This is a genomic window from Actinomadura sp. NPDC048394 (genome assembly GCF_040651755.1).
GTDB lineage: Bacteria > Actinomycetota > Actinomycetes > Streptosporangiales > Streptosporangiaceae > Spirillospora > Spirillospora montaniterrae.
Genome location: NZ_JBEZJL010000022.1, coordinates 1 through 55323 on the forward strand (window position 1 = coordinate 1; position 55323 = coordinate 55323).

59 protein-coding genes (1 of these 59 only partly in view) are annotated in these 55323 nt (G+C 73.7%); 29 read left to right on the forward strand and 30 right to left on the reverse strand.

Translation table 11 applies throughout. The features are described from left to right. Positions 1-90: 90 nt before the first annotated feature. Complete coding sequence (gene fbaA / locus AB0C78_RS17540; RefSeq protein ID WP_360748550.1) at positions 91-1110, reverse strand: class II fructose-bisphosphate aldolase; 1020 nt, start codon at positions 1108-1110, stop codon at positions 91-93. Positions 1111-1299: 189 nt separating this feature from the next. Between fbaA and AB0C78_RS17545 the strand changes: the two genes are divergently transcribed. Both AB0C78_RS17545 and AB0C78_RS17550 read left to right on the forward strand, forming a co-directional pair. Continuing rightward, positions 1300-2025, forward strand: a complete 726-nt coding sequence (locus AB0C78_RS17545) for a DedA family protein (RefSeq protein WP_360748553.1) — start codon at positions 1300-1302, stop codon at positions 2023-2025. Positions 2026-2076: 51 nt separating this feature from the next. Further along, positions 2077-2499: a hypothetical protein gene (locus AB0C78_RS17550; RefSeq protein WP_225991986.1), complete on the forward strand. Its 423-nt coding sequence runs from the start codon at positions 2077-2079 to the stop codon at positions 2497-2499. Here the strand turns inward: AB0C78_RS17550 and pyrE are convergent. Further along, positions 2496-3038 (reverse strand): orotate phosphoribosyltransferase, encoded by a 543-nt coding sequence (gene pyrE / locus AB0C78_RS17555; RefSeq protein WP_360748556.1) that lies wholly within the window; start codon positions 3036-3038, stop codon positions 2496-2498. The genes AB0C78_RS17550 and pyrE overlap by 4 nt on opposite strands. 71 nt (positions 3039-3109) lie before the next feature. On the opposite strand from pyrE, the gene AB0C78_RS17560 reads away from it, so the two are divergent. Then, a complete protein-coding gene (locus AB0C78_RS17560) occupies positions 3110-3628 on the forward strand; it encodes a hypothetical protein (protein WP_360748559.1) in 519 nt (172 codons plus the stop codon). A 16-nt stretch (positions 3629-3644) separates the two neighbouring features. Here AB0C78_RS17560 and AB0C78_RS17565 read toward each other — a convergent pair whose 3' ends face one another. From AB0C78_RS17565 to AB0C78_RS17605, 9 genes are all read right to left on the reverse strand, one after another. Further along, positions 3645-5222 (reverse strand): MFS transporter, encoded by a 1578-nt coding sequence (locus AB0C78_RS17565; RefSeq protein ID WP_360748562.1) that lies wholly within the window; start codon positions 5220-5222, stop codon positions 3645-3647. A gap of 59 nt (positions 5223-5281) precedes the next feature. Then, positions 5282-6646 (reverse strand): hypothetical protein, encoded by a 1365-nt coding sequence (locus tag AB0C78_RS17570; RefSeq protein ID WP_360748565.1) that lies wholly within the window; start codon positions 6644-6646, stop codon positions 5282-5284. Positions 6647-6769: 123 nt separating this feature from the next. Then, entirely contained in the window at positions 6770-7642 is an 873-nt protein-coding gene (locus AB0C78_RS17575; RefSeq protein WP_360748568.1) for a PaaX family transcriptional regulator C-terminal domain-containing protein, read from the reverse strand. Between the two features lie 41 nt (positions 7643-7683). After that, complete coding sequence (locus tag AB0C78_RS17580) at positions 7684-8325, reverse strand: tetratricopeptide repeat protein (protein ID WP_225991983.1); 642 nt, start codon at positions 8323-8325, stop codon at positions 7684-7686. 92 nt (positions 8326-8417) lie between these two features. After that, entirely contained in the window at positions 8418-9821 is a 1404-nt protein-coding gene (locus AB0C78_RS17585) for an NYN domain-containing protein (protein ID WP_360748572.1), read from the reverse strand. Between the two features lie 242 nt (positions 9822-10063). Further along, positions 10064-11536 (reverse strand): sigma-70 family RNA polymerase sigma factor, encoded by a 1473-nt coding sequence (locus AB0C78_RS17590; RefSeq protein ID WP_360748575.1) that lies wholly within the window; start codon positions 11534-11536, stop codon positions 10064-10066. Between the two features lie 302 nt (positions 11537-11838). Then, positions 11839-13464: an alkaline phosphatase D family protein gene (locus AB0C78_RS17595; RefSeq protein ID WP_360748578.1), complete on the reverse strand. Its 1626-nt coding sequence runs from the start codon at positions 13462-13464 to the stop codon at positions 11839-11841. Between the two features lie 49 nt (positions 13465-13513). Further along, complete coding sequence (locus AB0C78_RS17600; RefSeq protein ID WP_360748581.1) at positions 13514-14506, reverse strand: SDR family oxidoreductase; 993 nt, start codon at positions 14504-14506, stop codon at positions 13514-13516. A 98-nt stretch (positions 14507-14604) separates the two neighbouring features. Beyond that, positions 14605-15180: a helix-turn-helix domain-containing protein gene (locus AB0C78_RS17605; protein WP_360748584.1), complete on the reverse strand. Its 576-nt coding sequence runs from the start codon at positions 15178-15180 to the stop codon at positions 14605-14607. A gap of 102 nt (positions 15181-15282) precedes the next feature. Here AB0C78_RS17605 and AB0C78_RS17610 point away from each other — a divergent pair, with 102 nt between their 5' ends. Together AB0C78_RS17610 and AB0C78_RS17615 are read left to right on the forward strand one after the other, a co-directional pair. Further along, positions 15283-16068 carry an SDR family oxidoreductase gene (locus AB0C78_RS17610; protein WP_360748587.1) on the forward strand — a complete coding sequence of 262 codons (786 nt, stop codon included), beginning with the start codon at positions 15283-15285 and terminating at the stop codon, positions 16066-16068. 19 nt (positions 16069-16087) lie between these two features. Continuing rightward, complete coding sequence (locus tag AB0C78_RS17615; protein WP_360748590.1) at positions 16088-16780, forward strand: hypothetical protein; 693 nt, start codon at positions 16088-16090, stop codon at positions 16778-16780. A gap of 7 nt (positions 16781-16787) precedes the next feature. Here AB0C78_RS17615 and AB0C78_RS17620 read toward each other — a convergent pair whose 3' ends face one another. Beyond that, positions 16788-16979 (reverse strand): hypothetical protein, encoded by a 192-nt coding sequence (locus AB0C78_RS17620; protein WP_360748593.1) that lies wholly within the window; start codon positions 16977-16979, stop codon positions 16788-16790. On the opposite strand from AB0C78_RS17620, the gene AB0C78_RS17625 reads away from it, so the two are divergent. From AB0C78_RS17625 to AB0C78_RS17640, 4 genes are all read left to right on the forward strand, one after another. After that, on the forward strand, positions 16954-17454 hold the full coding sequence (locus tag AB0C78_RS17625) for an SDR family oxidoreductase (RefSeq protein ID WP_360748596.1): 501 nt from the start codon (positions 16954-16956) through the stop codon (positions 17452-17454). The genes AB0C78_RS17620 and AB0C78_RS17625 overlap by 26 nt on opposite strands. Before the next feature lie 206 nt (positions 17455-17660). Beyond that, positions 17661-18323 carry a DUF4097 family beta strand repeat-containing protein gene (locus tag AB0C78_RS17630; protein ID WP_360748599.1) on the forward strand — a complete coding sequence of 221 codons (663 nt, stop codon included), beginning with the start codon at positions 17661-17663 and terminating at the stop codon, positions 18321-18323. Positions 18324-18376: 53 nt separating this feature from the next. Then, on the forward strand, positions 18377-19363 hold the full coding sequence (locus tag AB0C78_RS17635; protein ID WP_360748602.1) for an ATP-binding cassette domain-containing protein: 987 nt from the start codon (positions 18377-18379) through the stop codon (positions 19361-19363). Continuing rightward, the gene (locus tag AB0C78_RS17640; protein ID WP_360748605.1) at positions 19360-20139 is read left to right on the forward strand and encodes an ABC transporter permease; all 780 of its coding nucleotides are present in this window, start codon (positions 19360-19362) and stop codon (positions 20137-20139) included. Before AB0C78_RS17635 ends, AB0C78_RS17640 begins: the two co-directional genes overlap by 4 nt. Before the next feature lie 66 nt (positions 20140-20205). Here AB0C78_RS17640 and AB0C78_RS17645 read toward each other — a convergent pair whose 3' ends face one another. Both AB0C78_RS17645 and AB0C78_RS17650 read right to left on the reverse strand, forming a co-directional pair. Then, entirely contained in the window at positions 20206-20442 is a 237-nt protein-coding gene (locus AB0C78_RS17645; protein WP_360748608.1) for a hypothetical protein, read from the reverse strand. Next, on the reverse strand, positions 20439-20882 hold the full coding sequence (locus AB0C78_RS17650; protein WP_360748611.1) for an ATP-binding protein: 444 nt from the start codon (positions 20880-20882) through the stop codon (positions 20439-20441). The genes AB0C78_RS17645 and AB0C78_RS17650 overlap by 4 nt, the downstream gene beginning before the upstream one ends. A 78-nt stretch (positions 20883-20960) precedes the next feature. Here AB0C78_RS17650 and AB0C78_RS17655 point away from each other — a divergent pair, with 78 nt between their 5' ends. The 5 genes from AB0C78_RS17655 (at position 20961) to AB0C78_RS17675 (ending at position 23992) form a co-directional block, all read left to right on the forward strand. Further along, a complete protein-coding gene (locus tag AB0C78_RS17655; protein ID WP_360748614.1) occupies positions 20961-21773 on the forward strand; it encodes a helix-turn-helix transcriptional regulator in 813 nt (270 codons plus the stop codon). Continuing rightward, positions 21770-21967, forward strand: coding sequence for a DUF397 domain-containing protein (locus AB0C78_RS17660; RefSeq protein WP_360748617.1), 198 nt, complete (start codon positions 21770-21772; stop codon positions 21965-21967). Before AB0C78_RS17655 ends, AB0C78_RS17660 begins: the two co-directional genes overlap by 4 nt. Positions 21968-22041: 74 nt before the next feature. Continuing rightward, entirely contained in the window at positions 22042-22482 is a 441-nt protein-coding gene (locus AB0C78_RS17665) for a VOC family protein (RefSeq protein ID WP_360748620.1), read from the forward strand. Between the two features lie 65 nt (positions 22483-22547). After that, on the forward strand, positions 22548-23090 hold the full coding sequence (locus AB0C78_RS17670; protein ID WP_360748623.1) for a nuclear transport factor 2 family protein: 543 nt from the start codon (positions 22548-22550) through the stop codon (positions 23088-23090). 80 nt (positions 23091-23170) lie between these two features. Next, positions 23171-23992 carry a hypothetical protein gene (locus tag AB0C78_RS17675; protein WP_360748626.1) on the forward strand — a complete coding sequence of 274 codons (822 nt, stop codon included), beginning with the start codon at positions 23171-23173 and terminating at the stop codon, positions 23990-23992. A gap of 10 nt (positions 23993-24002) precedes the next feature. On the opposite strand, the gene AB0C78_RS17680 is transcribed toward AB0C78_RS17675, so the two are convergent. After that, the gene (locus AB0C78_RS17680; protein WP_360748629.1) at positions 24003-24941 is read right to left on the reverse strand and encodes a helix-turn-helix domain-containing protein; all 939 of its coding nucleotides are present in this window, start codon (positions 24939-24941) and stop codon (positions 24003-24005) included. Positions 24942-25181: 240 nt separating this feature from the next. On the opposite strand from AB0C78_RS17680, the gene AB0C78_RS17685 reads away from it, so the two are divergent. Then, a complete protein-coding gene (locus tag AB0C78_RS17685; RefSeq protein WP_360748632.1) occupies positions 25182-25643 on the forward strand; it encodes a hypothetical protein in 462 nt (153 codons plus the stop codon). A gap of 90 nt (positions 25644-25733) precedes the next feature. Then, complete coding sequence (locus AB0C78_RS17690) at positions 25734-26096, forward strand: DoxX family protein (protein WP_360748635.1); 363 nt, start codon at positions 25734-25736, stop codon at positions 26094-26096. Between the two features lie 2 nt (positions 26097-26098). Here the strand turns inward: AB0C78_RS17690 and AB0C78_RS17695 are convergent, their stop codons facing one another. The 8 genes from AB0C78_RS17695 to AB0C78_RS17730 all read right to left on the reverse strand — a co-directional run bounded on the left by AB0C78_RS17695 (position 26099) and on the right by AB0C78_RS17730 (position 35052). Continuing rightward, entirely contained in the window at positions 26099-27157 is a 1059-nt protein-coding gene (locus AB0C78_RS17695; RefSeq protein ID WP_360748638.1) for a serine/threonine-protein kinase, read from the reverse strand. A gap of 91 nt (positions 27158-27248) precedes the next feature. Further along, on the reverse strand, positions 27249-27968 hold the full coding sequence (locus AB0C78_RS17700; RefSeq protein WP_360748641.1) for an anti-sigma factor: 720 nt from the start codon (positions 27966-27968) through the stop codon (positions 27249-27251). Further along, on the reverse strand, positions 27965-28591 hold the full coding sequence (sigK, locus tag AB0C78_RS17705) for an ECF RNA polymerase sigma factor SigK (protein ID WP_360748644.1): 627 nt from the start codon (positions 28589-28591) through the stop codon (positions 27965-27967). Before sigK ends, AB0C78_RS17700 begins: the two co-directional genes overlap by 4 nt. 32 nt (positions 28592-28623) lie before the next feature. Continuing rightward, complete coding sequence (locus AB0C78_RS17710; RefSeq protein ID WP_360748647.1) at positions 28624-30045, reverse strand: sulfite exporter TauE/SafE family protein; 1422 nt, start codon at positions 30043-30045, stop codon at positions 28624-28626. Continuing rightward, complete coding sequence (locus tag AB0C78_RS17715) at positions 30042-31412, reverse strand: hypothetical protein (protein ID WP_360748650.1); 1371 nt, start codon at positions 31410-31412, stop codon at positions 30042-30044. The genes AB0C78_RS17710 and AB0C78_RS17715 overlap by 4 nt, the downstream gene beginning before the upstream one ends. Positions 31413-31458: 46 nt before the next feature. Then, a complete protein-coding gene (locus AB0C78_RS17720; protein ID WP_360748653.1) occupies positions 31459-32994 on the reverse strand; it encodes a DUF4331 domain-containing protein in 1536 nt (511 codons plus the stop codon). 234 nt (positions 32995-33228) lie between these two features. Continuing rightward, positions 33229-34074 carry an amidohydrolase family protein gene (locus AB0C78_RS17725; protein WP_360748656.1) on the reverse strand — a complete coding sequence of 282 codons (846 nt, stop codon included), beginning with the start codon at positions 34072-34074 and terminating at the stop codon, positions 33229-33231. Between the two features lie 81 nt (positions 34075-34155). Then, a complete protein-coding gene (locus tag AB0C78_RS17730) occupies positions 34156-35052 on the reverse strand; it encodes a metal-dependent hydrolase (RefSeq protein WP_360748660.1) in 897 nt (298 codons plus the stop codon). A 420-nt stretch (positions 35053-35472) separates the two neighbouring features. Here AB0C78_RS17730 and AB0C78_RS17735 point away from each other — a divergent pair, with 420 nt between their 5' ends. From AB0C78_RS17735 to AB0C78_RS17750, 4 genes are all read left to right on the forward strand, one after another. After that, complete coding sequence (locus tag AB0C78_RS17735; RefSeq protein ID WP_360748663.1) at positions 35473-35853, forward strand: hypothetical protein; 381 nt, start codon at positions 35473-35475, stop codon at positions 35851-35853. 1 nt (position 35854) lies between these two features. Beyond that, a complete protein-coding gene (locus AB0C78_RS17740; protein WP_360748666.1) occupies positions 35855-36619 on the forward strand; it encodes a hypothetical protein in 765 nt (254 codons plus the stop codon). A 43-nt stretch (positions 36620-36662) separates the two neighbouring features. Beyond that, positions 36663-37067, forward strand: a complete 405-nt coding sequence (locus AB0C78_RS17745) for a roadblock/LC7 domain-containing protein (RefSeq protein ID WP_151545229.1) — start codon at positions 36663-36665, stop codon at positions 37065-37067. Positions 37068-37159: 92 nt separating this feature from the next. Then, the gene (locus AB0C78_RS17750; protein ID WP_360748671.1) at positions 37160-37531 is read left to right on the forward strand and encodes a hypothetical protein; all 372 of its coding nucleotides are present in this window, start codon (positions 37160-37162) and stop codon (positions 37529-37531) included. A 49-nt stretch (positions 37532-37580) separates the two neighbouring features. On the opposite strand, the gene clpB is transcribed toward AB0C78_RS17750, so the two are convergent. From clpB to dnaK, 5 genes are all read right to left on the reverse strand, one after another. Next, positions 37581-40178 (reverse strand): ATP-dependent chaperone ClpB, encoded by a 2598-nt coding sequence (gene clpB / locus AB0C78_RS17755; protein WP_151546115.1) that lies wholly within the window; start codon positions 40176-40178, stop codon positions 37581-37583. Between the two features lie 21 nt (positions 40179-40199). After that, positions 40200-40646: a helix-turn-helix transcriptional regulator gene (locus tag AB0C78_RS17760; RefSeq protein WP_151546116.1), complete on the reverse strand. Its 447-nt coding sequence runs from the start codon at positions 40644-40646 to the stop codon at positions 40200-40202. A gap of 4 nt (positions 40647-40650) precedes the next feature. Further along, complete coding sequence (dnaJ, locus tag AB0C78_RS17765) at positions 40651-41820, reverse strand: molecular chaperone DnaJ (RefSeq protein ID WP_360748675.1); 1170 nt, start codon at positions 41818-41820, stop codon at positions 40651-40653. Between the two features lie 96 nt (positions 41821-41916). Beyond that, entirely contained in the window at positions 41917-42540 is a 624-nt protein-coding gene (grpE, locus tag AB0C78_RS17770; protein ID WP_360748678.1) for a nucleotide exchange factor GrpE, read from the reverse strand. Beyond that, the gene (gene dnaK / locus AB0C78_RS17775) at positions 42537-44396 is read right to left on the reverse strand and encodes a molecular chaperone DnaK (protein WP_151546119.1); all 1860 of its coding nucleotides are present in this window, start codon (positions 44394-44396) and stop codon (positions 42537-42539) included. Before dnaK ends, grpE begins: the two co-directional genes overlap by 4 nt. 283 nt (positions 44397-44679) lie before the next feature. On the opposite strand from dnaK, the gene AB0C78_RS17780 reads away from it, so the two are divergent. The 6 genes from AB0C78_RS17780 to AB0C78_RS17805 all read left to right on the forward strand — a co-directional run bounded on the left by AB0C78_RS17780 (position 44680) and on the right by AB0C78_RS17805 (position 50514). Continuing rightward, the gene (locus tag AB0C78_RS17780; protein WP_360748681.1) at positions 44680-45294 is read left to right on the forward strand and encodes an RNA polymerase sigma factor; all 615 of its coding nucleotides are present in this window, start codon (positions 44680-44682) and stop codon (positions 45292-45294) included. Further along, positions 45287-46480: a hypothetical protein gene (locus AB0C78_RS17785; protein ID WP_360748684.1), complete on the forward strand. Its 1194-nt coding sequence runs from the start codon at positions 45287-45289 to the stop codon at positions 46478-46480. Before AB0C78_RS17780 ends, AB0C78_RS17785 begins: the two co-directional genes overlap by 8 nt. Positions 46481-46560: 80 nt before the next feature. Further along, entirely contained in the window at positions 46561-47130 is a 570-nt protein-coding gene (locus AB0C78_RS17790; protein ID WP_360748687.1) for a sigma-70 family RNA polymerase sigma factor, read from the forward strand. Further along, positions 47127-48380 (forward strand): CU044_5270 family protein, encoded by a 1254-nt coding sequence (locus AB0C78_RS17795; protein ID WP_360748690.1) that lies wholly within the window; start codon positions 47127-47129, stop codon positions 48378-48380. The genes AB0C78_RS17790 and AB0C78_RS17795 overlap by 4 nt, the downstream gene beginning before the upstream one ends. A gap of 152 nt (positions 48381-48532) precedes the next feature. Further along, on the forward strand, positions 48533-49147 hold the full coding sequence (locus tag AB0C78_RS17800; protein WP_360748693.1) for an RNA polymerase sigma factor: 615 nt from the start codon (positions 48533-48535) through the stop codon (positions 49145-49147). Further along, complete coding sequence (locus tag AB0C78_RS17805; RefSeq protein WP_360748696.1) at positions 49144-50514, forward strand: hypothetical protein; 1371 nt, start codon at positions 49144-49146, stop codon at positions 50512-50514. Before AB0C78_RS17800 ends, AB0C78_RS17805 begins: the two co-directional genes overlap by 4 nt. Before the next feature lie 55 nt (positions 50515-50569). Here AB0C78_RS17805 and AB0C78_RS17810 read toward each other — a convergent pair whose 3' ends face one another. After that, positions 50570-51337 (reverse strand): TetR/AcrR family transcriptional regulator, encoded by a 768-nt coding sequence (locus AB0C78_RS17810; protein WP_360748699.1) that lies wholly within the window; start codon positions 51335-51337, stop codon positions 50570-50572. 109 nt (positions 51338-51446) lie between these two features. Here AB0C78_RS17810 and AB0C78_RS17815 point away from each other — a divergent pair, with 109 nt between their 5' ends. The 3 genes from AB0C78_RS17815 to AB0C78_RS17825 all read left to right on the forward strand — a co-directional run bounded on the left by AB0C78_RS17815 (position 51447) and on the right by AB0C78_RS17825 (position 54632). Further along, a complete protein-coding gene (locus tag AB0C78_RS17815) occupies positions 51447-52955 on the forward strand; it encodes an MFS transporter (protein WP_360748702.1) in 1509 nt (502 codons plus the stop codon). An 85-nt stretch (positions 52956-53040) separates the two neighbouring features. Further along, entirely contained in the window at positions 53041-53613 is a 573-nt protein-coding gene (locus AB0C78_RS17820; protein ID WP_360748705.1) for an RNA polymerase sigma factor, read from the forward strand. Positions 53614-53615: 2 nt separating this feature from the next. Continuing rightward, the gene (locus AB0C78_RS17825; protein WP_360748975.1) at positions 53616-54632 is read left to right on the forward strand and encodes a CU044_5270 family protein; all 1017 of its coding nucleotides are present in this window, start codon (positions 53616-53618) and stop codon (positions 54630-54632) included. A 78-nt stretch (positions 54633-54710) separates the two neighbouring features. Here the strand turns inward: AB0C78_RS17825 and AB0C78_RS17830 are convergent, their stop codons facing one another. Then, on the reverse strand, positions 54711-55323 hold the 3' end of the coding sequence (locus AB0C78_RS17830) for a 3-hydroxyacyl-CoA dehydrogenase (protein WP_360748708.1). Its footprint extends 923 nt past the window's final position; 613 of the gene's 1536 nt are visible here — the last part of the coding sequence; its start codon lies off the right edge, out of view — the gene reads right to left on this strand; it ends in the stop codon at positions 54711-54713.

Consider the following 55323-nt stretch of genomic DNA (forward strand, 5'->3'; position numbering starts at 1 on the left):
CGACAGGCCGTTTCGCCGCGGAGCGCTGGCGGAGCGGGGAAACGGCCTGTCGGTCGCAACGGGGGTTCCAGGGGGTCGCCCCCTGGGAGATCAGAGCTTCTTGCCGGCGGACTGGAGGTTCTCGGCGGCCTCGACGATGCGGGCGGCCATCGCGGCCTCGGCCGCCTTGCCCCACGAGCGCGGGTCGTACTGCTTCTTGTTGCCGACCTCGCCGTCCACCTTCAGGACGCCGTCGTAGTTGCGGAACATGTGGTCGGCCACCGGGCGGGTGAACGCGTACTGGGTGTCGGTGTCGATGTTCATCTTCACCACGCCGTACGACACCGCCTCGCGGATCTCCTCGAGGCTGGAGCCGGAGCCGCCGTGGAACACCAGGTCGAACGGCTTGTCCTTGCCGTACTTGGCGCCGACCGCGTCCTGGATCTCCTTGAGCACCTCGGGGCGCAGCTTCACCGAGCCCGGCTTGTACACGCCGTGCACGTTGCCGAACGTCGCGGCGAGGATGTAGCGGCCCTTCTCGCCGACGCCGACGGCCTCGGCGGTCGCGATCGCGTCGCCGGGGGTGGTGTACAGCTTCTCGTTGATCTCGTTGGCGACGCCGTCCTCCTCGCCGCCGACGACGCCGATCTCCATCTCCATGATGATGCGCGCCTTCGCGCACTCCTCGAGGAGCCCGGCGGCGATGTCGAGGTTCTCGTGCAGCTCGACGGCGGAGCCGTCCCACATGTGCGACTGGAACAGCGGCTCCTCGCCGCGCGCGACCCGCTCCTGCGAGATCTTGATCAGCGGCCGCATGAAGCCGTCCAGCTTGTCCTTCGGGCAGTGGTCGGTGTGCAGCGCGATGTTCACCGGGTACTTGGCGGCGACGACGCGCGCGTACTCGGCGAGGGCGCTGGCGCCGACGACCATGTCCTTGACGGTGGACCCGGACAGGTACTCGGCGCCCCCGGTGGAGACCTGCACGATGCCGTCGCTCTCCGCCTCGGCGAAGCCGCGCAGCGCCGCGTTCAGCGTCTGGCTCGACGTCACGTTGATGGCGGGGAAGGCGAAGCCGTCGCGCTTGGCCTTGTCGAGCATCTCCGCGTAGACCTCGGGCGTTGCGATGGGCATTGTCAGCGTCCTTTCATACGCAGGGTGCCGCCGGGCATCCGGCCGGGCGGTAGCACCACGAACTACCGTCTACCCAGGTGAGCGGCCCGGGTCACACGGTCTCCGGTCTGGCATGCCGTCCGCTGCTCAGTATCCCGTCGGGGCGCGCGTTCCGCCTAATCGCGACGTGCGGAAAGGTACGCTCGCGGTGTGGATCTCACGACGATTCCCCTCGACATCACCGAGTGGCTGCACCCGACCGCGTGGCTGCAGCTGTTCGGGACGTTCGCGACGATCGGCGTGCTCGCCATCATCTTCGCGGAGACCGGACTGCTGATCGGCTGCATCCTGCCGGGCGACTCGCTGCTGTTCACGGCGGGGATCCTCACGGCGGTCTCGACCGTCAACGGCCAGGAGTTCCAGTCGCTGTCGCTGCCGTGGCTGCTGGTGGGCGGCCCGGTCGCGGCGATCGCGGGCGCCCAGCTCGGGCACTTCCTCGGCGCCCGCTACGGCCGCCGCCTGTTCGACCGCCCCGACTCCAAGCTGTTCCGGCGGGAGTGGGTGGACAAGGCGGAGTACTACTTCAACCGGTTCGGCCCGGCGCGCGCCGTGCTGCTGGCCCGGTTCATCCCGATCGTCCGGACGTTCCTGAACCCGCTCGCCGGGATGCTGGGCATGGACGCCCGCAAGTTCTTCGTCTGGAACGTCATCGGCGGCGTGGTCTGGACGGACGCGCTGTTCCTGCTCGGCCACTTCCTCGGTTCCGAGGTCCCGGACATCGAGAAGTACATCCTGCCGGGGGTCGCGGTGATCCTCGTCCTGTCGGTGATCCCGATCGTCCGGGAGATCATGAAGGGGCGCGGCGGTGGCAACGGTCCGAATAAGAATGACCGTGAAGAGTCACGTCCGTCGCTCAGGAGTGACAGTTATCGCTAACCTCCCCATGTGGGACGTCATCGGTCGGACCCTATAGGTCTCGCACGCATCGTGATCGCGGCCATCGCCGTGGTCTTCGCCTTAGCGCTTCTCGTGGTGGGCGGCATCGCACTGGTGAACGCGGTGTCCGGCTCGCCGGACAAGCAGAGCCCGTCCGCGGCCCCCGCCTCCCCGAGCGGCCAGAGCACGTCCTCCCCCGATGCGTCCCCCACCGCGCAGGCCCCCTCGGCGAACGTCCCCCTGCTGATCCGCGTCACCGGCCAGCCGACCACGGTGATCGTCCGCGTCCCCGACACCGGGCGGGTGCTGACCCAGGGCGTCCACGACACCGGGGAGGTCCTCCAGTTCAAGGAGGACACCCTGGACGTCGTCGCGGCGAACGGCGGATCGCTCCAGGTCAGCATCTACGGCAAGCTGCAGGCGGCGAAGCCGCAGGGGCAGCGCGCCACCTGGTACGTGCGCCCGAAGGCCTAGGCCTGGGAAAGGCCGAGGTCGTCGACGGCGTAGGGGTGCCGGTAGGTGAGGCCCTCCGCGGCGATGCGGGCGGCGGCGCCGCGCTCCAGGATCGTCGCGACGGCGACGACCTCGGCGCCGGCCTCGCGGAGCGCCTCGACGGCGGTGAGGACGGAGCCGCCGGTGGTGGAGGTGTCCTCGACGGCGAGGACGCGGCGCCCGGCGACGTCGGGGCCCTCGATCCGGCGCTGCAGGCCGTGCGCCTTGCCGGCCTTGCGAACGACGAACGCGTCGAGGCGGCGGCCGCGCGCGGCGGCGGCGTGCAGCATGGCGGTGGCGACCGGGTCGGCGCCGAGGGTGAGGCCGCCGACGGCGTCGTAGTCCAGGTCGGCGGTCGCGTCGAGCATCACCCGCCCGACGAGGGGCGCGACGGCGCCGTCCAGGGTGACCCGGCGCAGGTCGACGTACCAGGACGCCTTCTTGCCGGAGGACAGGGTGAAGTCCCCGTGCACGACGGCCTTGTCCTTGATCTCTCGCAGCAGCTCATCACGATCGCTCACACCACGAACCCTATTCATCCGCCGCCGGGCCGCCGCAGCCGCACTGTACGGTTGCGGCGGGAAGGGGGATCATGACGCCGGGTTCCGTGGTGCTGCTGCACGCGCCGGGCGCCGCCGCGGCGTCCTGGGGCGACATGCCGGAGATGCTGCGCTCGTACGGGATGGACGTGATCGCGCCGGACGTGCCGGACGGCGCGGGGGCCCGGTACGTCGCCCGCGTCTCGCTGATCATCTCGGCGGCGGGGCCGTCGGTGCCGCTGGTGCTGGCGGCGCACGGCGCGGCGGGGCCGCTGCTGCCGGCGATCGCGCTGGCGCAGCGCGCGGCGCACCGTCCGGTGGGCGGGTACGTGTTCGTGGACGCCGAGCTGCCGCGCCCGCCGGGCGCCGCGCACGACCACGACGCGCTGCCGGGGCCGCCGGACTGGCCGGAGGCGCCGTGCGGCTACCTGCGCACCCACGCCGACCAGGCGGCGTTCCCCGATCGGGACGGGACGGTCCGGGAGGCCCGGCTGCGCGGCTGGGCCGTCGTCCAGCACGAGCCTCCCGCCGCCGCGGCCCAGGCGTTCAGCGAGCTGATCTCGACGCTCTAGGCCGCGGCGGGCGCCGTCAGGACGCGTCCGCCTCGCCGGGCGCGGGGCGGTTCGAGCCGCGCAGGGTGAGCAGGGTGAGCAGCGCGGACGCGAGGGCGGCGGCCCCGCAGACGACGAAGCCGATCGAGTAGCCGTGGCCGACCGCGTCCAGGGCCATGGAGTGGACGGGCTTGAGCGGCGGCGCGGCGGCGGACGCGCCGTTGATGCCGAGCGGGCCGCCTTCGTGCAGCACCTCCATCGCGGCGTGCTTCAGGCCGGCGGGCAGCGGCGAGGCGTCGAGCTTGTCGGTGAATCCGGCGCCGGCGCGGCTGAGGGCGACCGCGCCGATGACGGCGGGGCCGAGGGTGAAGCCGAAGTCGCGCAGCAGGTTGGTGGTCGCGCTGGCCATGCCCTCCAGGTGGTGGGGGACGGTGTTGACGGCGGTCGCGGTGATCGAGGAGACGGTGACGGCGAAGCCGATGCCGACCAGGCCGAGCGGCAGGATCAGCGAGGTCATGGCGCGGTCGCCGATCGGGAGGGTCGCGGTCCAGAAGTCGCCGGCGGCGATGAGGATCAGCCCGCCGCCGGTGAGCAGGCCGGGCGCGACGCGGTGCAGGAGCCGTTCGGTGACCGGCAGCAGCACGAGCGCGAGGCCGTTGAGCAGCAGGAACGCCATGGCGGTGTGCATGGGCGGCTGGTCCTGGGCGGGGCCGAGCCGGATGCTGACCGAGTAGGCGGTGCCGAGGAAGCTGAACATGCCGACGACGGCGACGATGGACGCGACGGCGAAGGACCGGTTGGCGAACAGGTCGAGGCGCAGCAGCGGGGAGCGGACGCGCAGCTCGGCGACCACGAACGCGGCGAGGAACGCGGCGGCCAGCACGAACCCGGTGACGACGGGGGTGGAGCCCCAGCCGTCGTCGGGGCCCTGGATGATGGCGAAGAGCAGCGCGAACAGGCCGAGGCCGATGGTGATCTGCCCGGCCGGGTCGAGGGAGCGGCCTTCGGGGGCGCGGGAGTCGCGGGCCAGCAGGGTGCTGGCGGCCGCGCTGATCACCGCGACGACGGTGACGACGATGAACGACCAGCGCCACGACCCGTAGGTGGCGGTGATGCCGCCGAGCAGCGGCGCGAGGAACCCGCCGGTGGACAGGCACGCGGCCCACAGGGCGATGACACGCGCGCGCTGCGTGCCGCTGGATCCGGCGGCGAGCATGGCGAGCGAGGTCGGGAACAGCGCGGCGGCGCCGAGGCCGGCGAGCGCCTGCCCGGCCCACAGCTGGTGGACGCCGGAGCTGGTGGTGCTGACGGTCTCGCCGATCGCCATCAGGACGGCGCCGCCGATGAGCAGCCGCTTGCGGCCGAACAGGTCGCCGAGCACGCCGAACGTGAGTTCCAGGACGGCGACGGGCAGCAGGAACGCGTCGGAGATCCAGGTGAGCTGGGAGCCGACGGGGTGCAGGTCCTTCTGGAACAGGCCGTTGAGGGTGGCCGGGATCGCGATGCCGATCTGCGCGAGGCAGACCGCGACGCAGCAGGCGATCAGCGTGCCGCGCGCGAGGGTCGCGCCGGACGCCGGGGTGGAGCGGGACGGGGTCTCCGCGGTGGTGGACACGTGGACTCCTGACGGGACGGGGTGGGCGGTCAGCGGCCCTGGGACGGGGGTTCGGCGGGTCAGCGGCGCGCGCCGACGAGGACGCCGGGCCGGTAGGGGACGAAGGCGGCGCCGTCGAGGCCGAGGGCGAGGGCGCTGCGCTGCAGTTGCGCGGCGCCGGTGCCGCTCCAGCGCCCGGTGGTGACCCGCTGCTGGACGGCGTGGACGGCGGCGACGGTCTCGGCGGTGGTGAAGTTGCAGTGGCTCTGCCGGGCGACGTACGCCTGGCGCAGCAGGGCGGAGCGTCCGGCGGCGCGGACGCGTCCGGCGAACGCGTTCTCCTGTTCGACGGGGACGAGCTGGTCGGACGTGGTGTGGACGTCGAGGAGGGGGACGGCGAGGCCCTGGCCGGCGGTGGAGGTGCGGCGCAGGGACCGGACGGCGGCGGGGTCGGCGGTGACGTCCGCGCCCTTGGTGAGGCGGGTGAGGTCGGCGTCGAGGTTCAGCCCGGCCGTCCGGTACAGGGCGCGGACCTGCGCGGCGTGCGAGGACCGCCGCAGCAGCGCGGCGTAGTCGACGCCCTTGTTCCACGAGGTGTTGCCGCCGGCGGACAGTTCGACCTGGTAGCGGGCGGTGGTCAGGAAGGGCAGCAGGCCCTGCGCGAACCAGGCGTACTGCTGCTTTTCCTGGCCGGCGTAGTCGTTCCGGGCGGGCGGTTGCTGGTTCGGGGCCCAGTCGGCGAGGTTGAGGTAGGCGGAGGCGAGGGCGATCCGGGCGCGTCCCTGCGGGGTGGACTGCGCCTTGGTGACGGCGTCGGTGAGCGTCGCGCCGAGCGCCGCGGACTCGCCGGCGTCGGAGAAGCCGACGAGCCGGGTGCCGCTTCCCGGGCCGAGGAGCGCGGCGATCGCGTACTCGGCGTCGAGCTGGTAGTTGTCCAGGTCGACGCCGCCCGCGACGAGCCCGCAGAGGCCGAGCGCGCCGTCGACGCGTCCGGCGCCGTCGCGGGCGATCTGCGCGTTGATCAGGCCGCCCATCGACTGGCCGACGGAGATGACGTGCCGGGGCCGCCCGGCGGCGCCGCGGAACGCGTCGATCGTGGCGAACTGGTCGCGTTCGGCGGACTTCAGCGCCCACATCGAGCCGTTCGGGTCGTAGGACGAGCCGGCGAGCGCGTAGCCCTCGGCGAGCAGGGCGGTCCGGGCGCCGGGGCTCGGTGCGTCCTGCGCGACGAGGGGGCCGAAGCCGTGGCTGAACAGCAGCAGCGTGCCGTTCCAGCGGGCGGGCACTTCGGCGGTCCAGGCGGCGCCGTCGGCGAGCTTCCCGGAGTAGGCGGCCGTGGCGGTGGACGGGGTGGACGCGGCGGACGGGAGGGCCGGGGCGAGGGCGAGGGCGGTGCAGGCGGCGGCGAGGCCGCCGAGGCGGCGGGTGCGGCGGGGGAGGGACATGAGGGGCTCCTGATCGGGGAGCGTGCCGGAAGGTCGCCGCGAATGTACGGCTGTTTCTTGACCGCTGTCAATAATGTGACGAATATCGGACCATGCGCCGCCGCACGCCGATGATCAGCGGTTTCAGCCGAGCGGGAGGGTGTCCAGGATCCGGGCCGCCTCCGCCGCGGCCGGGCGCTCCCACCGTCCCGCGAGGTCGCGGAAGACCGCCTCCGCGCGCATCGCGGGCCAGCCCTCCGGCAGGTGCTCCGCCGGCAGGTGCGGGTCGCGGCGCACCAGCTCCAGCCAGTCGCTGTGCAGGACGAGCTGCCGCGCGAGGTCGTCGGGCAGCCCCGCCGCGGCCTCCGGGCGGTCAGCCCCGCCCGCGCCGCCCGCACTCGTGCGGTCGGCGCCGTCCGTGGTGTCCCAGCGGTCGAGGAACGCCTGGTAGCGGGCGGCCATCGCGGGCACGTCGAACGCCTGCTCCAGCACGTCCCGCACCTCCGTCGGCGGCAGCACGCTCCCGCCGAAGACCCGGATGTGGGCCTCCAGCCCGAGCCCGGCGACCGCCGCCGCGACGTCGACCATGCCGGGCGCCACCCACAGCCCGTTCTGCAGCGGCCCGAACCCCGCCCAGATCAGCCGGGACCGCAGGTCGTGCCGCTCGCGCCGCCAGTCCTCCGGCAGCGAGAACCCGACGAGCGTCCACCGGCCGTCCCAGTTCCGGTTCACCACGCCCGCGCGCCAGATCCGCTCGCGGCCGTCCTCCAGCACCTCGACGGCGTGCGCGGACAGCCCGAAGTACATCTTGCGGCCCTGCCGGTGGCGCTCCAGCAGCCCGCGCTTGACCATCCGGTTCAGCGACGTCCGGACCGCGTGCTCGCCGAGCCCCACCCGGCCGAGCACCTCGATGACGCTGCCCGACGACACCGCGACGGGGCGCCCGAGCACGTGCGCCCCGAAGAACGTGAGCATCAGCGGGCGCGTGCGCGCCTCGGCGCCGGCGGAGTTGGGCATCCCCACAGCGTAAGGGGATCCGCCCGCCGCGCCCTCCCGGCTCAGTTCTTGAGGAGGTCGTCCAGGAGCGCGTCGTAGTCGTCCTCGCTGCGGCCGAGGTCGATGCGGGCGCGGTAGCGCAGCCGCAGCAGCGCCTCGAGGCTGTCCTCGGCGAGGGCGACGTCGTCGGGGCCCGGGGTGAGCGACTCGTCGTCGGGGACGGGCGGCTCGTCGGGGTCGCCGATGCCGGTGCCGACGGCGCGGTCGCGCAGGGCGAGCACCACGTCGGCGCCGCTGGTGGCCCAGTCGTGTGCGCCGGACGCGTCGCCCTGGGCGTACAGCACCTCGGCGACCGTGCGGTACACCTCGGGGTCGCGCGGCTTGTCGGCGCGGATCTGGTCGACGAGCGTGCGCGCCTCGTCGGCCTTCCCCAGCTCGAACAGCGCGTCGGCCAGGTAGGCGCGCGGGTCGCCGTACACCTCGCCGCCGTCCTCCATGGCCCTGCGGTACAGCTCGGCGGCCTTGCCGTGGTCGCCCGCGTGCTGCCACTGCTCCCCGGCGCGCAGCAGGACGTTGGCGCGCGACACCCCGCCCGTCACCGACTCGGCCAGCGCGGACAGCCGCTCGGCCGCCGAGATGTGATCGCCGGTGCGCAGGGTGTCGAACTCCAGGTCGTCGAGATCGTCTTCCGTCACATGCGTCACGGTTCAACGCTACCCGCCGGCGGCCGGCCGAAGCGGGCGAATCACTGATGATCGTGCATTACCCGCCCGTATGTGTCCGGGGCGTACCGCCGTCACCTGCGGGAACGTTCGAGGGCGTCCCAGAATCCGCGGCGCAGCGCGTGCCGCACCTCGTCGTGGAGCAGGAAGTCGATGGGCAGCGAGGAGCCCTGCAGCAGGCGCGCCTCCAGGTCGGAGGGCATGCGCGGCTTGCGGGCGAGGACGGCCTCCAGCCACAGCGCGGGCGCGTCCCGCGCGACGGACTCGCCGAAGTCCTGGCCCTCCTGGTGCGCGGCCTTCACGGCGTCCGACAGGGTCGGGGTGCTCTGCTGCGCGGGGACGGGCGCGATCTGCTGCGGCCCGGTGTAGGGGCCGTGCGGCTGGCTCGTGGGCAGCGGCGACGGACCGGACGTCTGGGACGGCAGCGTCTGCGGCGGGGGCGGCGGCGACGGGGACGGCACCGGCGACGAGGTGTACTGCGGGCCGAGCGGCGGCTGGCTGGACGCCGGCGCGGGGGCCGGGGCGGGCGGCGCGGACGAGGGCGGGGCCTGCAGCGGCGAGGACGGCAGCGGCAGCCCGCCGGAGCCGAGCGACGACGACGAGCCCAGCGAGGACGACGACCCGAGGCCGCCGCTTCCCGGCAGGGGCAGCGGGCCGGTGGGGACGCCGGTGCCGCCGCTCCCGCCGCCGTAGCCGCCGGACGACCCGGACGATCCCGACGGCCCCGCCGAGCCGAGCCCGGCGGTGGCGGGGCTGAGCGGCGGCTGCCCGCCGAGCGGCGACGACGGCGGCGGGCCGTTGTGCGCGGTGGTCTGCAGCGGGCCGAGCGGGGCGCCGGCGCCGCCGGGGCCGTGGCCGTTGGAGCCGTGCCCGTTGGACAGCGGGCCCGCGCCGAGCGCGGGGGCGCCCGACCCGGCCGAGGAGCCGGACCCGGTGTCGATGCCGGTGAGCAGGTTGACGTAGGGGCGCAGGTGCCCGGCGCCGATCTCGATGAGGTCGTCGCACTCCTGGCGCAGCACGCGGGAGATCGTCCAGTTGCCGTCGACGGCGACGTGCACGACGGTGACGCGCAGGCCGAGGTCCTGGGCGTCGGAGACGACCTGGGCGAGGTCCTCGTCGCCGCTGACGACGACGGCGTCGGCGAGGGCGCCGTTGCGGGCGAGGGTCATCAGGTCGCGGTGGATCTCGGTGTCGACGCCCTCGCGGCGGCCGGGGCGGATGCGGCCGAGGCGGAGCTTGAGGCCGGGCAGGTCGGCGAGCGCGTCGTGCTCGGGGGCGCGACGGCCCTCGACGGTGGCCTCGTACCAGTAGCAGCGCAGCAGCGGCATGCCGGTGCGCTCGCGCGCGAGGTTGCTCAGCAGCTGCAGCAGCCCGCTGAAGTCCCACGAGACGGTCTCGCGATGGCGGGTGCCGTGCACCGCCATGGCGCCGTCGGCCAGCAGGTAGCCGGCGTCTACGAACAGCGCGCAGCGATCCATGCGACACCGCCCTTCCTCTACACGGGAGCTCACAGGCCGGCGTAGTGACCTCGGGCGCCTATAGCGTAGTGAAGCCCGTCAGCCCCGTAGGCCAATACGGCGATTCGCACTCTTTCATGGCATACCGCCGGTTCGCGACTCCCCAGTAACAACAAACTGGGAACCGCGGCGGACGCTACCAGCCGTTGCCGTCCCGCCCCGCCCTTCCCCATGATCTTTACGGGAAGAGCAGGTGACGGGGTTCAGCCGTAGGGTCCCCGCGACCGTGTCTTCAACCGCCCATGGAACCGGCCGTCGGCGAGGACGGGCGCCATCACCCGGCGCGGGACGCCCAGGGGAGCGCCCGCGCCTGCCTCGACGCGCACGCCGCCGCCCACCTTCACGTGCACGCCGCCGCCTGCCCTGACCCGCACCCCGCCCGCTCTGACGTGCACGCCGCCCGCCCCGATGTGCGCCCCGCCCGCGTGGACGTGGACGCCGCCGCCGACCGTGACGTCGACCAGCCCGCCGGGCCCGCCCGCCGCGACGCTGACGCGGACGAACAGGCCGTGCGGATGCCGGTGCACCGGCGGCGGCGTGTGCGGGTGCGGACGCTTCTTCGGCGGCCTGCTCACCGGCGGCGCCGGGACCTGCGGCTTCGGGGCCGGCCGGTGCGCGGCGGGCACGACCAGGGGCGGCGCGGGACGCGGCGGCGCCGAACGGGGCGCGGCCGGGTGCGGCGCGGCCGGTTCCGGGGCCGGGGCCGGCGGGCGCGGCACGGCCTGCGCGGCGGCCGGCGGGTCGTGCGCGGGCCGGATCGGCTGCCTGTCGGACACGAGCATCATCGCGGCGGCCACCGCGGCCGCCACCGCCACCGCGCCGCCGCCCGCGAGCGCCTGCTGCTGCCGTTTCGGCAGGTGCCGCAGCCAGGTGAACAGGCCGCCCTTGGACGCCAGCGCAACGCCGGACGCGGTGCCGAGCACCAGCGGGCCGAGTCCCTCGCGCAGCGCCGTGTTGAGGTCGGCGAGCTCGGCGTGCAGCGCCTTGCAGCCGGCGCAGCCGTCGAGGTGCCGCTGGATCCGGCGGCTCTCGCGCGCGGCGAGCGCGCCGCGCACGAACGGGCCGAGCCGCTCCAGCGTCGGCCGGCACTCGCGGCGCGTGTCGCCGAGGCCCGCGACGTGCATCTGGAGGTAGGCCTGCCGGAGCCCCTCGCGGGCCCGGTAGGCGAGGGCCGCCGCGCCGTTGGCGGTGAGGCCGAGCAGCGGCGCGACGTCGGCCGGCTTGGCGCCCTCGACCTCGGTGTGCCAGAGCACCTCCTGCCAGCGGTCGGGCAGCGACCGGTACGCCTGGACGATCATCGAGCGCTCCAGCTCGGCGAGGGCCGGGTCCTCGAAGGGGACGCCCTCGTCGAACTCCTCGATCCGGTCGGTGCGGTGGACGCGGCGGTCGGCGCGCCGCCGGTCGTACACCGCGCGGCGCACGGCGGTGAGCAGGTAGGGGCGGAACCCGGTGTCGGGCCCGGCGCCGCGCCGCAGCACGCCGAGGACCTTGGCGAACGCGTCCTGCACGGCGTCCTCGGCGGCGGCCGCGTCGGACCCGCCGGTCAGGTGCCGGGCGAGGCCGCGGGCCGCGGCGACGTGCCGCTCGTACAGCGTCGCGTACGCCGAGACGTCGCCGTCGCGGACCCGCGAGATGAGCGCCGCGTCCCCGGTCCCGGTCGTGGCGGGCTCCTCCACGTGGCCTCCTCACGGACGCGCTGTCCTTGGCGGGCTCTTCGCCACCCCGATGCTAGCTCGTTGTGACGCCTTGACCACACATTGTCGCCCACGCGGGCACTCGGCATGTTCGATTTCGCGGATCCGCGTCATGGCGGGGGCGGTCGCGCGTTGGAGGGGCGTGGGCGGTTCCCCAGTCCGTCCACCCGGGGTGCGCCCGTTCCGGCGAGGGGGCTGAACGGGCGCGCCCCGCTCCGTTCGTCGCCGCAGGCCGGAGCGGGGCCGGAGCCCTGCCGGGGCTCGGCCGGGGTACGGCCCGGGGGTCAGCGGGTGATGGCGGCGCGGCCCAGTTCGGTGAGGGCGGTCTCGGTGCGGGGCGTCTCCCACTGGACGGTGCACCGCCTGCCCGCCAGTTCGACCGTGGCGATGGCGTTGTCGAACCAGGGCCCGTCGGTCATCCGCCACCGCAGCGGCGGCGCGGGCACCTTCGCCAGCTTGGCGAGCGCCCGGAACGCCCCGCTCACGCCGCGCATGGACGCGATGCGGTTGGCGCGGCGGATGGTGCCGTTCAGCGGGTTGCGCAGCGGCGAGCAGATGATCTGCGTGATGGCCGACGCCGTGTCCGGGGCGGTCACCCGGGACAGGCACGAGTAGTGGATGTCACCGGAGAGAAAGGAGATGCTGGCCGGGGCGGGACCCCGCTCCCCCTTGCCGACCGCGATCACGTCCTCGGCCACCTCGCGGAAGGAGCGCTCGAACGCCGCCCAGTGCTCCAGGTCGGCGGCCTGCCGGACCTTCTCGCCGGCGGCGGCGGCCCGCTTCCCCCACGCGCCGCCCGCGACGGCCTCGTTCCACGACTCGGCGTGGTGGATGGTGCGGGGCAGCAGGTAGGGCAGCGAGCTGGCGATGAGCAGGTGGTCCATGCCGCCCTGGCACTGCCCGTCGAGCCAGCGGAACTCGTCGTCGTCGAGCATCCCGCGGCGGTCGGCGGTCAGCAGCCGGGAGCAGCGGCTGTCGACGACGACGAGCCGGGTGCCGCCCCAGTCGTGCGCGTAGCTCCACCGCATGGTGTCGGGCTGCTTGTCGGCGCGCTCGGCGAACTCGTCGAGGATCTTGCCCGCGTCGCCGCCGTTCTCGGACGCGGCGCGCACCGCGGCGAGCAGCGGGTCGGACGCCCGGTCCTGCGGCGACATGTTCCCGAGGTGCTGGTAGACCCAGTAGGAGCCGATCCCGCCGGTGATCCGGGCCCGCCACCACGGCTGCGCCCACATCTCCGTCCGCCACGCGTACGAGGTGTTCCAGTCGTCGCGGATGTCGTGGTCGTCGAAAATGGTGAAGGTCGGGACGGTCGACAGCAGCCACCGGACGGCCGGGTCGTCGCGCCAGGCCAGCTTGTACAGGTGGGTGTAGTCCTCGAAGTCGGCGGCCTCGTCGACGGGCGGCTCGTCCGCAGCGCGCCGGCCGCGGATGAACTCCTTCATCTCGTCGCTCAGCTCGTCGGCGTAGACCTGGTCGCCGACCATCAGCAGGACGTCGGGCCAGGCGGCGTCGTCGCCGGCCATGAGGCGGTGCGCGAACGCGGCGAGCGCGTCGTGCCCGAACCGCTCGGGGGTGCCGGGGGAGCGGCGGCACGACCCGAACGAGATGCGCAGCGTCCCGTCCGGGTCGAGGGTCCGGATCATGCTGGGCGGCCGGCCGGAGCCGGGTTCCGGCCAGACCGTCTCGCCGTCGACGGCCACCTCGTAGGGGACGCGGGCGCCGGGTTCGAGGCCGTCGACCTCCACGACCGCGTAGTGGTGGCCGTGCGCGGTGAACGTGCGGGCGCCCGCGTCCACCCCGTGCTCGCGGGCGACCACGCGGACCTCGCAGGGGCGGTCGGTCTCCACCCAGATCGTCGCGGTGCGGGCGCTCACGTGGCGGAGGTGGGGGCCGAGTGCCAAAGCGGTCATAGAAGGTCTCTCTAGCGGAACCCGGCGCTTCGCGTCCACCCCGTCGCGGTCAGTGCCCGCTGTCGTCGAGGAACGCGGCTTCGGTCTCGGGGGCGAGCCCTACGGTGGGACGGTCCGGACGTTGCGGTGCCTGCCCGCCTATGGATCGCAGCCAGTTCCAGGTGTCTTCCACCGTCTCCTCTATGGGACGGCATCGCAGACCGGTAGCGAGCGCTTTGGTGACGTTGCCCTGGTGCATGCTGTCGTGATCCTCGCCGGGCGGCAGCCAGATGGGGAGCTGCGTCCACGGTTCGATACCGGCCTTGAGGATCTCCTCTGGGGACGCCCATACGAACTCGGCGTCGGACCCGGTCGTGGAGGCGCATGCGGCCAGGAGCCCGCCCATCGTGGTGTGGCCTGGCGGGCTCACCAGGTTGTACGGGCCGCCTAGCCGCTGCTCGATGGCGTCGAGGGTCCAGGCGGCCAGGTCGCGGACGTCGATGTACTGGAGCGGCAGGTCGCGCGGGCCCGGCGCCAGGACCCGTCCCGCGCGCGCGACGCGGGTGAGCCACCAGGGCAGGCGTCCGATGTTCTCGTAGGGGCCGAGTATCAGGCCCGCGCGTACGAGCAGAGCGCTGTCGCCGAACGCGTCGATCGCCGCCAGTTCACCGCCGCGCTTGGACTCCGCATAGGGGACCTGACCGTCGTCCTTGGAGCCCTCTACGACGGCGGCGGTCTCGTCCAGTCCGGCACCCGTCGGGTAGGCGTAGACGGACCGGCTGGAGATGTAGACGTACCGCCCGACCCGTCCCTTCAGGAACCGGGCCGCGTCGCGGACGACCGTCGGCTCGGCTGACCAGGTGTCGACGACCGCGTCCCACTCCCCGGTGGCGAGCGGTGCGAGGCCGTCTTCCGCAGTCCGGTCGCCGTGCAGGGCCGTCACGCCTTCCGGCGGTTCGTGGCGGCCCCGGTGGAAGACGGTCACGTCCCAGCCGCGCGCCAGCGCCGCGTCGGTGATGGCGCGTCCGACGAACTCGGTACCGCCCAGCATCAGGAGTCTCATGCGCGAACTGTACGGTCCGTACTTTACGTACGGAAGCGTTGCACGCTGTCGGCGGAATCCCGCGCCCGCGCGTGGTCACATGCCGCGCCCGCGCGTGGTCACATGCCGCGCTCGGGGTGCGCGGCGAAGCCGCGCAGCAGCGTGTCCACGACCTGCGTCGCCAGGGCGGCCGGGTCCTTGGCGTCGTTCCCCGTGCTGACCTCGTGGATCAGCGCGTAGTAGACGCGCCGCGCCCACGCCAGGTCGGCGTCCGCGCGCAGCGCGCCCGCCTCCTGGGCGCGCCGGAAGAGCCGGTCGCACTTGGCCAGGACCTCGGCGTGCACCCGCACGACCTCGGGATCCGGCGAGGCCGAGGCCCGGGTCATCCCGAACCCCCAGCCGATCTTGACCTCCAGGACGTTCGCGGTGACCTGGTACAGCGCCACCAGCGGCGGCGCGCCCTCCAGCGGCGCCGCGTCCACGGCCTCCGCGAACCGCCGGGTGGCCCAGGCGGCGAGCGCGTCGACCAGCGCGTCCCGCGTCGCGAACCGCCGGTGCACGGTCGTGCGGGCGACCCCGGCCGCCTCGGCGATCTGCTCCATCGTGGCCGCCGGATCGGCGGACAGGACCCGCTCGGCCGCTTCCAGGATCGTCCGGACGGTCCGCTCCGCGTCCGCGCGCAACGCTCTGCTCACCCCGAAACAGTACATCAACGTCCCGAGTAGAGAGCTACTTGCAACAATGCTGTTGCATCTATTAGCTTGAGTGCGTCATCAGCGACGCATGAAGGAGTTCTCGTGGACCTGCGACTGACCGGTAAGACCGCCGTGGTGACCGGTGCGAGCAAGGGGATCGGCCTCGCCGCCGTCGAGGCGCTGACCACCGAGGGCATGCGCGTCGTCGCGGCCTCCCGCACCGTCACGCCCGCCCTGAAGGAGACCGGCGCGGTCACCGTCGCCGCCGACCTGTCCGACCCGGACGCCCCGGACCGCCTGATCCGGACGGCGCTGGACGAGTTCGGCGGCGTCGACGTCCTCGTCAACAACGTCGGCGGCGGGGACGGCGGCGGCGCGACCGGCGGCTTCCTGACCTTCGACGACGCCGCCTGGCAGGGCATGTACGAGCTGAACCTCTTCGCCGCCGTCCGCACCGCCCGCGCCGCGATGCCGAGCCTGCTGGAACGCTCGGGCGCGATCGTCAACGTGTCCTCGAACGGCGCCCGGACCCCGCACGTCGGGCCCGTCCCCTACACGACCGCGAAGGCGGCGCTGACCGCGTTCGGCAAGGCCCTCGCCGCAGAGTTCGGGCCGCGCGGCGTCCGCGTCAACACGGTGTCGCCCGGCGCCACCCGCACCGCCATGTGGGAGTCGCCCGACGGCTACGGCGCCGAGCTGGCCGCGGCCCTCGGCGTTGACCAGGAGCAGCTCATCGGCATGCTCCCGGACCGGATCGGCATGGTCACCGGGCGGCTCGTCGAGCCCGCCGAGGTCGCCGCGCTCATCGCCTACCTCGCCTCCCCGCTGGCCGCGAGCACCACCGGCGCCGATCACCTCATCGACGGAGGCGCGGTCAAAACCGCCTGAAGAGGGATAACGTCGAAGTGTGGGCTTCGACATCGTCCGCGACCTGCCGCCGGCACTCCACGACCGGGCCGCCGCCTGGACCTTCATCAGGGAGTTCGCCGGAAGCTGGGGCCTGCCGCTCGCCGTCGAGGACGGCACGCCGGAGGCGGAGCTGGCGGAGGCCGAGGAACGGCTCGGCCTCCGGCTGCCCGCCGCCGTCCGCGAGGCGTACGCGCTGTTCGGACGCCGCCCCGACCTGCACAGCAACCTCGACACCCTGCTGAGCCCCGGTGAGCTGGCGGTCGAGCACGGCGCCCTGATTTTCCGCGAGGAGAACCAGGGCGCGGCGCGCTGGGGCGTCATGCTGGACGACCTCGGCGGCGACGACCCGCCCGTCCACGTCCGCGCTGACCTCGCCGACAAGTACGCCGAGCTGTGGGAGCCGTGGACCGACCGGTTCTCGGCGGCCGTCCTGGAGATCGTCCTGGCGGAGTCGACGCAGGGCCCCGAGGAGCTGTGCGATTCGCGGGACCTCGGCGCGGGCGAGGACGACGAGCTGGCCCGCCGCTTCGCGCTCGTCCCGTTCCCGACAGAGGGCGGCCAGAACTTCTACACCGCGCCGGGCGTGCTGCTGTCCGACGGCGGGGGCGCGTGGCTCTCCGTCCGCGCCCGCGACCCCGAGACCCTCGCGCGGTTCCGCGCGCTGCTCCCGGGCGACTGGGTCAACGCCTGACCATCCGCTAGCCCGCCCACAGCGGGTCGTCGCCGTCCGCCGCGAGGTGCTCCTCGTACATGGCGACCGTCGCCGGGCCCTCCCGCACCAGCGCCGCGTACTCGCGGATCATCGGCAGCGGCATCCCGGACGCCCGGAGCCGCGTGCACAGGTGGGTGTGGACGCTGAGACCGGTGCGTTCGGCGCTCCTGCCCCTCACCGCCGACGCCGCCGACCCCGAGGTCATGCGCGCAGCGGTGGACGCCACCGTCGGACGGTTCGGCCGGCTGGACGCCGCCGTCGCCAACGCCGGGTCCGCCACCGCCGACGGCGTCGTCGACGGCGACCCCGCCCTGTGGCGGGACATGGTGCTGACCAACGTCCTCGGACCCGCTCTCCTCGTCCGCGCGTCCATCGACGCGCTCAAGGCCGCGCGCGGACGGATCGTCCTCGTCGGCAGCGTCGCCGGGTTCGTCCACACCCCCGGCAACCTCTACGGCGCCACGAAATGGGCCCTGACCTGCCTCGCCGAGAACACCCGCCGCGCCGTCACCGGCGACGGCGTCGGGGTCACGCTGATCGCGCCGGGACGCGTCGAGACTCCCTTCTGGGACGCGCTGGGCGGCGTCCCCGGCGGCCGCATGCTCACCGCCGGGCAGGTCGCCGACGCGATCGCCTGGGCCATCACCGCATAGCGTTCACTCGCAAGTCATTGCAACAAGTCGCGGTGCGGCGTTGCGTTGAATTCTGAACAGTTGCAACAATAATTCAACGTCTACCAGCGAAAACACTGATTCTGTGCAACAAGCTTCTTGCTCAACTCTGAAAGGCAACGTAGCGTTTGCGTTGTCGGAAACGAGCGGGCCGCAGGGGTCCGCCCCCCTCAGCAAGGAGCAGCACGATGAACACCTTCGCCACCCCCGCCCCGATCACCGCCGCGTTCGACGTCCCGGCCGGTCGCGTGCAGGTCATCGCCGCCGACCGCGCCGACACCGTCGTGGACGTCCGCCCGGCGAACCCGGCCAAGGGCCGCGACGTCAAGGCCGCCGAGCAGGCCACCGTCGAGTTCGCCGACGGGACGCTGAAGGTGCGCGCCGCCACCGGCAACCGCTACCTCGGCTCCTCCGGCGCGATCGAGGTGACGGTGCAGCTGCCCGCCGGCTCGCGCGTCGAGGGCACCGCCGCCGCCACCGAGTTCCGGGGCGTGGGACGGCTCGGCGAGGTCGCCTTCGACGGCGCGTACCGCCACATCAAGATCGACGAGGCCGCCGCGGTCCGCCTCACCGCGACCGACGGCGACGTCGAGGTCGGCCACCTCAACGGCCCCGCCGACATCAGCACCCAGCGCGGCGACATCCGCATCACCCAGGCCGCCGGCGGCCGGGTGGAACTGCGCACCCGCTCCGGGGACGTGTCGGTCGGCGCCGCCCCCGGTGTCTCGGCCGCGCTGGACGCCCGCACCTCCTACGGCCGCGTCACCAACAGCCTCAAGAACGACGGCACCACCGGCCTGACCATCGACGCCACCACCGACCACGGCGACATCACCGCCCGCAGCCTGTGACCAGCGGGCCCGCCCCGGCGGGCCCGCTCAACCCCTCTTCAAGGAGCCCCCCGATGACGAACCTTGCGATCCAGGCGGAAGGACTGCGCAAGTCCTACCGCGACAAGACCGGCGAGAAGGTCGTGCTGGACGGCATCGACCTGACCGTCCCCAAAGCGACCATCTTCTCCCTGCTCGGCCCCAACGGCGCCGGCAAAACCACCACCGTCCAGATCCTGTCCACCCTCATCCGAGCCGACGCCGGCCAGGTGCAGGTCGCCGGCTACGACCTGAACCAGCGGCCCGACGACGTGCGCGGCGCGATCGGCGTCACCGGCCAGTACTCCGCCGTCGACAAACTCCTCACCGGCGAGGAGAACCTCCTGCTGATGGCCGACCTGAAGCACCTGCCCCGCCGCGACGGCAAGCGCAAGGCCGCCGAGTTGCTGGAGCGGTTCGACCTGGTGGAGGCCGCACGCAAGCCCGCCTCGACCTACTCCGGTGGGATGCAGCGGCGTCTGGATCTGGCGATGACGCTGGTCGGTGACCCGCGGTTGATCTTCCTGGACGAGCCGTCCACCGGGCTGGACCCGCGCAGCCGCCGCGCCATGTGGGGCATCGTCCGCGAACTGGTCGCCGACGGCGTCACCATCTTCCTCACCACCCAATACCTCGAAGAAGCCGACGAACTCGCCGACCACATCGCCCTCCTCGACCACGGGCAGCTGATCGCCGAAGGCACCGCCGACGACCTCAAACGCCTCATCCCCGGCGGGCACATCCTGCTGACCTTCGCCGACGCCCACCTCCTGGACACCGCCCGCGGCGTCCTGGGCACCGGGACGGCCGACCCCGAGACCCTCACCTTGCAGGTCCCCTCCGACGGCGGCGTCCGCGCCCTGCGTGAGCTGCTCACCCGCCTGGACGAGCACTCCATCGACATCGCCGACCTCAGCGTCCACACCCCCGACCTCGACGACGTCTTCCTCACCCTCACCGGCCAGCCCCACCACGACGACACCCACCACAACGACGAGCAGAAGCAGGAGGCCGCGCGATGAACTCCCTGTCCCTCGCGGCGCGCGACTCGGCGACCATGACCCGCCGCCAGCTCAAGCGCCTGATCCGCTACCCGTCCATGACCGTCCAGCTGGTCATCACCCCGGTGATCATCCTGCTGCTGTTCGTCTACGTCTTCGGCGGCACCCTCGGCGACGGCCTGGGCGGCGGTGGAGGCCGCCACACCTACGTCAACTACGTGCTCCCGGGCATCCTGCTCATGGCCGCCGCCACCGCCGCCACCGGCACCGCCGTGATGGTCGCCACCGACATGACCGAAGGCATCATCGCCCGCTTCCGCACCATGCGGATCTCCCGCGCCTCCGTCCTGACCGGCCACGTCGTCGGCAGCGTCATCCAGCAGATCATCGGCATGATCGTCGTCATCGCCATCGCGCTGGCGATCGGATTCCGCCCCAACGCCACCCCGCTGGAATGGCTCGCCGCCGCCGCACTGCTCATCCTGTTCGTCGTGGCCGTCACCTGGCTGTCGATCGCCCTCGGCCTGAAGTCCCCGACCCCCGAGGCCGCCAGCAACGCCCCTATGCCGCTGGTCTTCCTGCCCTTCCTGGGCAGCGGGTTCGTCCCCACCGACTCCATGCCCACCGCCCTGCGCTGGTTCGCCGAATACCAGCCCTTCACCCCCATCATGCAAACCATCCGCGGACTGCTGCTGGGAACCCACATCGGCAACGACGCCGCCATCGCGGTCGCCTGGTGCGCCGGCATCGCCGTGGTGTCCTACCTGTGGGCCAAGCACACCTTCAACAAGGCATAACCCCCGATGAACCGGCCGAACAGGGCCGCCAGACCACCCGGTCCGGCGGCCCTGAGCCTTTGGCGGTCAACGGTCGGTGCGCCAGGAGAACGGCTTCCCCTTGCCCCTGCGAATTCCAACGTCACCGGGCCGATCGGGGGCGCGGCCGTTGCCGTCGCTCTCCCTCCGGTGCCTGCCCTCGTGCCTCCAGCCCGGGCCCGGCGCGAAGACCGCGCCGAGCAGGATCCCGAACGCCAGCGAGACGGTCATGGCGCCGCCGATGATCAGTGCCATCGATTCGAGGTAGTCCTGCGAGGGCGTCATGCCGCACCGCCCAGCTCGACCCGCACGATTTTCCCCTTTCCCGGTCTTTTCTCCACCGTCCAGCCCCCGGAAAGGGAGGCCACCAGTGGCAGGCCCCGGCCTCCGAGGTCGCCGAGCGCCGGATAGCGCATCTCCGGAAGCTCGTCGCTCCCGTCCCACACCTCAATAACCGGACAACTTCCGGAAAGGCGGCAAACTACCTTTATTGCGGGGTCGCCGCCGGCCTTCCCGGACGCCGCGATCGCATTGGTGACCAGCTCGGACACGACGAGCCGCGCCATGTAGTCGTCGCCCAGCTCCCAATGCGACCACGCCACCGAGACGAGCTGCCGCGCCTCCCGCGCCGCCTCCGGAATCGGTTTGAGGCAGCACTCGAAAGCGTCCGCCAACCCGTCCACTTCCCGATCACCACCTTTTCCGCGAATCTTTCGGTGTTCCACTCCAAGAGTGAATGCCCCGGGCTACCTTGGCCATGGATCTGGGCAACGAGAGACAAGATCGAATATGGAGGGGCTGCGATGACGCGCCGCGAAGAGCTCGACCCCACGTCCTCGCTGTGGGATCTATTCGCCGTCTACCTGCATGTTCTTCGGACGAAGCACGGCCTGTCCTGCGCCGCCGTCGGCCGCGAGGTGAACGCCGCCCGGCAGACTGTCTCTCACTGGGAGTCCGGCCTTCTCCGGCCCGACGAAGGCCAGATCCGCGGCTTGGACGCCCTCTACGAGACCGGCGGCCTCCTGGAATGGATCGCCTTCCACGCCGAGATCGTCCACGACACGCGCTGGCAGATGCAGCACTTGCACCTCGACGCCAAAGCATCTGAGATCCGCCTGTACGAGCGGTCGTTCATCCCGGGCCTCCTCCAGACGCCCGAGTACGCGCGGGCATTGTTCACGCTGGAGGGGATCGTCGATGACGTTGAGGGTGCCGTTGCCATGCGCATGGCCCGGCAGAAGCGCTTGTACTCACCGGATCCGCCGCACTTGTCCATGTTGATCGACGAGGACGTGATAGATCGCGTCATCGGCGGGACCGAAGTAATGTCCAAGCAGTTGGAGCACCTCTTGGATCTCTCCGAGATGCACCACATCTTCCTGCGGGTCGTCCCTCGTGGTCAGGGCTTCCATCATGGCCTCATCGGCCCGATGAAGATCATGACCGTCGGTCGCGAGCTGATCGGTTTCACGGAGGCGCCGCTGGGCGGAAAGCTGATCCGAAACCCGAAAGAGGTCAGCCAACTTGCGCTGCGGCTCGACCGCATCGGTGCGGATGCCTTGAACCGCGCCCAATCAAGAGACATCATCCGGCGAGCACTGGAGTCGTTGATATGACTGCCCATTGGCGTAAATCCACGCGCAGCAGCGGGACTCATGGTGGCACCGAATGCGTTGAACTTGCTGCGCTGGAGGAGGGCGTCGGTGTGCGGGACAGCAAGGACCCGGACGCTGGTCACGTCACTGTGGACCGCTCGTCGTTCGCCGCGCTCCTCGCCCGCGCCAAGGCGGGTGTCCTCGATCTTCGCTAGGGCGGCGCTTGGGCGACACGCCACGACTCGGTGGGGAGCTGGCGGGGTGTGCGGCTCGGCTGCATGCTCTTGGCATGGCTGAGGTGCCCGCTCGCTTGACCGCCGTGACGCTCGGCGCACGGGACATGTCCGGGTTGCGCCGGTTCTACCGTGGTCTGGGATGGGAGGAGCTTCCGTCCAGCGACGACGGTTGGGCGGGTTTCCTGCTCGGCGGCGTACTCCTCACCCTGTATCCCGTGGATCGGCTGGCGGCCGAGGCGGCGGGTGGCGCACCGGCCCCGGCCGGGTGGTCGGGGATCACGCTCATCTGCAACGTCGACCGTCGCGAGCAGGTGGATCCCGCGTTCGCGGCGGCGGTGGCGGCCGGCGCGACGCCGGTGGAGGAGCCGGTGGACCGTTCCTGGGGCGGACGTTCGGCGTACTTCGCCGACCCGGAAGGGAACCGCTGGGAGATCGCCTGGGCGCCGGGCGTCCGGCTCGACGCCAGAGGCGCGCTGCTCGGCCTGGGCGGCTGAGGCGGGGTCTCGGAGAGCGGGATCCCGAGGAGCGCGCGGGGGCGGGTGGCGCAGACTCGGCCGGTATGGGTGCGGAGCGGAGCGAGTGGTCCGATCGGCGGGAGATCCATGACGCCGTCCTGCGGTACTGCCGCGGGATCGACCGGCTGGACTTCGGGCTCGTCCGGTCGGCCTACCATCCGGACGCCGTCGACCACCACACCGGCTTCGACGGGACGGTGGACGAGTACATCGCCTGGGTCGAGCCGAAGCTGCGGGCCGTGAGCGGCGGGACGATGCACATCGTCGCCAACCACCTCGTCGAGCTGCTCGGCGACACCGCGATCAGCGAGACGTACGGGACGTCGGTGCACTGGGGCGAGCCCGCCGGCGATCCGCGGGCGAACTTCACCAGCGGCGTGCGGTTCGTCGACCACATGGCGTGGCGGGACGGCCGGTGGGCGATCGCGGAGCGGTGGGCCGTCCGGGAGTGGACCAGGTCGGACGCGGGCCGGTTCGTACCGAAGGAGGCTGCGGGACCGTCGGGCACGCGGGACGGCGACGACCCGCTGATCCGGCTCCAGCGGAGCCTGCGCGGGACGGGTGCGGCGCCCGGCCGCGAGGGGTGAGCCGCGGGCTGGGTCTGTCGCGGGTGGCGGGAGTGTCCGATGATCGGTCCGGCGCATCCCTCGGAGAGCGGAGACCCCCCATGCGACGGCGCATCGCCTGCACCCTGGCCCTGACCGGACTGGCCCTCGCCGCGGCCCCGGCCGCTTCGGCGGCGGAGACGTGGCAGCAGGCGTCCCGGCAGACCTACTACCTCGTGGACGCCCTGCAGCGGTCCCAGGGCATCGCGACCGACGGCACCACCTGGTACTTCTCGTGGAAGCTGGGGCTCAGCCGGGTCACCCTGGACAGCCGGACGGTGCTGGCGTCCAACCCTCTCGCGATCCCTCCGCAGCTCTCCGCGCAGGGCGCGAACCACATCGGCGACATCGACTACTACAACGGCAAGATCTACGCGCCGATCGAGGACGGTAGCGACTACCAGCACCCTTACATCGCGCTGTATGACGCGTCGACGCTGACGTACACCGGCACCTCGTACGCGCTGCCGCTCAGCGTGCAGCCCGACGGTGCGCCCTGGGTCGCGGTGGACGCGGCACGCGGCTACGTCTACTCGTCCGCCTACAACCCGACGCCCGCGCTCAACGTCTACAGCCTCACGGACCTGCATCTGGTGAAGACGGTCCCGCTGAGCACGACCATCGGCAGCATCCAGGGCGCGAAGATCTACGAGGGCGACCTCTACGCGTCCTCGAACAACGACGCGAAGTCCATCTACCGGATCGACCCGGACTCCGGCCAGGTCACCGACGTGTTCGACCGCGCGTCGTCGCTGCCCTCCGGCTCGGAGACCGAGGGTCTCGCGTTCCTCGCGACGTCCGACGGCGCGCAGATGCACGCTTTGGACGCCGTCTCCGGGCGGCTCGCGACGTACCTCTACAACTACCGGCGGACCACGTCGTGACCCTGCGGCGTCAGCTGAACGCGCGGCGGTAGGAGTGGGGGCTGACGCCGGTCGTCCTCTTGAAACGGTCGCGGAACGCGGTCGGTGAGCCGAAGCCGACCTGCTCCGCGATGCGCTCGACCGGGTGGTCCGTGGTCTCCAGCAGGTGCTGCGCCCGGCGGACGCGGGCGCGGTGCAGCCACTGCAGCGGCGTCGTGCCGGTCTGCTCGCGGAAGCGGCGGATCAGCGTGCGGGTGCTGGTCCCGGCGTGCGCGGCGATGTCGGCGAGGGACAGGTCGCGGGCCAGGTTCTCCTGGAGCCAGCCGAGCAGCGGTTCCAGCGCGGACCCCCGGGGCGCCGGCACGTGGTCGTGGACGATGAACTGCGCCTGCCCGCCCTCGCGTTCGAGGGGCATGACCGACAGGCGGGCCGCGTCGGCGGCGACGGCCGAGCCGTAGTCGCGGCGGATCATGTGCAGGCACAGGTCCAGGCCGGCGGCGGCGCCCGCCGAGGTGAGGATCCGCCCGTTGTCGACGTAGAGGACGTCCGGGTCGACGTCGATGTCCGGGTACGCGGCGGCCAGCCGGTCCGCGCCGAGCCAGTGCGTGGTCGCGCGCAGCCCGTCGAGGAGCCCGGTCGCCGCGAGGGGGAACGTGCCCGTGCAGATGGACGCGATGCGGGTGCCTCTCGCGGCGGCCGCCCGGAGCGCGTCCCGCACGGCGGGGGACAGCGGGTCCAGCGGGGTCGCGGTGCCGGGGACGATGACGGTGTCCGCCGCGTCGAGGCCGTCGAGCCCCCAGGGCGCGCGCAGGGTGAAGGCGCCCGCGTCGATCTCCGGACGTTCGGCGCACACGCGGATCCGGTAGCCGGGGCGTCCGTCGGGGAGCCGGGTGCGGGTGAACACCTCGATCGGCGTGGACAGGTCGAACGGGATCACCCGGTCCAGCGCGAGGACGGCGACGGTGTGCATGGCGAGAACCTACCTCCGCACCTGAGCGAGCGGCAGCGCGGATTTCATCATCGGCCCAGCTCAGAGGCATGTCAGGGGGTTGGCAATAATCCGTTGAAGCCTGGCACTAATGCCACTGGGGGCGAAGGCGGGGGCGCTCTAGCGTCGGCTGTGATCCCGGCGCCGCCCACCGAAGGAGCCCTTGATGCATGCCCAGCTCGTCCTGTTCGACGGCGACCCTGTCTCGGCCGGGTTCTGACCATGGCGAAGCTGTTCCTGTCCCTGCACGTCCTCGCCGCCGTGGTCGCCATCGGGCCGGTCACCGCCGCCGCGAGCATGTTCCCCGCGGCGCTGCGCCGCGCCCAGGCCGCCCCGGACGATCCCGCGCCCCTCGCGACGCTGCGGACGCTGAACCGCATCTGCCGCGTCTACGCCGCCGCCGGCCTCGCGGTCCCCGCGTTCGGCTTCACGACCGCGAGCGTCCTCGGCGTGCTCGGCGACGCCTGGCTGATCGTCTCGATCGTGCTGACCGCGGCCGCCGCCGGCGTGCTGGCCCTGCTGATCCTGCCCGCGCAGCACGGCGCCCTCGCCGCCGCGGGCACCCCCGGCTTCGGCCTCGTCGCACCGGCCCGGCTCGCGATGCTGACCGGCCTGTTCAACGTGCTGTGGGCCGCGGTCACCATCGTGATGATCGTCCGTCCCGGTTCCACGACGGGCGTGTGACGGTGACGCGTCTCACGGCCCCCTCCCGTGACGCCCGCCCGGCGGCCGGTGTCTTGTGCACGACACACCGTCCCCGGGAGGGAGAACCCCGTGAACCTCGCACTGTGGATCGTCGCGGGCCTGCTGTGCGCCGTCATGCTGTTCGGCGGCCTGACGAAGCTGATCGTGCCGAAGGAGAAGCTGGCCGCGGCCCCCGCCGGCGGCTGGACCGGCGACCGGAGCGCCGCGTTCGTCAAGACGCTCGGCGCCCTTGAGGTCCTCGCGGCGATCGGCATCGTGGTGCCGCGCGCCGTCGACGTCGCGCCGGTCATGGTGCCGGTGACCGCCGTCTGCTGGGTGCTGCTGATGGTCGGCGCGATGGCCACCCACCTCCGCCGCAACGAGCGCACGGCCGTCGTGGCGAACGTGGTCTACCTGGCCATGGCCGTGTTCATCGCCGCCGGCCGCTTCTGACCTCACCGGGGAAGCAGCAGGATGCCGAGCACGAGCAGCGCGAGGCCGATGGCGAACGCCGCCGCGCCGGTGAGGAGCCTGCGCACGGGCCACGACCGCGCGTCACGCCAGCCGGGCGCGGCGGCCCGCGTTGGCGCCGGGTCCTGCGGCGGGTCCTGCGGCGGGTCCTGCGGTGGTTCCTGCGGCGGGACAGAGCCGTCCGGGACGAAGCCGGCCGGGTCGAGACGGGTCGCGGCGGCGAGCGAAGCGGGCGTGGCGTCGCCGCCGGTGAGGGTGAGCAGCAGGTCCCGCGCCGTCGGCCGCCGCGCCGGATCGGTCGACAGCGCGGACCTGACCACGTCCGACAGCCCTGCGGGCAGGCCGTCCAGGTCGGGCTCGGCGTGCAGCATCCGGTTGCCGACGGCGAGGAGGTCCCCGGTGCCGTACGGGTGGCGGCCGAGCCCCGCCCAGGCCACCAGGCAGCCCCAGGCGAACACGTCGCACGCCGGGTCCGGGTCGGCGCCGTGCAGCTGCTCGGGCGCCAGCCAGCCGGGAGTGCCGAGGACGACCCCGCGGGCCGTCAGAGCGGGCCCGTCCACGGCCCGCGAGATGCCGAAGTCGATGACGCGGGGGCCGGTGATCGACAGGATGACGTTCTGCGGCTTGACGTCGCGGTGGATCAGCCCGGCCGCGTGCACGGCGGTCAGCGCGGCCGCCACCCCGACGGCGAGGCTGTGCAGGGTGCCGGGCGGGAGCGGGCCGGTCCGGGCGACGTGGTCGTTGAGCGTGGGGCCGTCGATGTACTCGGTGGCGAGGTACGGCTGGTCCTCGTGGACGCCGTGGCCGAGGACGGCGGCCGTGCAGAACGAGGCCACCCGCCGGGCGGCGTCCACCTCGGCGGCGAAGCGGCGGCGGAAGCCCGGGTCGGCGGACAGGCCGGGACGGATGAGCTTCACGGCGGCGTCGCCGCCCCCGGCGGTGCGGCACAGGTAGACGGTGCCCATCCCGCCCTCGCCGAGCCGCCGCACCACCGTGTACGGGCCGATGGCCGCGGGGATCGGAGGGTTCAGGGTCGTGTCCATCGGCCTTCCCAAGGCTCGGCGGGCGGTGGCTCGGCGGGCGGTGCGGTGAAGTGCGGTGCGGTACGGGGCGGGGCGGCGGCCGGGGTGCCGGTCACAGCCGGAGGACGGTGATCGGCGCGGTCGTCGGCTGCGGCGAGCCGCCCGCCGGTTCCACGGTGACGCCGACCCGGTCCGCGCCCGGCGGGACGGCGACGACGCGCGGCGCGATGCGTCCGGCGGAAACGGGGCGGACCAGACCGGCTGGCCGCACGCCGCGCGCGCCCATCGTCCACAGCTCGTACGTCCTGGATCCCGGCAGCGCGGCCACGCCGGACCCGGCGACCACCGCCTTGCCCCGAGCGGCGGAGGACACCACCGTGAAGGTGCCGCCGGACCCGGCGGGCCCGGAGACCGTCCGGGCGTCGCCCGCCGAAAGCACGGCGGCGATCGCGGCGGACCGGTCGTCGGCGCGGTCGAGGCTCCGCCGTGTCGCGACCGCGTAGCCGCCGGCCGCCAGGGCGACGAGCAGGCACGCGGCGGCCAGCAGCGGCGTGACGCGCAGGTGCGGACGGCGGCGGCGCGCCCGGGACGCGGGCTCGTCCGCGCCGTCCTGCGGCGTGCGGGCGATCTCGGTCAGGACCAGCTCGCGCAGCCTCGGTGGTGGCGGCGCCGCGGTGGCGCGGCCGAGCACGGCGGAGGTCGCCAGCAGGCCGCCGACCTCCTCCGCGCAGAGCTCGCAGCCCGCCAGGTGCGCCTCGAACGCGGACCGCTCGTCGCCGGTGAGGGAGTCCAGCGCGTACGCGCCGGCGAGGGCGTGGACGTCGTCGCTCATGACGCCACCCCCAGGCAGTCGCGCAGCCGGATCATCCCGTCCCGCATCCGGGCCTTGACCGTGCCGAGCGGGACGCCGATCCGGTCGGCGACCTCGCGGTAGGTGTGGCCGTCGTAGTAGGCGAGCGTGATGGACTCGCGCTGCGGGCCGGTCAGGTGGTCCATGCAGTCGAGCAGCCGCTGCCTGTCCAGCCGGTCCATGACGAGGTCGGCCACCCCGTCGTGCGCGGCGGGCGGCTCCAGGCGGGCCGCGCGGTCGTCGCGGGCGGCCGCGGCGTGCTCGGAGCGGACCCGGTCGACGGCCCGGCGGTGCGCCATCGTCATGATCCAGCCCATGGCACCGCCGCGGGCCGGGTCGTAGCGGCGGGCCGTCCGCCACACCTCGACCAGGACCTCCTGCGCGACCTCCTCCGCCTGGGCCGGGTCGCGCAGCACCCGCAGGGCCAGCCCGTGGACGGCGGCCGCGGTCGCGTCGTACAGCTCCTCGAACGCGCCGGCGTCGCCCCCGGCGACCCGGCGGAGCAGCGCGTCCAGCCGGGCGCCGCGCAGGTCCTCGCGCCGGCCCGCCAGGGGCCCGCGGGGACGGCGCGCCGTCCTGGACGGCTCGTGCGGTCCCGTCGTCATGGCCCAGCCCCTCTCCGGAAGTCCGGCCGTTGCTATCCGAGTACGGCGGGCAGACTGCGCAGCGTCAAGCCCGCACCGAGAATCACCACCAGGACCGCGGATCCGGTCGGCACCAAATGCGCGGGAATGCTCGGCAGCCGCGGGATCCGGGCGCGCAGCCGCGGCAGGACGGCGGCCAGCCGCCGGCCGATCCCGGTGACGAGCACGCCGACCGCGGTGAGCGTCAGCGCCAGCCCGAGCCCGTAGGCGAGCACCAGCAGGAACCCGAACCACGCGTGGCCCACGGCCGCGGCGCCCAGCAGGACGACGACCGCCGACGGGCTGGGCAGCAGCCCGCCCGCGAACCCCATGAGTACCACGGTCCCGCGCCGCGGCATCGCCGCCGCCGAATGCGCGTGCCCATGCCCGTGCCCATGGGCGTGGGTGTGATGGCGGTGGTGGAGGGCGCGGCGGAGCAGGGCGACGCCGGCGAGGACGACGAAGAGTCCGCTGGCGATGCCCAGCCACCCGAAGGCGGACGGCCCCGCGAGCGTGGAGCCGCCCGCGACCAGGAGGGCCAGCCCCAGCACGCCCGCCGTGTGCGTGACCGTGACGGTGACCCCGAGGAGCAGGACGTCGCGCCGGCTCCGCCGTCCCCGGCCGGCGGCCTGCGCCGCCATGATCGTCTTGCCGTGGCCGGGGGCCAGCGCGTGCGCGGCGCCGAGCGCGACCGCGAGCAGCAGCGCGACCAGCGCGAACCCCGGGGTCAGCGAGCGGCGGGCGATCAGGCCGGTGAACGCCGTGGTCAGCCGGTCCACGCCGCGCGGCAGCACCCGCGACGCCGCGGGCGGCTCCCCCGGCGCCGCCGGGGCCAGCGCAGGACCGCCGGGGACCGCCCGCAGCGTGGCCGCGCGCCGGTCCGGCGGCGAGGTCAGCATGTCCTGCGGGTAGGACGTCAGCCGGGCGCTCTGCGACGCGGCGGGGACGTCCGAGGACCGCAGCGTCGTCCGGTCCCCGGCGGCGGTGATCTCGTGCCAGCCGGCCCGGCCGGTGGCGCCCGCGTCCCGGAAGGCGATCACCGAGCCCGCCGGCCGCAGCCGCAGCGGGGCGCTCAGCGCGCACTCGAGCCGCAGCGTCGGCAGTCCGGCCTGGCCGGGCCGGGTGCGGGCGGTGGCCGACCGCACGGCGGCCCGTGCCGGCGTCCCGTCGACGGTGACGTGCAGCGCCCCGGCAGCGGCGGCGCACGCCCGCCCGGCCCACCGGCCCGGGTCGGTGCCGCCCTGCAGCACCTGCGCGGCCGGGATCTCGGCGAGATCCTGCACGTGGTCGACGCGCAGTTCGCGCGCGGCCACCACGAGCCCGTCGTACCGGTTGACGGTGAAGTTCCCCAGCGGGTGCTCCGGCTGAAGAGGTTGCGCGGGTTGCAGCGGCCCGGCGGCGAGCGCGGCGGCGGCCAGCGCGGTGGCGGTGATCATGCCGCACCTCCGAGCGCGGACAGCGCCGCCCGCGCCTTCGGGGCGTGCAGCGGCGAGAAGTACGGGTCGAGCCTCAGCGCGGCGGCGAGATCGCGGCGCGCGGCGGACCGCTGGCCGAGCGACTTCTCGATCATGCCGAGGTGGTAGCGGAACGACGCGTTGCGGTAGCCGGTGGCCAGGGCCTTCCGGGCGTACGGCAGCGCCTCGGCGTCGCGCCCGCTCGCGTGCAGCGCCCAGCCGAGCGCGTCCGCGACGTGGACGCTGCGCCGCCGTCCCCATTCGGCGCGCGCGGCGGCCACGGCCGTCGCGGCGTTCCCGTGGTCGGCCTCGAACAGCGCGGTCTCCAGGTCGGTGGCCACGCCGCTCGCCCGCGCGAGCGTCGACCAGCTCCCGGCGACCGCGTACTGCCGCCGGGCGTCGGCGGTCCGCCCGCGCGCTTCCAGCAGCTCCCCGTAGCCGGTGAGGTACTGCGGCAGCGGCAGCGCGGCCACGACCCGGGCGTGGTCGGCGAGCGCCCGCGCGGTGCGGCCCCGCGCCGCCTCCACGCGGGCCCGTCCGTCGACGGCCGGCAGGTAGCCGGGGTCGTGGCGCAGCGCGAGGCCGAACTCCCGGCCGGCGGCGGCGAGGTCGCCGCCGTTCCAGGCCAGCTCGCCGAGCTGGTCGTGGACGTAGGCCTGGTCGGCGGGGGCGGTGGCCGACGACGCGGCCAGGCGAAGGACCCGGCGCGCCTCGCCCGTCCGGCCGTACAGCTCGTTCACGTAGGCGAGCCGCGTGAAGACCGGCGTCCCCGGACGGACCGCGTCGGCGTGCTTCGCGGCGGCCATCGCCTCCGGGTAGCGGCCGAGCTCGACCAGCGCGTCGATCCGCACCGCCAGGGCGCTCTGGCCGTAGGGGTTGATCGCGAGCGCCGCGTCCGCCTCGGAGAGCGCCGTGCCGAAGTCGTGCCGGGCGGCGGCCAGCGCGGCGAGCCCCGCGTGCGCTCCGTCGTTGGCGTCCGGCCGGACGGCGAGCGCCCGCCGCAGCGCCGCCGCCGACTTCGGGTAGTAGGACGGGTCCGCCGTCAGCCGGGCCTGCTCGACGTAGGACAGGCCGAGCGCCGTCCAGCTCTCCGCGTCGCGCGGCTGCGCCCGCAGGTGCCGCTGGAGCCGGCCGATCCCGGCGGCGGTGCCGCCGCCCGCCGCCTGCCCGTACGCCTGCGGGTCGGTCCCGCCGGCGCCGGGCCCGGGATCGGCCGGACGGCCGGCGCCGCCGGCGACCGCCGCGGCGATCGTCAGCGCGACCGCGAGCCCCGCGACGATCGCCGCGCCGGTCAGGCGGGTCAGGGACGGCGGCCATGGAACCCGCCGCCGGGTCGGCACAGCACGCATGACATCTCCAGAAGGCTAGGAAGGAACGAGGAAGGGGACCGGACCGCTAGGCCCTGCGGCGCAGCCACCAGACGGCGCCGCTGCCGCCGAGGAACAGCGCACCGGCGCCGATCGCGGCGATCGGCAGGAGCCGCGAGGAGCCGTCGTCCGACGGCTCCGAGTCGGCGGCGTTCCCGGCGTTGAGCTGGGTCGTGCGCTTCCCGCCGCTCTTGTCCGCGGCGTCCTTCGCCGGTGCGCCGCGCGCCGCCGAACCGGAGTACGGCAGCGCCAGGTACGGGAACGACGAGCCGATCGCGCGGTCCGGCGCGTCGACGCCGTCGCCGAGGTCGGTCTTCGCGCCGAGCAGCTTGCCCTCGGTGACCTGCAGGGACGCGTCCACCACGTCGTCGCCGAGCCGGCGCCCGTTGGGGAACCCGGCCTTGTCGCCGGCGAGCACGCCCATCCGGTTCGGGGTGCGCGCGGGCGGGATCGAGGTGTTGAGCCGCAGCTCCTCCGCCGGGCGGACGTTCGGCGGCTGGTTCAGCCCGGGCACGCCCGTCAGGAACACCTGGACGAGGTCCTTGCGCGGCGCCGCCGGGGCCGGGGTCTTGTAGACCTTCTGGATCACCTTCGGCAGGCCCGGGTCGGTCACGTAGGGCAGGAACTGCGCGTCCTCCCACGGGACCGAGGCGTTGAACCGGTCCTTGTCCTTCGTGCCGATCACGACCTCGTTGACCAGCGGGTTCCCGAGCCGCGAGACCTGGGTGTACCAGCCGCTCGCGTTGCCGCGCTCGGTGCTCGACCAGACGCCGACGATCGGCTGCCCGGCCTGCGTCAGCATCTTGGTCGGCACCTGCAGGGCCACGCTGTTGACGTTGTAGCCGCGCAGCGTGTTGTTGCCGACCTCCGACAGGTTCCCGCCGTACAGCAGGTCGAAGACCCGCAGGTCGAGGAAGAACGGGTCGGCGGCCTGCCCGGCGAACACCTGCCCGCCCTCGGACCAGCCGCCGGCGCCGCCGGTCAGCGGGTGCAGCGCCTGCCGGCGCAGCGCCGCGTAGTCCGGCATCGACGCGCGGCCCACGTCCGACGGCGCGACGGGCACGCCGCGCGCGAGTGCCGTCCGCGACACGACGGTGCCGTTCGACTTCTTGAGCAGCGTCAGGTCGTAGGTCTGCAGGACGTTGAGGTTCGGGTCGGTGAGGCTGCGGACGGGACCGGTGTTGTAGAGGAAGGTGCTCCCGTCACGCACGTGGTCCTGGAACGTCCACCGGAACGTCAGGTCGGCCTGGGCGTTCCCGTCGGTGTCGACGTTGATGTCGTAGTGCGCGTCGGTGGCGAACTTGTAGAAGTTCGGCCCGCCGGCCGGCTCCTCGAACGGCAGCCAGTTCCCGATGAGCGTCGTGGTGTCGGGACGGTCGGGGCTGACGAAGGCGTACACGTCGGTGTTGTCGTACTGCGGCTGCCCCGAGATGAGCGGGGCCTCCCGGTGGCTGCTGGCGGTGGCCGCGCCGGGCGCGAGGCCGGCCAGGCCCCCCGCGACGAGCGCGGCCCCGGCGGCCAGCAGGACGGCGGCCCTGGAGCGGGCCGAAGCGATCCCTGGCATTGCGGTACTTCCTTCTTCGCGACGGCGGCGCGCCTTGTGCGCCGCTTGCGAAGGCCATTCGGACCGGCCGGGGTTCCGGATGGCGTGCTGGCCATATCGGGTCAAACCCCTAAAAACCACGAACCGCACCGCCCGGCCGCGCGTCCAAAGCGCCCCGCACACGACGACGGCCGCCCCGATCCGTGCCGGGACGGCCGTCGCTTGGCCGCGACCGCGCGGGCCCCGCCCACCCGCCTAGCCGGCGAGGCGGTACCGGCGGCGGGCGTTCTCGGAGAAGAGCGCCCGCCGCTCGGGTTCGGTGAGGCGAGCGGTGATCTCCTGATAGGCGGTGAGCAGGTCGGCGTAGGTGCCGCCCACGCCGTCCACCGGGAAGTTGCTGGCGAAGAAGCAGCGGTCGACGCCGAACAGTTCGAGGCAGCCCTCGACGTACGGGCGCAGGTCGCGGACCGACGTGGTGCGCAGCGCCATGCCCAGACCGGAGATCTTGCAGTGGACGTTCGGGAGCGCGGCGAGCCGGGCCATGCCGTCGCGCCACTCGGCGAAGGGCTCGTCCCGTTCGGGCCAGCCGGTGTGCTCCGCCACGACGGCGAGGCCGGGCACGGCGGACAGCGCCGGGACGAACGCGGCGGCCTCGGCAGGCCGGATGATCTGGTCGAACACCAGGCCGCGGTGGGCGAGCAGCCGCAGCGCGGAGGCGGTCGTCTCCGCCGCCGGGTCCACGCCGCCGAGCATCCGGACGCCGCGGAACGCGGGGGACGCGGCCTGGGCGTCCAGGTCGTCCTCGACGGTGTCCGGCGACCGGCGCGGGTCGAGGCCGCCGATGATCGCGGCGGGACGGGCCGGGTCGGTGCGGTGCATCCGGTCGAGCCAGGCCGTCTCGCCCAGGTAGGCGCGCGGCGCGGAGCTCGCGGACACGTGCACCACCGCGGTGACGTCCACGCCGGCCTTCGCCGCGTCGGCGCGGTGATCGTCCGGCAGGTAGTCGCTGTACACCTCGGGGAAGAACCGCTGCAGGCCCGGGTACCAGTCCTCGTGCTCGCCCAGGTCCCAGTAGTGCACGTGCGCGTCGACGAACTCCATCGTCCCCCCAACCATATGCTTGCTTGGCTACCGCCCCACGCTACCTCTTAGCCCGGCTAACGGAATCCGGGGGCGGGATGCTCAGGCGTAGCCGGCGGAGCGGGCGGCCGGGGAGCGCTTGAGGTAGTCGAGGGCGACCTCGGTCGAGCAGACGTGGGACGGGTGGTGGAACGGCCGCAGGTAGACGCGGCCTTCGAGCAGCAGCGCGCCCAGCCCGAAGATGTGCCCCGCCCGGACCGACCGCCGGTACGACCGGTAGACGCGGCGCACCGTCACCCGCCGGGTGATCGACGGATCGCGCCGCAGCAGGTCGAACGTCCCCGCGACCAGCGCCCGGACGAGCAGCGCCATCGCGACCGCCCAGGTCAGGCAGCGCAGCGCGTACCCGCCGCCGAGCGCCCGGTAGACGTCGAAGACGACGGAGCGGTGCTCGATCTCCTCGGCGCCGTGCCAGCGGAACAGGTCGAGCATGGTCGGGTCGGCGCCGCAGGCGTCCAGCCGGTCGTTGTCGATGATCCACTGGCCGAGGACGGCGGTGTAGTGCTCGATCGCGCTGATCGCGCCGAGCTCGAACAGCAGCCGGCGGCGGAACCGGCGCGGGTCCTCCTCCGCCAGCCGGGACATCAGCGCGGCGCGCCCGGCGAGGCCGGCCAGCGCGCCGTCGATGACGGGCCGGGTGTCGATGCCGTCGCGGGCGAGCAGGTCGTCCAGGACGCCCTGATGGCTGCGCGAATGCACGGTCTCCTGCCCGACGAAGCCTTTGATCTCGGCGCGCAGCACCGGGTCGGTGATGTGCGGCGCGGCGTCCTGTACGCACTGGACGAACCATTTCTCGCCGGTCGTCAGCAGGATCTGGAAATAATTGATCAAATGCGAGGCGACGGGCGCGCCGGGGATCCAGTGCAGCGGCGTCGCGGTCCAGTCGAACGTCACCCGGCGCGGTCTGATCGCCGGGTGGCGCTCGTCGGTGATTCCCATGCGGCCCACGCAACCACGCGCGGGAAATGCGGTGCTATTGGGCGGCCGACGAAATTCCGGGGGCGGGGTGCGGTGCTTCGTGCGTCCCCGGAGTTGACTTCGCGGCCGGTCGGCTGGCCGTTGCCTGGCCGGGCGCCTGGCCGGGCGCCTGGCCGGGCGCCTGGCCGGGGCGGTGGCGGGCGGCCCGGAGCGGCGCGGGGGCCGGTGATTGCGGTCATTCCGCAACGGGTGGGAAAGTTCCGGCCGATTCCAGACCTCCGGGAATCTTCCGTATCCCGGAGGTCGCTGACCGGTCGTGATACTGGGAGGTATTTATACCCCGTTTCGCCCCGTGCGTGGCGCATTACCGCTTTCGCGGCGCGAGGGACAAAGACCGGGTTACGGTGGTTTTCCTGCAACTCTCATTCGGTGGGGGAATGAGTGGCCGGTATCGACGACTGCCTGGCACGGATGATGACGATCCCCGGGGCGCGGCGGGTGACCTTGATCGACTGCGCGAGCGGCCTCGCGGTCGCGAGCGCGGGGCGCGAGGACCTCGTCGACCGGCACGAGGACGCCGCCGGCGCCACCGACGTCGTGCGCGCCGTGCTCGCCTCGCCCGCGCTCAGCGCCACCGCGGCCGGCGACGACGTCGAGGAGATCATCGTCTGCGGCACCGGCGGGTACCACCTGCTCGCCCTCACCGGAGCCGACCTCGACGGGCACCTGTTCGTCCACCTGCTCGTCGACCGCGAGAACGGCAACCTCGCCCTCGCGCGGCTGCGGCTGCAGGGCCTCGTCGACGAGATGACCGGGCGCTGACATGGCGGACCGGACCACCGCGACCACCGGCGACCGCATCGCCCGCACGCTCGGCATGCTGGAGCGCGAACGCGCCACCGGCCTGCTCAGCGTCGGCGGCGACGGCGCCTTCCACCTCGACCGCGGAGCCGTCACCCACGCCGCGAGCCGGCACGCGCCCGGCCCCGGCGACCTCACCGGGGCCCTCGGCGGCCCCGACCCCGAACTGCCGGCGCTGCTCGCGCTGTTCGACGCCGCCTACTTCCTGCTCGGCTCGGAGGCCGAGCCGGTGTTCACCGGAGGGCCCCCGGCGCACGGGCCCGCCCGGCGGATCACCGCGGCGACGCTCGTCCACGAGCGGCGCCGGCGCCGCACCCTGCTCGACGCCGCCTGGCCGCACGGCGACGCCGACGCGGCGCCCGTCGTGCCGGTGCGGCGCGTCCGGCGCCAGCGCGTCATCCTCACCGGGCTCCAGGCGGAGATCCTGCTGAACGCCGACGGCCGGCGCACCCCCGGCGAGCTGGCACGCGACCTCGGGCGGACGGCCTTCGCCTGCCTGCTCGCGGTGCGCGGCCTCGCCGCGGCGGCACTGCTGCGCACCCCGCGGAACGACCCGGCGCCCGCCTCGCCGGTCACACCCGCGGCCCCGCCTCCCGACCCGCTCCCGGGCCCGCTCCCGCCGCCGAACCCGCTCCCGCCGCAGGACGCCGGACCGCCCGCCGAGTGGGCACCGGCCGACCACGACCTGCTCGCACGGCTCCGGGCCGCCCTGGTGGAGCTCGGGTGACGTGCGCGACCGCTTCGGGAAACTGATCGAAAGGCTGACGAAGGTGGCCGTACCAGCGACGACCGCGACCGCACCGGCGGCGGAACCGGACGTGACGGCGGAACTCCGGACGCTGCGGGCCCGCGTCCCGCGGCTCACCGGGAGCCTCGTCGCGTCCGCCGACGGGCTGCTCGTCGCGGCGGACCTCCCGCCGTCCGTCGAACCGTCCGGCATGGCGGCGGTGACCGCGTCCGGGCTGTCGCTCGCGCACCGCATCGCGCAGACCGCGCACGGCGGCGCCTTCCACGAGGTCGTCATCCGCGGCGTCGACGGCTACGTCGTCACCTATGCCGCCGGGCCCACCGCGTCCCTCACCGTCCTCGCCGAGGCGGGCGCCAACGTCGGCCGCCTCCACCTGGAGGCCCGGCCCGCCGCCCGCGCCATCGCCGCGCACCTCGCCCGCACCTGACCCCGCGCAACCGACCCCGCTCCCCGCACCGCACCGCACCGCACCGCGCCGCCCGTGACCGCGCACCGCACGACGAACCGAAAGGGAGACCCATGTCCAACCTGGACCTGTCGCTCAAGGACATGATGACGATCGACGGCGCCATCGGCGCGGCCGTCGTCGACTACAACAGCGGCATGGCCCTCGGCCACCTCGGCAGCTCCAAGGCGCTCGACCTCACCGTCGCCGCCGCCGGGAACACCGAGGTCGTGCGGGCCAAGCTCCGCACCATCGAGCAGCTCGGCATCAAGGAGGAGATCGAGGACATCCTCATCAGCCTCTCCGCCCAGTACCACCTGATCCGGCCCGTGACCGGCCGCAAGGGCAAGGGCCTGTTCCTCTACATGGCCCTGGACCGCACCCGCGCCAACCTCGCCCTGGCCCGCCACCGCCTCCGCGACATCGAGGAGAACCTCGAGATCTGAACAGCGGACGGCCCGGGGGCGAACCCCCGGGCCGTCCGTCGCGAGACCCTTACTTGGTGAGCGTCAGGCCGCGGGACGGCTGGACCGTCAGCTTGTCGGCGGCCTCGTCGAGGTCGACGACCACGTCGTCGCCGTCGCGGACGTCCCCGGCGAGCAGCTCGCGGGCCAGCTGGTCGCCGATCGCCGTCTGCACCAGGCGGCGCAGCGGGCGCGCCCCGTACAGCGGGTCGTAGCCGGTCAGCGCCAGCCACTCGCGCGCCGCCTCCGTCACCTTCAGCGTGAGCTGCCGGTCCGCGAGACGGTCGGCGAGCCGGTCGACCTGCAGGTCCACGATCCGGGTCAGCTCCTCCGTGGACAGCGCGTCGAACAGGATCACGTCGTCCAGCCGGTTCAGGAACTCCGGCTTGAAGGAGTCGCGGACCGCGGCCCACACCGCCTCCCGCTTCGCCCCGTTCTCCATCGCCGGGTCCACCAGGAACTGCGACCCGATGTTGGAGGTCAGGATCAGGATGGCGTTGCGGAAGTCGACCGTGCGGCCCTGCCCGTCGGTGAGGCGCCCGTCGTCCAGCACCTGGAGCAGGATGTCGAACACCTCCGGGTGCGCCTTCTCCACCTCGTCCAGCAGCACCACCGAGTACGGGCGGCGCCGGACGGCCTCGGTGAGCTGGCCGCCCTCCTCGTAGCCGACGTACCCGGGAGGCGCGCCGACGAGCCGCGCGACGGAGTGCTTCTCGGAGTACTCGCTCATGTCGATGCGGGTCATCGCCCGCTCGTCGTCGAACAGGAACTCCGCGAGCGCCTTCGCCAGCTCCGTCTTCCCGACACCGGTCGGGCCGAGGAACAGGAACGAGCCCGTCGGACGGTCCGGGTCGGAGATGCCCGCGCGCGCACGGCGCACCGCGTCCGACACCGTCTTCACCGCGGCGGTCTGGCCGATGAGCCGGTGCCCCAGCTCCTCCTCCATCCGCAGCAGCTTGCCCGTCTCGCCCTCCAGCAGCCGGCCCGCCGGGATCCCCGTCCACGACGCGACGACGTCTGCGACGTCGTCCGGGCCGACCTCCTCCTTCACCATCGTGTCGCGGCTGTCCGCCGCCTCCGACGCCGCCTCCAGCTGCTTCTCCAGCTCCGGGATCTCCCCGTACACCAGCCGCGACGACGTCTCCAGATCACCGTCGCGCTCGGCCCGCTCCGCCTCGCCGCGCAGCTGGTCGATCCGCTCCTTGATCTCGCCGACCCGGTTCAGCTCGCCCTTCTCCCGCTCCCACCGGGCGTTCAGGCCGCTCAGATGCTCCTGCTTGTCCGCCAGGTCGGCGCGGAGCCGCTCCAGGCGCTGCCGGGACGCCTCGTCGGTCTCCTTCTCCAGGTTCATCTGCTCCATCTTCAGCCGGTCCACCGCGCGCTGCAGCTCGTCGATCTCGACGGGCCGGGAGTCGATCTCCATGCGCAGCCGCGACGCGGCCTCGTCCACCAGGTCGATGGCCTTGTCCGGCAGGAACCGGGACGTGATGTAGCGGTCCGACAGCGTCGCCGCCGCCACCAGCGCCGAGTCGTTGATCTGCACCTTGTGGTGCGCCTCGTACCGGCCCTTCAGCCCGCGCAGGATCGCGATCGAGTCCTCCACCGACGGCTCGCCGACGAACACCTGCTGGAACCGCCGCTCCAGCGCCGGGTCCTTCTCGATCCGCTCCCGGTACTCGTCCAGCGTCGTCGCGCCGATCATCCGCAGCTCGCCGCGCGCCAGCATCGGCTTCAGCATGTTGCCGGCGTCCATCGCGCCCTCGGCCGCGCCCGCCCCGACGACGGTGTGCAGCTCGTCGATGAACGTGACGACCTGCCCCTCCGACTCCTTGATCTCGTTCAGGACGGCCTTCAGCCGCTCCTCGAACTCGCCGCGGAACTTCGCGCCCGCCACCATCGCGCCGAGGTCCAGCGACACCAGCCGCTTGCCGCGCAGCGACTCCGGCACGTCGCCCGCCACGATCCGCTGCGCGAGCCCCTCGACGACGGCCGTCTTGCCGACGCCCGGCTCGCCGATCAGCACCGGGTTGTTCTTCGTCCGCCGCGACAGCACCTGCACGACCCGGCGGATCTCCGAGTCCCGCCCGATCACCGGGTCCAGCCGGCCGTCCCGCGCCGCCTCCGTCAGGTCGACGCCGTACTTCTCCAGCGACTGGTAGGTGCCCTCCGGGTTCTCGCTGGTCACCCGGGCGTGCCCGCGGACCTTCTCGAACGCGTCCAGCAGCGCCTGCGGCGTCGCGCCGAACTCCTTCAGCAGCCCCGCCGCCGGCCCGCCGTCCGCCGCGAGGCCGACCAGCAGGTGCTCGGTCGAGACGTACTCGTCCTCCAGCTGCTGCGCCCGCGCGCCCGCCGTGTTGATCGCCCGGCTCAGCTGCCCCGACAGCCGCGGCGTCGCGACCGTCGAGCCCTGCGCCTTCGGCATCGCCGCGAGCTGCTCCTCGGCCCGCCGCCGGATCGCCTGCCAGTCCGCGCCGACCGCCTCCAGCAGCGGCACCGCGGTGCCCTCCGGCAGCCCGATCAGCGCGACCAGCAGGTGCTGCGGCTCCACCTCCGGGTGCCCCTCGGCCGCCGCCCTGCGGACCGCGACCGACACCGCCTCCTGGCTCTTCTGCGTCAGCTTGACGTCCATGTCCCCGTACTCCTGAGAGAGTTACTCCCGGTTGCGCTCGTGCCACACCACGACGCTGGTCTGCCTGATCGGCACCAGGTCGGAGCCGGGAGTGCCGCCCGGGTCCCCGCGCCGCCGCTGCTGCGCCAGGCGCGCCGCGACCGACCGGGTCGATTCGAGTTCGTTCGCGAGCTCCTCCAGGGCGGCGTGCGCCTTGGCGAGCTCCTCGCGGAGCCGCACGTTGTCGCGCTGCAGCTCCAGGATGTGCTTGATGCCGGAGAGGTTGACGCCCTCCTCCTGGGAGAGCCGCTGGATCTCGCGCAGCATCACGATGTCGCGCATCGAGTACCGGCGGCCCCGGCCGGCCGTGCGGCCCGGGCACACCAGCCCCATCCGGTCATAGGTGCGCAGCGTCTGCGGGTGCAGCCCGGACAGCTGCGCCGCCACCGAGATCACATAGACCGGGGTGTCGTCGCCGAACGGATCCATGACCTCACTCCGTTCTCGCCTGCTGGAGCAGCTCGCCGCGCAGGTCGTCGCCGGCGCCCGCGTCGCGCAGCCGCTCCAGCGCCTCACGGGCCTGGTCGTCGAGCTTCTGCGGCACCTGCACGTCCACGGTGACGAGCAGGTCGCCCTTCGTGCCGTCGCGCCGCGTCGCGCCGCGGCCCCGCACCCGGAACGTCCGGCCGTTCGGGGTGCCCTCCGGCAGCCGCAGCGTCACCGGCTGCCCCTGGAACGTCGGCACCCGGATCTCCGCGCCGAGCGCCGCCTCCGGGAACGTCACCGGCACGGTCATCGTCAGGTTGTCGCCGGTGCGGCCGAACACCTTGTGCGGCAGCACCTTGATGTTCACGTACAGGTCGCCCTGCGGGCCGCCGTTCTCGCCCGGCGCGCCCTTGCCCTTCAGCCGGATCCGCTGCCCGTCCGCGACGCCCGCCGGGATGCGGGCCTGGATGGTGCGGTCCGACTGCTTGCGGCCGCTGCCGTGGCAGGTCGGGCACGGGTCGTCCACGACCAGCCCCCGGCCGTGGCACTCCCGGCACGGCTCCTGGAACCCGAAGTTGCCGAGGTTGCGGGTCTCGTGCCCGGTGCCCTCGCAGCTCGGGCACACCCGCGGCACCGTGCCGGCCTTCGCGCCGGTGCCCCGGCACGACGGGCACGCCGCCTCGCTGGTCAGCTTGATCGGGACGGTCACGCCGTTCATCGCGCGGCCGAACGACAGCGTCACGTCCGTCTCCACGTCCGCGCCGCGCCTTGCCCGCCGCGTCCCCGCCGTGCGGGTCCCCCCGCCGCCGCGGTTGAACAGGCCGCCGAACAGGTCGCCGATGCGCTCGCCCGCGCCGCCCGTCTGCGTGCCCCCGGTCTGCCCGAAGATGTCCCCCAGGTCGAAGGGGAAGCCCCCGCCGCCCTGCTGGCCGCGGAAACCGCCCGGCATGGACCGCACCGCGTCGTACTCCTTGCGGCGCTTGTCGTCCGACAGGACGTCGTACGCCTCGGAGACCTCCTTGAAGCGGTCCTCGGCGTCGGCGTCCCCCTTGTTGGCGTCCGGGTGGTACTTGCGCGCCAGCTTCCGGTAGGACTTCTTGATCTCCTCCTGCGAGGCCGACTTCGAGACACCGAGGACTTTGTAGTAGTCCTTCTCCAGGTAGTCCTTGGTGCTCACGGCGCCCCGCTCTCTGCTATCGCCACTTGCGTCTTGTCTTCACGTGCGCCGCGGGGCCCGTCCCCGTCCCAGGACGGGACGGGCCCCGCGGGTCGATCACTCGCCCTCGTCGCCGCTCTCGTCGTCGGCGCCGGCGTTCGGGTCGGGCTCGGCGACCGCGACGCGGGCGGGCCGCAGGACCCGCTCCCCGATCCGGTAACCGGGCTGGAGGACGTCCGCGACGCTCGTCTCGGTCACGTCCGCCGAGTACGAGTGCATGAGCGCCTCGTGCACGGTCGGGTCGAACGGCTCGGACTTCTCGCCGAACTTCTCCAGGCCGAGCTTGCCGGTGACCGCCTCGAGGCTCTCCGCGACGGACTTGAACCCGCCGGTGAGCTCCTCGTGGTCCCGGGCGCGGCCGATGTCGTCCAGCACCGGGAGCAGCTCGGACAGCACCTGCCCGAGGGCCTGCTCGCGGACCGCGACCCGGTCCCGCTCGACCCGCTTGCGGTAGTTGTCGTACTCGGCCTTGAGCCGCTGGAGGTCGGCCAGCCGCTCGTTCAGCTGCGTCTTCAGCGAGGAGACCTCCTCATCGGATTCCCCGGTGCCCCCGTTGGCCGGGGCCTCCGGGGCCGGCTCCTCCGCCGGCTCCCGGAGCTTCCCCGTCTTCGGGTCGATGCGCCGCCTGTCGCGGATCACCGGGCCCTCCTGCTCCTCGCCCTCGCGGGAAGAGGAGGTCACGAGGCGTCACCCTTCGGCTTGTCGTCGTCCACGATCTCGGCGTCGACGACCTCGTCGTCCTGCGCGCCCTGGGCGTCGGCCGTCGGGCCGGCGTCCTCGGCGCCCGGCTGGGCGCCCTCGGGGTTCTGCGCGTACATCGCCGCGCCCATCTTCTGGGAGACCTGCGCGAGCTTCTCGGCGCTGCCCTTGATCGCGTCGACGTCGGTGCCCTCCAGGGCCTTCTTCACCTCGGCGATCGCGTCGTTGACCTCGGTCTTCAGCTCCGCGGGGACCTTCTCGTCGTTCTCCCGCAGGAACTTCTCGGTCGAGTACGCGAGGGTGTCGGCCTGGTTGCGGACCTCGGCCTCCTCCTTGCGCTTGCGGTCCTCCTCGGCGTAGTTCTCGGCGTCGCGCATCATCTTCTCGATGTCCTCCTTGGGCAGCGCGCTGCCGCCCGTGATGACCATCGACTGCTCGCGACCCGTGCCCTGGTCCTTCGCGCTGACGTTGACGATGCCGTTGGCGTCGATGTCGAAGGTGACCTCGATCTGCGGGACGCCGCGCGGCGCCGGCGGCAGGCCGGTCAGCTGGAAGGTGCCGAGCTTCTTGTTGTACGCGGCGATCTCGCGCTCGCCCTGGTAGACCTGGATCTCCACGGACGGCTGGTTGTCGTCGGCGGTGGTGAACGTCTCCGACCGCTTGGTCGGGATCGTGGTGTTCCGCTCGATGATCTTGGTGAAGATGCCGCCCTTGGTCTCGATGCCGAGGCTCAGCGGGGTCACGTCCAGCAGCAGGACGTCCTTGACCTCGCCCTTCAGCACGCCGGCCTGCAGGCTCGCGCCGATCGCGACGACCTCGTCGGGGTTGACGCCCTTGTTCGGCTCCTTGCCGCCGGTCAGCTCCTTGACCAGCTCGGACACCGCGGGCATCCGGGTGGAGCCGCCGACCAGGACGACCTGGTCGATGTCGCCGACGGTGATGCCGGCGTCCTTGAGCACCGAGTTGAACGGCGCCTTGGTCCGGTCGAGCAGGTCGGAGGTCATCCGCTGGAACTCGGCCCGGGTGAGCTTCTCGTCCAGGTGCAGCGGGCCCTCGGCGGACGCGGTGATGTACGGCAGGTTGATCTGCGTCTCGGACGAGCCGGACAGCTCGATCTTCGCCTTCTCCGCGGCCTCGCGGAGCCGCTGCAGCGCCATCTTGTCCTTGGACAGGTCGACGCCGTTGGCGTTCTTGAACTTCTCCACCAGCCAGTCGACGACCTTGTTGTCCCAGTCGTCGCCGCCGAGGTGGTTGTCACCGGAGGTGGCCTTCACCTCGACGACCCCGTCGCCGACCTCCAGCAGGGACACGTCGAACGTGCCGCCGCCGAGGTCGAACACCAGGATGGTGGCCTCGTTCTCCTTCTCCAGGTGGTAGGCCAGCGCGGCCGAGGTCGGCTCGTTGATGATGCGCAGGACGTTCAGGCCCGCGATCTGGCCGGCCTCCTTGGTGGCCTGGCGCTGGTGGTCGGAGAAGTAGGCGGGGACGGTGATGACCGCGTCGGTGACCGTCTCGCCCAGGTAGGACTCGGCGTCCCTCTTCAGCTTCTGCAGCACGAACGCGCTGATCTGCTGGGGGGTGAAGTCCTTGTCGTCGATCTTGGTCTTCCAGTCGGTGCCCATCTCGCGCTTGACCGACCGGATCGTCCGGTCGACGTTGGTCACCGCCTGGCGCTTGGCGACCTCGCCGACCAGGACCTCCCCGTTCTTGGCGAAGGCGACGACGGACGGCGTGGTCCGCGACCCCTCCGCGTTGGCGATGACGGTGGGCTCGCCGCCCTCCAGGATCGCGACGACCGAGTTGGTCGTCCCGAGGTCGATGCCGACCGCACGTGCCATGTCTCTCGTCCTCCGTCGTTTCCGGTGTTATCGCGCCCCGGTCGCCCCCGGGGTGCGGCCGGTCGATGTCTTGTCTGTCCGCAAGAGTGCCCGGCCGCCGGCTCGTTGTCAAATGACTTGAGTCGACTGGACTCAACTTTGCTGACGCCCTCTACAACAGGACGTGTGAGCCACCTATTCCGGTTCCCGGTGCCGCCCGGGAAACCCGGATCCGGTGCGAAAGCGGCGAGGGGTTCCGGGTGATACGTCTGTGACCGCCATCCGTGCGACGGAAAGGCACCACATGACAGGGGACCCCCTCGCCGCGGCACCGCCCCGGGCCGCCCGCGGCCCGGCCGTGCCGCGGCCGTCCCTGCACGACCCCGACCGGTTCGGGGAGGTCTTCGACGCGCACTTCGCCGAGATCCACGGCTACGCGGCCCGGCGCCTCGGCCCCGACGCCGCGTCCGACGTCGCCTCCCAGACGTTCCTGGAGGCGTTCCGCCGCCGCGACCGCTACGACCCCGCGCGTGCGGCCGTCCGCACCTGGCTGTACGGCATCGCGACGAACCTGATCGCCAAGCACCGGCGCAGCGAGGTGCGCGCCCTGCGGGCCCGCGCGCGGCTCGGCCCCGGCGACACCGGCGGCGGCGAGGGCCACGCGGACGCGGTGGACGCCCGCGTCAGCGCGCAGGGCCTGCGCGGCCGGCTGGCCGGGGCGATCGCGGCGCTGCCCGCCGGGGAACGCGACGTGCTGCTGCTCGTCGCGCTCGCCGACCTCAGCCATGAGGAGGTCGCGGCGGCGCTGGACGTCCCGTACGGGACGGTCGGCTCCCGGCTCAGCCGGGCCAGGAGGAAGGTGCGCGAAGCACTCGGCGGGACCAACCCTATGCGCGATGTGGAGGACGACCATGGATGAGCTGCGGACCGTCCGGGAGGCGTACGGCGACCCCGCCCCGCCGACCATGACGGAGATCGCGCAGGCGCGCGCGCTGTGGGAGGAGAAGCCGCCGCGGAGGTCCCGGTTCGGGTGGCCGTTTCGGATCAGCCTCGGCGTGGTCGCCGCCGGTGCCGCGGCGGCTGTCGCCGTCGCGCTCACCGGCCACGGCACGCCGGACGGCGGGACGCGCACCGGCCCGGGCGGGCGGGGGGTGCTCGACCTGAACGAGCAGGCGGTGCTGCAGGCGGCGGCGAAGGCGGAACTGGCACCGACCGGCAGGTACTGGTCGTCCGACCACATCCTCGGCCAGTCCTACGTCGTCCGGGCGAAGACCGGGACGTACGCGATCACCGGCGCGCTCACCGAGTCGTTCACCTGGGCCGGCGCGGAGAAGGGGACCGGCGAGGGGTACGCCGACCGGGACCTGCCGGCGAGGCCGATCACGCCGCAGGACGAGGCGGCATGGCGGCGCGCCGGTTCCCCGGCGGCGCTGCGGGTCTGGTCGGGCGACAAATGGCTCACCTTCCCCACCGGGGCGACGAAGGCGGCGCGGTGGCGATCGGACGGCCCGGACCGCGGCGGAGACGCCGGGGGCGGCGGGGACTTCCTCGGCGAGTCGGTCGAGGAGCTGCAGAAGCTGCCGTCGGATCCGGCCGAACTCGCCCAGAGGTTCCTGACCCCGGCGCAGATGGGGAAGGCGCTGCGCCTCCGGGCGGGAGTGGCCGTGAAGACCCCGCCCGGAGGGTGGGCGCTCGTCCGGATCTCCCGGGTGGCGTCGCTGCTGAACGCGCCGGTCCCGCCGAAGGTCCGGGCCGGGCTGATCCGCGCGCTGGCCTCCCAGCCGGGCATCCACGCGATCGGCCGGGTCACCGACCCGCTGGGCCGCCAGGGGGTCGCGCTCGCCGCCGACGAGCGCGCGGTGAAGGTCACCGGCGAGTACGGCGGGCCCGCCGCCGAGCGCGGCACCTACCGCTCCCGCGAAGTGATCGTCTTCGACGAGCGCACCGGCGCGCTGCTGGCCCGCCAGAACCAGCTGACCGTGCCCGGCGGGCCGTACGCGGAGATGAAGCCGGGCTTCATCATCGACTACTCGGCCGTCCGCTCGGCGCAGTGGACCGACAGGAAGCCGGCGCCGCCCGCACGGCTGCCGTTCCCGTCCCGCTGATATCCGGGATGCTGCGGTAAGAACCGGGGGCTCCGGATCACTACCCGGGTGACGGAACCCCCGGACGAAGGGCTCGGACCTTGTCGGACCCCGAAGACATCGCCCGGTTCACGGCGCTGTACGACGCGCACCATCCGCGCGTCCATGCCTATGCCGTGAGCCGGGTCGGCGTGCAGGCCGCCGAAGAGATCACCAGCGAGACGTTCTGCGTCGCGTGGCGGCGCTTCCGCGACCTTCCGGACGAGCCGCTGCCGTGGCTGCTCGGCATCGCCCGCAACCTGCTGCGCGAGTCGTACCGGGCGCGGGACCGGCAGGACGCGCTGGCCCGCGAGCTGCGCACCTGGGCGGCGGGCGAGCCGCCCGCGGGCGACGTCGGGGAGGCGGTGGCCGAGCGCGCGGGGATGCTGCGCGCGCTCGCCGCGCTGCCCGACGCCGACCGCGAGCTGCTGGCGCTGGTCGCCTGGCACGGGCTGTCGCCGGGCCGGGCGGCGAAGGTCGTCGGCTGCTCGAAGGCGTCGTTCTACGTGCGGCTGCACCGGGCGCGGCGGCGCCTGGAACGCGCGCTGACCGGGGAGTCGCGGGCGCCGGACCCCGGCGCGCTCGCGCCCCGCCCGTCCCTGGTCACTCCCGAGAGGAAGGTCGTCCGATGAAGCATGACGTGATGAGGGCGCTGGCGGACGCGCGGCCCGCGCAGCTCGACCCGCCCGCGGACCCGGCCGCGGCCCGCGCCCGCCGGGAGCGCGACCTCGGGCGCGCGTTCCAGGCGGAGGCGGACGCCTCGCCCGCCGGGGGACGGGCGCCGGGGCGTCGGGGCGCGCCCGCCGGGGGACGGGTGCGGGGGCGCCGTCCCGTCACCTGGGCGCTGACCGGCGTCGTCGCCGCCGGGGCCGCGGCGGCCGTGGCGGTCGCGACGATCGGGTCCTCGGGCTCGCCGGACTCGCCCGGCGGCACGGCCCGCCCGCCGGCCGGGCCGATCGACCTCGACAAGCAGGCGGTGCTCGCCGCGGCGACCAAGGCGGAGCAGGCGCCGACCGGCCGGTACTGGTACACCGACCAGCTCGACGGCCAGTCCTACATCGTGCGGGCGAAGACCGGCGCGTACGCGATCGCCGGCGCGCAGAGCGAGTCGTTCAGCTGGCACGGCGCGACGTCCGGCACGGGCGAGGGCTACTACCTGCGCGACCTGCCGGCACGCCCGCTGACCCCGCAGGACGCGGCGCTCTGGCGCAAGGCGGGCGCGCCGTCGAGCTTCCGCGTCCGGACCGACGGCGGCTCCACCACCTACACCACCAAGGCGACGAAGTGGCGGTCGGACGGCCCGGAGGCGGGCATCGACCCGCGCGGCGGCGGGGAGTTCCTCGGCAAGTCGGCCGAGGAGCTGCGGAAGCTGCCGTCCGACCCGTCCGCGCTCGCCCGCATCTTCCTCAGCGACGCGCAGATGGGGGACGCGCTCGGCATGTCGCCGAAGAGCGGGCGGAAGCCGAGCCCCGAGCAGGCCGCCTACGCCAAGATCTGGCGGGTCGCGTCGCTGCTGGGCGGCGCGCCGCTCACGCCGAAGGTGCGGGCCGGGCTGATGCGGGCGCTGGCCGCGCAGCCGGGCGTCCAGGCCATCGGGCACGTCACCGACCCGCTCGGCCGCCGCGGCGTCGCGCTCGCCTCCGCCGAGCGGACCACCCCGGGCCCCGCCGGCCCGAAGGGCGACCCGGGCGGCTACCGCTCCCGCCAGGTGATCGTCTTCGACGAGCACACCGGAGCGCTGCTGTCCGTCCAGGACACGCTGACCCGGCCGGGCGGCGAGTACGCGGAGATGAAGTCGGGCTTCATCATCAACTACTCGGCCAGCCGCGCGACGAACTGGACTGACGCCAAGCCGAAGCCCCCCGCCAAGCTCCCCTTCTGACCCCCGGACCGGGGTGAGCGCTGCCGTTGTCCCATGGCGTACGCCCCCCGCCATCGCCCTCCGCCCGGCCTCCCGGGCGGAGGGCGAAGGCGTTCCGGGGGATCGGTTGAGAACGGGGTGACCCGCTTCTCCCCCACAGCGAGGATTCGCCCATGGCACACGACCGCCCGCCGGAGCGCGAGGGCCCGGCCAGGCCCGGCTCCGACACCGAGGTGATCGTCCGTTCGCGGCGGGAACCGGACGCGTTCGCGGAGATCTTCCACCGCCACTTCGCCGAGATCCACCGGTACGCGGCCCGCCGGCTCGGCACCGACGCGGCGGACGACATCGCCGCGGAGACCTTCCTCGTCGCGTTCCGCCGGCGCGGCCGGTTCGACCCCGAGCGCGGCACGGTCCGCCCGTGGCTGTACGGGATCGTCACCCGGCTGATCGGCCTGCACCGGCGCGCCGAGGGGCGGCGGTACCGGGCGCTCGCCCGCACCCCCGCCGAGAACGTCGAGGACGGGCACGAGGACCTGGTCGCGGCGCGCGTCACCGCCGGGGACGCCGGCGCGGACCTCGCGGACGCGCTGGCCCGGCTGCCGCGCGGGGAGCGGGACGTCCTGCTCCTCGTGGCGCTGGCCGACCTGTCGTACGAGGAGGTCGGGCAGGCGCTCGGCCTGAAGACGGGCACGGTCGCGTCGCGGCTGCACCGCGCCCGGCGCCGGCTGCGGGAGGCGCTCGGCGACGCCCGGACGGCACTGATGACGGAGGAGGCGACGGCGTGAACCGGATCGACGAGATGGACGGCGTGCGGCGGCTGCTGGCCGAACCGCCGGAACCGTCGCCCGAGGCGTCCGCGAAGGCGCTCGGGATGCTGGCGGGCGAGATGTCGGGCGGGCGGCGCGTCCGGGCGTCGGCGGCGGGCCGGCGCCGGCTCGGGCGGCCGTTCGGCCTCGGGCGCCCGTTCGGCCTCGGGTGGCCGTTCGGGCTCGGCGCGGGCCTGGTCGCCGTGGGCGCCGCGGCGGCCGTCGCGATCGTGGCGACCGGCCAGGGGACGTCCGGTCCACCGGGCGCGTCCGAGGGGACGAGGCGGCCGGGAAAGGTGGACCTGAACAGGCAGGCGGTCCTCGCGGCGGCGGCGAAGGCCGAGCTGCTGCCGACCGGGAGGTACTGGTACACCGACCAGATCACGGGCCAGTCCTACATCATGCGGCCGAAGACCGGCGCGTACGCGATCACCGGTGCGCACTTCGAGACCTTCCGGTGGGCGGGCGCGAAGAAGGGCATGGGCGAGGCGTTCTACGGGCGTGACATCCCGGCACGTCCGCTGACGCCGAAGGACGAGGCGCTCTGGCGGAAGGCCGGTTCGCCATCGGCGTTCCGGGTGTGGTCGAACGACCACTACTACACCTACGACCGGCACACGTCCCCGTGGCAGGTGGACCATCCGGACGCCGCGGGCGGCGGTCACTGGTTCGGCTCCGGCCCGAACGGCGGCGACATGACGGTCGACGACCTGCAGAACCTGCCCACCGACCCCGCGAGCCTCGCCGCGCGGTTCCTCAGCGGAATGTCCATGCCCGAACGGCGGAAGCAGGCGCTCCAGAGGCAGGTCGACTCGCTGCGGAGGGCCCCCGTCCCGGACGACCCGAAGAAGCGCGCCGACAGGGCGCGGAGCCTGAAGGTGCTCCAGTCGATGATGGACGAGGTCGACGGGGAGATCGCGGAGGATCCGCACGGCTCCCGCAACAAGGTCCTGGACGTCGGGAACCTGATGATGGACCTGCCGCTCCCGCCGGCGGTGCGGGCCGGGCTGATGCGGGCCCTCGCCGCGCAGCCCGGAGTGCGGGCGATCGGGCCGGTGGTGGACGGGCTCGGCCGCAAGGGGGTCGCGCTGGCCGGTCCCGACACCACCGCCCGGATCGACGGCGAGTACGGGGCCCCCGCCGCCGAGCAGGGCTCCTACACCTCGCACGAGGAGATCATGTTCGATCCGGCGACCGGTGAGCTGCTCGGCAGCCGGGACGTGCTGACCCGGCCGGGCGGCGCCTACCGGTCGCAGGCGCCCGGCTTCGTGATCAACTACTGGCTGGTGCGGTCGTCCGGCTGGATAAAGGCCAAGCCGAAGCCCCCCGTGAAGCTCCCCTTCTGAGGTCCGTGGCGTGCCGCCCGCATCCGGACCCGGATGAGGGCGGCACGCCGCGACCTCAACGGCGGGTGCGGGCCTCGATGCCGTCCAGGACGCAGGCCAGGCCGTAGTCGAAGCGCGCCTCCACCACGTCGGCGGTGTCGCGGACCCAGACCTCCCGGATGTGGGCGGTGAGCCGGGGGTGGCGCTCGGCGATCTCGGCGAGGTAGGGGCCGAGGGCCTGCACCCAGTCCTCGCCCGTCGCGGTGCCGTGGACGTCCTGCCAGCTCGCCTCGCTGCCGGCCGCGCCGATGACGTAGTCGGCGATCAGCGACATCGCGTTGTCCAGGGCCATGCCGGTGAGGCCGGCCCCGTCGAAGGCGCCGATCACCTCGTCGAGGACGCGGGTGGCGTTCGGGCCGATCATCGGCTGGGCGCCGAACAGCGGCACCGTCCAGGGATGCCGGTGGATCATCGCGCGCAGGTCGCGCGCGTAGCCGGCGACGGCGGCGCGCCATCCGCCCGCGCCGCCGTCCGCGCCCGGGGCGGTGTCCGGGCGGGTGTCCGGGCGGGGGACGCGGACCTCGCCCATCACCCGGTCGAGGGCGAGCTCCAGCAGCTCGTCCTTGTTCGCGACGTGCCAGTAGACGGACGTCGCGCCGGAGTTCAGCCGGGTGCCGAGCCGCCGCATGCTGAGCCCGTCCAGGCCCTCGGCGTCGAGCAGCTCGAGCGCCGCGTCGACGATCTGGTCGCGGGTGAGCGTCGGCTGCTCGCGCCTGGCCCGCCGGGGCCGCGTCCACACCGACTCCGGCGGCTTCTTGCCGTCCGCCTCGGCCGCCTTCGCCATCCGGTTCCTCCTCGGCGCTCGGTTCGTTCCCTCCAGAGTACTTGAACAGTGTGCGAGTCGCGTCGTACAGTGTGCGAGTGAGCTCGAACACTGTACGAGGAGACCGTCCGTGAACGCAGCCGTCCCGCCGCCCCACCCCCGCCGGTGGCAGATCCTCGGCGTCCTGTGCCTGAGCCTGCTGGCCGTCACCGTCGACAACACGATCCTCAACGTCGCGATCCCGTCGCTGCTCAAGGACCTGCACGCGACCATGTCCGACGTCCAGTGGACGATCGACGCCTACTCGCTCGTCTTCGCCGGCCTGCTGCTCACCGCCGGCGGCCTCGGCGACCGCTTCGGCCGCCGCCGCGCCATGCTGATCGGGTTCGCGCTGTTCGGCGGCGGCTCGCTGCTCGGCGCGTTCGCCGCGCACCCCGGCGAGCTGATCGCCATGCGCGCCGTGATGGGCCTCGGCGGCGCCTTCCTGATGCCGGGCACCCTGTCGATCATGGCGCAGGTGTTCGGCCCGGACGAGCGCGCCAGGGCGTTCGCGATCTGGGGCGCCACCTCCATGATCGGCGTCGCGGGCGGGCCCGCGCTCGGCGGCGTGCTGCTGGAGCACTTCTGGTGGGGCTCGGTGTTCCTGGTGAACGTCCCCGTCACGGCCGCCGCCGTCATCGGCCTGCTCGTCCTGGTCCCCGAGTCGCGCGGCCCGCGCCGCCGCCCGGACGTCCCCGGCTCCGTGCTGTCCACCATCGGCATGGCCGCGCTCGTGTGGGCGATCATCTCCGCGCCCGGCCACGGCTGGACCGGCGCCCGCACCCTCGCCGGCCTCGCGGTCGGCATCGCCGCCCTCGCCGCGTTCGCCGCCTGGCAGCGCCGCAACCCCGAGCCGATGCTCGACCTCGCCCTGCTGCGGCAGCGCGCCTTCTCCGGCTCCGCCGCCGTCATCGCGATCCTCGGGTTCGTCCTCGCCGGGACGCTGTTCGCCCTCACCCAGACGCTCCAGCTCGTCCTCGGCTACGGCCCGCTCAAGGCCGGGCTCGCGCTGCTGCCCTGCGCCGTCGCCGCCGCGGCGGGCAACGGCCTCGGCGCCGCCCTCGAAGCGCGCCTCGGCGGCCGCCCCGCCCTGGTCACCGGCCTGCTCGTCATCGCCGCCGGGTTCGGCGCCCTCGCCCTCGAAGGCCCCGGCGACGGCTTCGCCCCGATCATCACCGGGCTCGTCGTCATCGGGTTCGGCATGGGCCTCGGCTCCCCGCCCGCCTACAACCTGCTGATGGCCGCCGTCCCCGTCGAGGAGGCCGGCGTCGGGTCCGCGGTGAACGACGCGGGCCAGGAACTCGGCAACGCGCTCGGCGTCGCCGTCCTCGGCAGCGTCATCTCCGCCGTCTACGCCCGCGCCCTGCCGGACGGCGCGCCCGCCGCCGCGAAGCACTCGCTCGGCGAGGCCCTCGCGCTCGGCGACCCCGCGCTCGCGCACCAGGCCCGCGACGCGTTCGTCCACGCGGTGTCGATCGGCTCCCTCGCCGGATGCGGCGCCACCCTCGCCGCCGCCCTGTTCGCCGCGGTCGTCCTGCGCGGCGTCCCCCGCCCCGCCGCCGCCCCCGCCGGCGCGGAGAAGGTCGCCGAGCCCGCGTGAAAGCGAGCGGGGGGACGAGCGGAGTAGAAGTGACGACCATCCCCCGGAGGTGCCCGATGCCGGACCCCAAGGAAGGGGCGGCCGAGTGACCGCCCCACCCGAGACGGCCCCGACGGACGCGGAACTGCTCGCCGCGTCCGTCCGCGACGGCGACCGCTTCACCGCCGTCTACGACCGGCACTACGCCGGCGTCCACCGCTACGTCGCCGGACGCCTCGGCCCGCAGGCGGCCGACGACGTCGTCGCCGAGACGTTCCTCACCGCGTTCCGCCGCCGCGCCGCCTTCGACCCGTCCCGCGGAGACGTCCGGCCCTGGCTGTTCGGCATCGCGACCAACCTGATCGCCCAGCACCGGCGGACCGAGACCCGCCGCTACCGGGTCCTCGCTAAGGTCGGCGCCGACCGCGATCCCGGCGGCCACGACGACCGCGTCGCGGCCTCGGTGTCCGCCGAACGGCTCCAGCCGTCGCTGGCGCGCGCGCTCGCCGCGCTGTCCCGCAAGGACCGCGACGTCGTGCTCCTCAAGGCGCTCGCCCAGCTCACCCACGAGGAGATCGCCGACGTCCTCGGCATCCCGTACGGCACCGTCGGCTCCCGCCTCAGCCGCGCCCGCCGCAAGCTCCGCGCCGCCCTGCCCGCCCCCACGGAAGGCCTGTGACCATGGACGAACTCCAGATGATCGCCACGATGCTCGACGAGCCGCCCGCGCCGGACGCCGAGGCCGCCGTCCGCCGCCGGCTCACCGAAGGGATGCGCGAGCCGGAGCGCGCGGCGCGCCGGGCCTGGCGCCGCCCCGCCCTCTGGAGCGGCCTCGGCCTCGCCGCCACGGCCGCCGCCGTCACGGGCGCGCTGACCCTGACGTCCGGCACCGCGCCCCGCGCGCCCGACCCCGGCCAGCGCGCCGTCCAGCCGATGTCGGCGAAGACCGTCCTGCTCACCGCCGCCGAGCACGCCGAGGCGGCACCGTCCACCGGCAAGTACTGGCACGTCCGGACGCTGACGAGCATCCCCTTCCACGGCGGCCCGCGCAACGGCGGCTACTGGGGGAGCAGGCTGACGGTCGGCGAGACCTGGACCCTCCGCGACGGCCGGTCCTGGACCGGCTACCGCGAAGCCGGCGTGAAGATCGCCCCGAAGGACGAGGCCGCCTGGAAGCGCGACGGCTCGCCCAACAAGGCGGCCTCCGGGCACGGGCTCTTCAAGGACAAGGGGCCCGGTACCTTCCTGGTCTGCGACAAGGAGATGTCCTTCAAGCAGGTGCAGGCGCTGCCCGCCGATCCCGCCGGGCTGCTGAGCGCCCTCAAGCGGGCGATGCTGCACAACGACGACGGCCCCGTGCCCCCGAACGCGCAGCGGACGTTCGTCGCGGGCTGCCTGGCGGGGCTGCTCGCCGACGTCCCCGTGGCGCCGAAGGTGCGCGCCGCCGCCTACCGGGCGCTGGCGGCCACGCCGGGCGTCACCGTCACCGGCCGGACCACCGACGAGCGGGGCCGCACCGGGATCGGCCTGGTCGTGCCGGAGGGCCGGGGCGGCACCAGCACGATGATCATCGACCCGGACAGCTCGCTCGTCCTCTCCACCAGGGTCGGGCACGGCTCCGGAGGCAAGAACGTCTCCCGGATCATCCTCGAGGCCGGCTGGACCGACGCGGGCCCGAAGGTCCCCGCCCTCCCCTGACCGCGCACGGGGTTCGCGGGCGCGCCGCCCCCGCCCGTCGCGGGCGGGGGCGGGGCGGGGGCGGCGGCCCGCTGCGGCTCAGGCCAGGAGGTCGGAAGGGCTGGTCCCCGTCTCCGTGAGGGCGAGGGAGCCGCCCGCCCGCGCGGTCAGCCACAGGCTGGGCCGGTAGCGCGGGTCGCCGGTGCCGGTGTGCAGGGTCTCCAGGACGTCGAGGACGCGGTCCGCGCCCACGTGCTCGCCCCACTCCAGCGGCCCGCGCGGGTAGCCGAGGCCGAGCCGGACGGCGGTGTCGATGTCCTCCGGACGGGCCAGCCGCTGCTCCGCGATGCCGCAGGCCACGTTCACGATCGAGGCGAGCAGCCGCGGCGCGACCGCCGCGGGCGCGTCCCGGACGACGGTCACCGACCGTCCCGTCGCGAGCAGCGCGGCGAGCGCGGCGCGCCCGGCCTCCGGGTCCACGGCGGGCTGGACGACGAGGGTGAGCCGGCTGAAGAACCCGAAGAACGCGTCGATGCCGAGCGTCCGCTCCGGGTGCGGGCCGCCTCCCACGCCGCGGGACGCGTCGACGAGGACGACGGCGCCCGGCGACGGCTCGCCGCCCGTCTCGACGTCCACGCCGGCCTCGGCCAGCAGGGCGCCGAGCGTGTCCCGCAGGTCCTCGGCGAGCCAGACCGGCCGGGCGCCGACGTCC

Bases quoted from the DNA above. Each gene is read 5' to 3' on its own strand.
- fbaA (WP_360748550.1), bottom strand. From the start codon at position 1,110: ATGCCCATCGCAACGCCCGAGGTCTACGCGGAGATGCTCGACAAGGCC.
- AB0C78_RS17560 (WP_360748559.1), top strand. From the start codon at position 3,110: ATGACGCCGGGTTCCGTGGTGCTGCTGCACGCGCCGGGCGCCGCCGCG.
- AB0C78_RS17570 (WP_360748565.1), bottom strand. From the start codon at position 6,646: ATGTCCCTCCCCCGCCGCACCCGCCGCCTCGGCGGCCTCGCCGCCGCC.
- AB0C78_RS17575 (WP_360748568.1), bottom strand. From the start codon at position 7,642: ATGCCCAACTCCGCCGGCGCCGAGGCGCGCACGCGCCCGCTGATGCTC.
- AB0C78_RS17585 (WP_360748572.1), bottom strand. From the start codon at position 9,821: ATGGATCGCTGCGCGCTGTTCGTAGACGCCGGCTACCTGCTGGCCGAC.
- AB0C78_RS17595 (WP_360748578.1), bottom strand. From the start codon at position 13,464: ATGACCGCTTTGGCACTCGGCCCCCACCTCCGCCACGTGAGCGCCCGC.
- AB0C78_RS17600 (WP_360748581.1), bottom strand. From the start codon at position 14,506: ATGAGACTCCTGATGCTGGGCGGTACCGAGTTCGTCGGACGCGCCATC.
- AB0C78_RS17630 (WP_360748599.1), top strand. From the start codon at position 17,661: ATGAACACCTTCGCCACCCCCGCCCCGATCACCGCCGCGTTCGACGTC.
- AB0C78_RS17635 (WP_360748602.1), top strand. From the start codon at position 18,377: ATGACGAACCTTGCGATCCAGGCGGAAGGACTGCGCAAGTCCTACCGC.
- AB0C78_RS17640 (WP_360748605.1), top strand. From the start codon at position 19,360: ATGAACTCCCTGTCCCTCGCGGCGCGCGACTCGGCGACCATGACCCGC.
- AB0C78_RS17645 (WP_360748608.1), bottom strand. From the start codon at position 20,442: ATGACGCCCTCGCAGGACTACCTCGAATCGATGGCACTGATCATCGGC.
- AB0C78_RS17655 (WP_360748614.1), top strand. From the start codon at position 20,961: ATGACGCGCCGCGAAGAGCTCGACCCCACGTCCTCGCTGTGGGATCTA.
- AB0C78_RS17660 (WP_360748617.1), top strand. From the start codon at position 21,770: ATGACTGCCCATTGGCGTAAATCCACGCGCAGCAGCGGGACTCATGGT.
- AB0C78_RS17665 (WP_360748620.1), top strand. From the start codon at position 22,042: ATGGCTGAGGTGCCCGCTCGCTTGACCGCCGTGACGCTCGGCGCACGG.
- AB0C78_RS17670 (WP_360748623.1), top strand. From the start codon at position 22,548: ATGGGTGCGGAGCGGAGCGAGTGGTCCGATCGGCGGGAGATCCATGAC.
- AB0C78_RS17675 (WP_360748626.1), top strand. From the start codon at position 23,171: ATGCGACGGCGCATCGCCTGCACCCTGGCCCTGACCGGACTGGCCCTC.
- AB0C78_RS17680 (WP_360748629.1), bottom strand. From the start codon at position 24,941: ATGCACACCGTCGCCGTCCTCGCGCTGGACCGGGTGATCCCGTTCGAC.
- AB0C78_RS17685 (WP_360748632.1), top strand. From the start codon at position 25,182: ATGGCGAAGCTGTTCCTGTCCCTGCACGTCCTCGCCGCCGTGGTCGCC.
- AB0C78_RS17695 (WP_360748638.1), bottom strand. From the start codon at position 27,157: ATGGACACGACCCTGAACCCTCCGATCCCCGCGGCCATCGGCCCGTAC.
- AB0C78_RS17700 (WP_360748641.1), bottom strand. From the start codon at position 27,968: ATGAGCGACGACGTCCACGCCCTCGCCGGCGCGTACGCGCTGGACTCC.
- sigK (WP_360748644.1), bottom strand. From the start codon at position 28,591: ATGACGACGGGACCGCACGAGCCGTCCAGGACGGCGCGCCGTCCCCGC.
- AB0C78_RS17710 (WP_360748647.1), bottom strand. From the start codon at position 30,045: ATGATCACCGCCACCGCGCTGGCCGCCGCCGCGCTCGCCGCCGGGCCG.
- AB0C78_RS17715 (WP_360748650.1), bottom strand. From the start codon at position 31,412: ATGCGTGCTGTGCCGACCCGGCGGCGGGTTCCATGGCCGCCGTCCCTG.
- AB0C78_RS17720 (WP_360748653.1), bottom strand. From the start codon at position 32,994: ATGCCAGGGATCGCTTCGGCCCGCTCCAGGGCCGCCGTCCTGCTGGCC.
- AB0C78_RS17725 (WP_360748656.1), bottom strand. From the start codon at position 34,074: ATGGAGTTCGTCGACGCGCACGTGCACTACTGGGACCTGGGCGAGCAC.
- AB0C78_RS17730 (WP_360748660.1), bottom strand. From the start codon at position 35,052: ATGGGAATCACCGACGAGCGCCACCCGGCGATCAGACCGCGCCGGGTG.
- AB0C78_RS17740 (WP_360748666.1), top strand. From the start codon at position 35,855: ATGGCGGACCGGACCACCGCGACCACCGGCGACCGCATCGCCCGCACG.
- AB0C78_RS17750 (WP_360748671.1), top strand. From the start codon at position 37,160: ATGTCCAACCTGGACCTGTCGCTCAAGGACATGATGACGATCGACGGC.
- clpB (WP_151546115.1), bottom strand. From the start codon at position 40,178: ATGGACGTCAAGCTGACGCAGAAGAGCCAGGAGGCGGTGTCGGTCGCG.
- AB0C78_RS17760 (WP_151546116.1), bottom strand. From the start codon at position 40,646: ATGGATCCGTTCGGCGACGACACCCCGGTCTATGTGATCTCGGTGGCG.
- dnaK (WP_151546119.1), bottom strand. From the start codon at position 44,396: ATGGCACGTGCGGTCGGCATCGACCTCGGGACGACCAACTCGGTCGTC.
- AB0C78_RS17780 (WP_360748681.1), top strand. From the start codon at position 44,680: ATGACAGGGGACCCCCTCGCCGCGGCACCGCCCCGGGCCGCCCGCGGC.
- AB0C78_RS17785 (WP_360748684.1), top strand. From the start codon at position 45,287: ATGGATGAGCTGCGGACCGTCCGGGAGGCGTACGGCGACCCCGCCCCG.
- AB0C78_RS17795 (WP_360748690.1), top strand. From the start codon at position 47,127: ATGAAGCATGACGTGATGAGGGCGCTGGCGGACGCGCGGCCCGCGCAG.
- AB0C78_RS17800 (WP_360748693.1), top strand. From the start codon at position 48,533: ATGGCACACGACCGCCCGCCGGAGCGCGAGGGCCCGGCCAGGCCCGGC.
- AB0C78_RS17810 (WP_360748699.1), bottom strand. From the start codon at position 51,337: ATGGCGAAGGCGGCCGAGGCGGACGGCAAGAAGCCGCCGGAGTCGGTG.
- AB0C78_RS17825 (WP_360748975.1), top strand. From the start codon at position 53,616: ATGGACGAACTCCAGATGATCGCCACGATGCTCGACGAGCCGCCCGCG.